Genomic DNA, 56,669 nt, shown 5'->3' with positions numbered 1-56,669 from the left:
ATAGACAGTTCCTCCAGTTCTATCGTTAGATGGCAGTAATCTGGCTGATATCTAAATGTTAAAGGAAGAACCGTTTCAGATCTACTTAATGCAAGCCCTTTATAACTTCTTGTTCAGACATACTTAATGCAATACTGGGGTTGCGTTAACTTTTACAAGTGAAGTTTCTGAAATAGCATCACCGGAAACCGGAGTCTTCCGGTTTTCTTGTGGTAGAATGAGAGACGCTCAAGAGGTAGATTAGGAATGACCATGACTCTGAAATCCATCCTGGACCTGATCGGGGCAGGGAATCGAGAAGCCTATGCTGCAGCCGAAGTGACTGCAGTGCGCTTTTACCGGCATCCGGTTCATGTGGAGCTGGAGCTTTCCAGTCCTTGCCCGCTGCCGTGCGAGGATTACCGGGAGCTGCTGGAACTGCTGGAACAGTATCTGAAATGTCCCTGCTATGTGTCCATCTCGGCAGGAGATGGCAGCTGCAGCAGGGATGAATTGTATAAATATCTGACGCTTTACTACGAAGAAGAAAAAGAAAGTGCGCTGCTGAAAGACGCTGTTTTTCAGTATGACGCAGATGCCCGTTCGATAGACTACCGGTTCGCCGAATCCGTTTCCAGAGACCGGGCAGAGGAGCTGCTAGCTCCGCTGCAGGAATATCTGAAGAAAGTCGGCATTGAAGTATCAGGAATCACTGCTTCCGTCGAAGAACCGGAAGCTCCCCAGGTGGAGACTGTCTTCATGGAAGCTCCGGCTCCTTCTGCACCAGCTCCTATGGAACATGCGCGTCCACAGGCAGATTCTCATCGCAAGTTCTTCCGTCAGAAGAAGGAAGACTGGCCCCTCGTGCATCTGAAGGACGTGCATGATCCGGTAGACAGCATTCAGTTTGAAGGCAAGGTATTTGCGGTCGAAGAAGTCGTCACGAAGGCAGCTCAGAAGACGATTCAGACGCTCTCCGTCTATGACGGGACCGATGCGATTCTTGTCAAGCGGTTTGAGGGCAGAAACTTCACGAAAGAAGACCTCGGGCTTGTGAAGGAAGGCATGCGGGTCAGAATCTACGGATCTGTCGTCTTTGACAACTATGCCCGGGATCTGGTCGTGCAGGCATCAGCCACGGATATTCTTGAAGAAGAGAAGATCACGGATCCGGCGGAAGAGAAGCGGGTCGAGCTGCATATGCATACGAATATGTCGGAAATGGATGCGGTCTGCGAGCCGCAGACCATCGTGAAGTATGCATGGGATCTCGGCCATGAGGGCATCTGCATCACCGATCATGCCGACGTGCAGTCCATGGTCAAGGCATTCAATACCGCCCAGAGCCTGAAGAAAGGCAGCGACCGGAAGTTCAAGGTAGGCCTCGGCTGCGAGATGAATATGGCCGATGACAAGCCGAAGATTGTCCGCAACCGCATCAATGCGGATCTGGAAGACGCGACCTATATCTCCTTTGACCTTGAGACCACTGGTCTTTCCTGCTATTACGATTCGATTATCGAATTCGGTGCAGTCAGGCTGAAACATGGCAGTGTCGTCGATCGCAAGCAGATGTTCCTGAAGCCGCCGTTTCCGATTCCGGCCAACATCTCGCATAAGACGAACATCACCAATGAAATGGTGAAGGATGCGAAGTCCTTTGCGGAAGCGTGCGATGAGATCCTGGACTGGATCGGGGATGATATCCTGGTTGCGCACAATGCGACTTTCGACTACCACTTCCTGAATGAAGAGCTGAGAAGAATCGGCCGGCCGCCGCTGCATAACTGCGTCATCGATACGCTGGATCTCGCCAGAGTGGTGCTGAAAGACCGCCACTTCTACCGGTTAGGCAATATTTCGAACTACTACCGCATTTCCTATGACGAAGAAGTGGCGCATCGTGCGGATTATGATGCCGAAGTGCTTTCTTCCGTGTTCCTGTGTCTGCTGAAAGATGCGAAAAAGCTCGGCGCGGTAACAGTCAATGATCTGCAGGACAAGCTTCCGGACCGGGGCTTCTACAAGAAGGCCCGCCGGTCACATATCATCGTTCTCTGCAGGAATCATGAGGGTCTGAAGCGTCTCTATCAGATGGTCACCGAAAGCTGCACGGATACGTTAGCGGTGCTCGGAAAGGAGGGCGGCGCAGCCGAACCGAGAATTATGCGCTCTTCGGTGCAGAAAGACCGCACGAATATTCTGATCGGCACATCCTGTCAGAACAATGAAGTATGGGAACTGGCATGCAACGGCGATGATCAGCGCCTGGAAAATGCGATGCGTTTCTACGACTATGTCGAGCTGCAGCCGCTGGCGAACTACACGACGTTTGTCGCGCTGGGCAATGTTCCTTCGATGAACCGGGTGAAAGAGGTGCAGAAGCGCATCATTGCCATGGCGGACAAGCTCCATATTCCGGTTGTCGCAGACAGCGATGCGCATTACTGTACCCCGGATCAGAAGATCTTCCGGGATGTGTACATCATGTCCCAGGGTGTAGGCGGTGCGACTCATCCGCTTTATATCCGCGATGAGGCGCTGCGTGTCAGAACCCCGAATCCCGATCAGCATATCCGTCTCACGAATGAGATGCTCGATGCCTTCAGCTGGCTGGAAGATCCTGATCTCGTGCATCGCATCGTCATCGAGAACCCGCATAAGATCTTCGATTCCCTCGAAGAGGTGCGGCCGGTTCCTTCGGGAACTTATCCGCCGACCATCCCCGGTTCGGATGACAAGCTGCGCGAGATCTGCTACGGAACGATGAAAGAAGAATATGAGTTCGAAGGGAAAGTGCCCGACATCGTCAGAGACCGTCTGGATACCGAACTGGAGAACATCATCCGCAACGGCTTCGGCGTGCATTACTACATAGCCCATCTGCTTGTCAAGAAATCCAATGCGGATGGCTATATCGTCGGATCCCGTGGCTCCGTCGGTTCTTCGTTTACCGCAACCATGTCCCGCATCACGGAAGTCAATGCGCTGCCGCCGCATTATCTCTGCCCGAAGTGCCATTATTCCGAATTTCTGGATGATCCGGGCATTGCGTCCGGATTCGATCTGCCGGATAAGCGGTGTCCGCACTGCGGCGCGATCATGCGCGGCAATGGCCACAATATTCCGTTCCAGACCTTCCTCGGATTCAATGCGGACAAGACCCCTGATATCGATCTGAACTTCTCGAATGAATACCAGGCACATGCCCATGCATTCATCAAGGAAGTCTTCAATGACAAGCACGCATTCCGTGCCGGCACGATCGGCACCGTCGCTGAGAAGACTGCTTACGGCTATGTCAGCGGCTATTGCGAGAAGATGGAAATCACCGACATGCGCCGGCCGATGAAAGACTATCTGGCCAAAGGGTGCCAGAACGTCAAGCGCACGACCGGTCAGCATCCGGGCGGCATCATCATCATTCCGGAAGGCTATGATGCAGAAGACTTCACGCCGGTCCAGTATCCGGCCAATGATCCCAACAGCGAATGGAAGACAACCCATTACGACTTCCATGATATCCATGACAATGTTCTGAAATTCGATATCCTCGGTCATGTCGATCCGACAGCGATGCGTCTGCTTCAGAATATCTCGAAGACCAAGCCGACCACCATTCCGATGAATGATCCGGAAGTGTTATCGCTGTTCTACTGCGATGATGCCCTGAAAGCAGATCCGCGAGTATACAAGAAAGAAACCGGCGCCTTAGGCCTGCCGGAGTTCGGTACCCGCACGACCCGGAAAGTTCTCGAAGAAACCAGGCCGAAATGCTTCAGCGATCTGGTCATCATCTCTGGTCTTTCCCATGGAACCGATGTCTGGGCAGGCAATGCCGAGAGTCTGATTCAGGAAGGAACCTGCACGCTTTCCGAAGTCATCGGATGCCGTGACGATATCATGACCTATCTCCTGAACAAAGGTCTGGAACCGCTCATGGCCTTCAAGACCATGGAAGGCGTCCGCAAAGGCAAAGGCCTTACGCCGGAGCAGGAAGCAGCGATGAAAGAGCACAATGTTCCGGACTGGTATATCGGCTCCTGCAAGAAGATCAAGTACATGTTCCCGAAGGCCCATGCCGTGGCTTATGTCATGATGGCAATCCGCATTGCCTGGTACAAGGTTCATGAGCCATGGAACTTCTATATCCAGTTCTTCACGCTGCGTTCGGATGCATATGAGATCGAGACGATGTGCAAGGGCCTCGAAGCGGTCAGAGACCGCATGCAGGACATTCAGAGCCGCATGCAGAACCGCTACTCGACCAATCCGGTCACGAACAAGGAAAAAGCGCTGTTTGATGTGCTGGAAGTCTGCGAAGAGATGTATGCCCGCGGCTATAAGATGTCCATGGTCGACCTGTACAAGTCGAAAGCAACGGAATTCTGCACCGATGGCGACGATGTGCATACGATCATCCCGCCGTTCACTGTCATTGACGGTCTGGGGGCAAACGTTGCCAGAAGCATCGTCGAGGCCAGAGAAAAAGGCGAGTTCCTTTCCGAGGAAGATGTGCTCAAGCGCACGCAGCTCAGCGATACGCTGCTGAAGAAGCTGAAGGCATATGGATGCCTTGGCGATCTGCAGGAAAAGAACCAGATGAGCCTGTTCTGAGATTCAAGCTTCAGAGATGGATTGAGAAATCTGTTTCTGAAGCTTTTTCTGTGATAAACACTAATAATACGTGAAAGCTTTCACATGATGGATGAACTGGATAAATCTTCTCTGATTCCGATCGGCAGGATGGCAGAGATCAATCACATGACGGCAGCAGCCCTTCGTCTTTATGATGAGAAAGGACTGCTGAAACCGCGCTATGTGGATCCGGATACGGGCTGCCGCTATTATGACTGGAATCAGAATGCCCGCCTCGATATGATTGCCAGCATGAAAGAGCTCGGCATAACCCTGCAGGAAATTCATGAGATCTTCGAGAAGAAGGATATGGACCGCGTGGAAGAACTGCTGGCAGAGCGCAATGAACAGCTCTATGAACAGCGCCGGGCCCTTAAGGAACAGCAGAAATCCATTCAGCGGGCAATCCGCAGCATGGAGCGGTTCCGCAAATCCCCGGTCACCGGCATGGTTTCTCTCGAATATATCGAGCAGAGATATTTCTGGGGCATTCCATGTTCCGGAAATTTCTATACGGAAGGCTTGACGTGTTTCGAGCAGAATGCAGCAGATCTGAGGAATGAGCTGGTGGAGCAGGGTTTTCTCAGATTCATACTTACAGCATCGCTACTTCCGTTCAGAAGGATCTGTTTCTGGAACGGAAGTTCTGCCCGGATCTGGTCTTCGTGTTCGTCGACCGGGATCAGTGCAGCGTGAGGAATGATATCAGGATCGCAGACAGCGGGATGTATGCATGCATCTACGCGGATGACTTTTCCGAAGAACAGGACTATGCCTGCAGGCTGCTCTCATGGTGCAGGGAAAACAGCTGTCAGATTGCCGGCAATTATTTCTGCGAGATCATGACAGAATTCAATGTGTTCGATGAGAACCAGAGAGGGATGTTCATGCGTCTGCAGGTACCTCTGCACTTCGAGAAAAACCACTCGTGAATTGATTCATAAAAAGGGGTTGACTCTCTTCCTGGAGGAGGCTTTAGGCTGAAACCTTGACACTCCCACGGCTAAAGCCTGTGGGATTCTTGCTTCAACGAGAACTGCGGCATGGTGCCGTCTTACACTCTCTTCTGCAAGCGTTACTTCCCGTGTGCCCCACGGTACGTATAGGCGTTTCAGACTACAGAAATTGCAGTCTTCGGTTCGTTGAGGATTCTGATCCCTTCTGCAAGGATATTCCGTGCGGCATTCTGATCACGATCATGCACTGCTCCGCACTGCGAACAGATCCACTTCCGCACTTTCAGATCTTTTACACCCGGGTTCTTGTATCCACACTCATGGCAGATCTGTGAACTTGGATAGAACGTATCAACTTTGATCAGAAAGCCGTTACGTTCTTTTACTTTGTATTCCAGCATCTGAAAGAACGCACTCCAGCTCACATCGCTGATTGCCTTTGCCAGCTTGTGGTTTCTGACCATTCCGCGGATATTCAGATGCTCGGCATAGATGATTTGGTTTTCATCAGCTAACGCCGTGCTCTGCTTCTGAAGAAAGTCGGTTCTGGCATTGGCAATGCGTTCGTGAATCTTAGCGACTTTGACCCGCTGTTTCTGATAATTCCGGCACTCACTCAGACGACGGCCTGCCTTCTTGGCTGCTTCATACATACGGGAAAGCCGGCGCTGTTCTTTAGCAAGTTTTCGGCTGAGCTTTGCAAGAATGTGCGGGTTCTCAGCAATGCGGCCTTTCGAGTCGGTATAGAACTCGGCAAGCCCTACATCAATTGCAATCTCTCCGCCAGCGGATTTCTTAGAGGCTGCGATCTCATCCACGCAGAAGGAGACTTCGTATCTGCCGGCTGCTGTCAGTGAGATCACTGCGTTCCTGATCGCTCCATGCGGAAATCTCGAAATACGGGCCCGGACAATGCCAAGCTTCGGAAGTTTTACATGGTGCTTATCAATAATCTGAATGCCGCCATTCTGATTGCGTGTACGATATGAAAACTTATAAGCGCGCTTCTTTGTCTTGAACTTTGGATACTTTGCACGTCCGGTAAAGAAATTCTGAAATGCTTCATCCAGATCTTTCAGCGCAGTCTGCAGTGCCATACTGTCAGCCTGCTTCAGCCACGGATATTCAGGGTCCTGCTTCAGATCCGTCAATAGCGAGCACATCATCGCATACGAAAGATGGATACCTTCTGTCTGATACGCATACTCGTTCAGATCGAGAAACCGATTGTACACAAAACGAGCAGAATCAAGTGTTTCCTGAATCGGCTTCTTCTGTGTTTCATTCGGTTCTAATCTGAACTTGAATCCTTTCATCTCTGTGCTTCCAATTATATGATATGAAGCAGAAAGAGTACATCAGCTGTGTATGGCTCGGCTTTCTCGCCGGTTACTTGTAAAGATTTCTGATAATGCCGACAAAGTTCTGGATAAATGCGATGCAGATATCGCGATCGTCACGCTGTTCAGCTTCATCAAGGACATCGATCCGCATGTCGAGAAGTGCCTGAGCAGAGGCATCAATGTGATCACGACGTGCGAGGAAGCAATCTATCCGTGGACGACGGAAGCAGGAATCGTCAACCGCCTGGATGCGATGGCTAAGGAGCATCACTGCACGATGACTGGTTCCGGCATGCAGGATATCTTCTGGATCAACATGCTTGCTCAGGCTTGTGCTGGCTGCCATTCCATCAAGAAGATCAAGGGTGCCTACAGCTACAACGTCGATGAATACGGGATGGCACTTGCTCAGGCACATGGCTGCGATCTGACTCCCCAGGAGTTCGAGCAGCAGATTGCGCATCCGGAAGTATTCGAACCTTCCTATGCATGGAACTCCGTTGAAGCGATCTGCAGCAAACTCGGCCTCACGATTTCTTCTATCACCCAGAAACATGTTCCGTGCATCTTGGATCATGATCTGTTCAGCAGCACGCTGAATCAGGTGATTCCGGCCGGACGATGCATCGGCATGTCGGCAGTGGTCACGGCTGCGACGCTGCAGGGCATCGAAGTCGAGGAAGAGACGATCGGCAAGGTATACGGACCAAAGGACGGCGACCTCTGCGACTGGAAGATCGAAGGCGAGCCGGATGTCGAATACCATGTGGTGAAGCCGGCAACCGTGGAGCATACGTGTGCGACGATCGTGAACCGGATTCCGACAATTCTGAAAGCACCGGCCGGATATGTCACGGCGGATCAGCTGGAAGAACTCCGCTATCTCACGTATCCGACGGAATTGTATCTCTGAGGATGGAGAACCGCTTGCAGAAACGGGGAAATCTGCTATATTAATCATGTAACAGGGAGTGCGGAAGCACTCCTTAATTATTGATTGGGAGGAGCGATGGAAAATACCGGTCAGCTGAAAGAACTGCTGGAACCGATCCTGAAGGAATGCGGCGTGAGGCTGTATGACCTGAAGTGGACCGGCGGAAGCGAGCATACGCTGGAAGTTTCAATTATGCACGAAGACGGGTCGATGGACCTTGATACGTGCGCGGAAGTCAGTACAAAGCTTTCGGATTTCCTGGATGCGAAGGATATCATCAAGTCCGCCTACACCCTGGAAGTGTGCAGTCCTGGTGCAGAGCGCGAGATCCGCGATCTGAAGGAGCTGGAGACGATGCATGAGCCTTATGTGTTCATGCGCCTGAAACATCCGTTTAAGAAACTCATGGAACTGACCGGAACGGTGAAGAGTTATTCCGATGGTGTAATCATTCTGGAATACCGTGAGAAAGCAGCGGTCAGGAAAGCGGAGATTCCTGCAGCCGATATTGAAAAGATCCGCCTGGCAATCAAATTCTGAAGGAGAGAAAAAGTAGAATCATCATGGAACTGAAGTACAAAGATATGATCAAGGCGCTCAACGCCATTGAGGATGAGCGCAAGATTCCGGAAGACGTTGTCCTCGATGCGCTGAAGGAAGCGATGGCAAAAGCCTACAAGAAAGATGCAGAGCTTTCCGACATCAACGTGGAAGCTGAGATCAATGAGAAGAATCAGACGATCGATATCTATCAGCTTTATAATGTGGTCGAAGATGTCGAGGATGATGAGCTTGAGATCTCGCTGCCGGATGCACGTGAAATCAAGGCAGATACGTATCTCGGCGATGTGATCCGCCGCAAGGTGGAGATCAACGGCATGTCGAGAGCTGCCGCATCCCTGGCCAGAAATGTCATGCGCCAGAAGATCCGTGAAGCTGAGAAGGTAGCGGTCTATGATGCGTATATCGACCAGCTGTATGACATGGTCATCGGAATCGTCGAGTCCGTCAAGGACAAGTTCGCGCTGATCAATCTCGGCAAGACGACGGCGCTGATGCCGAAGTCCGCGCAGATTCCGCAGGAACATCTGATTGAAGGGCAGAAGATCCGGGTTGTCATCACCGAAGTCAACAAGGATACCAAAGGCTCCCAGGTTCTGGTCAGCCGGGCTGATCCGATGCTCGTGAAGCGTTTGTTCGAGAAGGAAGTACCGGAAGTTGCTCAGGGGATCGTCGAGATCAAGGCCATTGCCAGAGAACCTGGCGAACGCACGAAGATGGCAGTCGTCAGCTACAATCCGGAAGTAGATCCGATCGGTGCCTGCATCGGTCAGAGAGGCGCCCGGGTTCAGGAAATCATCGAAGAGCTTCATGGCGAGAAGATCGATATCTTCCCATGGAGCGAGGATGTAACGGTATTAGTCAAGAATGCGCTGGCTCCGGCAGAAGTCGAAGCAGTTCTCCCGGGTGAAGATGAGCGTTCTCTGCTCGTGGTGGTCGCAGAAGATCAGCTGTCTCTAGCGATCGGCAAGAAGGGCAAGAACGCAAGACTTGCCGTGAAACTCACCGGCCGCAAGATCGATATCAAGACCAAGGCAGAGCTCACGGAAATGGGCGTCGACTATGAGAAGCTCATGAAGGAAGCAGAACAGCGCAAGGCTGAACTGGCCAAGGAACATGAAAAGCGCGAAGTGGAACGCATGVAGCGTGAAGCCCGCGAGGCGGAGGCAAAGCGGCTTGCCAAGGTAGAAGAACTTGCCAAGGCAAGCAAGGAAGCTGCGGAAGCTGCGGCTCGTGAAGAAGACGCAATTCCGGAAGAGATGCAGGAAGTCATGAGCGAGAAGATTCGCAATGACATTGCGAATGAAACCGCTGCTCCGCAGGAAGAGACCAAGCCTGAGGAAGCTGCAGAACCGGCAGAAGAAGTGAAGGAAGAAGCTCCGGCACCAGAAAAACCTGCAGAGGAAGCAGCACCTGCCGAAGAGGAAAAAGCAGAAGAACCACTGAAGGAAGCAGAGCCGTTCAAGGCCGAAGAGCCGAAGGCGAAGAAGCATAAGGCTGATCTTGAAGAGATGGCAAGCAAGAATGACTATGTCTCCGTCTTTGAGAAGCTGGCCAGCACTTCCAAGCCGAAGCAGCAGACACCTGCCCGCAGAAAGCGTAAGAACAAGGATGATGACGGCATCAAGGTCCGCAACGATGTCCTGCTCGAGCAGCTTGGCAAGCAGAATGCGGCAGAGCCTGCAAAGCCGGTCTACACCGAAGAAGAGCTTGCTGAAATCGAGGCTCAGCAGCAGGCGGAAGAAGACAGCCAGTATGACATCGATTACGATGAATACGAAGATTACTATAAGGACGAGGAAGGCAAGTAATGCCGAAGAAGATACCGATGAGACGGTGCATCGCTACGGGCGAGCAGCTTCCGAAGAAGGAGCTGCTGCGCATCGTGCGTACACCGGAGGGAACGCTTGCCGTTGATGCGACCGGCAAGGCGAATGGCCGCGGAGCCTACCTGAAGAAGGACCTGGAGGCCGTGGAGAAAGCAAAGAAGAATGGTTCCCTGGCACGTGCGCTGGAAGTGAAGATCCCGGATGAATTCTGGGATACGATCCGAGCAGCGATCCGTTAGCCGGGAATTCAGAAAGAGAGGCGATGCCCGCAAAGCTTGTCTGCAGAAGGAAAAGGAGGAAATGCAATGCAGAAGAAAAACAATTTCAAACCAGGCGCAAACCGGAACAATAACACAAGCCGCAAGCGCAATAATAACAGCAGCCGCGGAAGAAACAATAACAGCCATCCGCAGGGATTTTCCCCGCGCCGTCAGCAGCCGGATATCCATGCCATCACTTACAGTGACGGCATCACTGTCGGCGAACTGGCCAAGAAGTGCGGCCGGAATGCCGGCGATCTGATCAAGATCCTGTTCATGCAGGGCAAGATGGTGACGATCAACAGCTCGCTGGATGACGACATGGTCGAGACGGTCTGCCTGGAATATGATATCGAACCAACCAAAGTCAAGCCGAAGGATGAAGACAGCTTGGAAGACGAAGAACCGGATGATCCGAAGCTTCTGAAAGAACGTCCGCCGATCGTCACGATCATGGGTCATGTTGACCATGGCAAGACCACGCTGCTCGATGCGATCCGCAAGACTAAGGTCGCTGCTGGCGAAGCCGGCGGCATCACCCAGGCCATCGGCGCTTATCAGGTTTCCATCAAGGGACGCAAGATCACGTTCCTCGATACGCCAGGCCATGAAGCATTCACGGCCATGCGTGCAAGAGGTGCCAAGGTCACGGATATCGCTGTCATCGTCGTCGCTGCCGATGACGGTGTCATGCCGCAGACCAAGGAAGCAATCGACCACGCAAAAGCAGCAGATGTGCCGATGATCGTCGCTGTCAACAAGATGGATAAGCCGGGAGCCAATCCGGACCGCGTCAAGAGCGAGATGGCTGATCTCGGCATCATGCCGGAAGAATGGGGCGGCGATACGATTTTCGTTCCGACTTCTGCAAAGAAGGGAGAAGGCATTTCCGATCTTCTGGAGACAATTCTGACCGTTGCGGACATGAAAGAACTCAAGGCGAACCCGAAGCGCTTAGCTTCCGGCACTGTCATTGAAGCAAAGCTTGATAAGGGCAGAGGCCCCGTCGCAACGCTGCTGGTCCAGAATGGAACGCTGCATCATGGTGATCCGATCGTGGTCGGCACTTGCTTCGGCAAGGTCCGCAAGATGACGGATGAAGATGGCAACGAGCTCAGAAGCGCCGGACCGAGTTCCCCGGTTGAGATCATCGGTCTCAATGATGTTCCGGAGGCAGGCGATCTGTTCCGTGCCTATGGCGAAGAGAAAGAAGCACGTGCAGTCGCTGACCGCCGCAACCGCAAGAAGGTTGAAATGCAGCGCCGCAAGACTGCTGCGATGAGCCTCGAAGACTTGTCCAAGGAAATCGAAGCAGGTGAAATTAAGGAAATCCCGGTCATCATCAAAGCCGATGTCCAGGGTTCTGCCGAAGCTGTCAAATCCTCTCTTGAGAAGCTGGATGTCAAGGGTGTCAAAGTCAATGTCATCCATGCGACAGCCGGTGCGATCACTGAATCCGATATCATGCTCGCAGATGCTTCGAAGGCAATGATCATCGGTTTCAATGTGCGTCCGGATGCGACGATCCGCAAGAAGGCAGAAGATGCCGGTGTTGAGATCCGTCTGCATAACATCATTTACAAAGTCACTGAAGAGATGGAGAATGCCATGAAAGGCATGCTGGCGCCGGTCTATACCGAAGTCGTCATCGGCCAGGCAGAAGTCCGTCAGACTTACAAGGTATCCAAGGTCGGAACCATCGGCGGCTGCATGGTCACGGATGGCAAGCTGACCAGAGACTGCGGTGTCCGTCTGATCCGCGAAGGCATCGTCATCTATACCGGAAAGCTCGGTTCTCTGAAACGGTTCAAGGATGATGCGAAAGAAGTGCTTGCCGGTTATGAATGCGGCATCACGATTGAGAACTATAACGACATCAAGGTCGGCGACGTCATCGAAGCATACCAGGAACAGGAAGTTCCTGCTGAGGCCTGAGTATGGCAAAAACCGTCAAGCAGAAACGGCTGGAAGGAATCATCCGCCGCGATGTGACTGAGATCATCGCGTTTCAGGTCAAAGACCCGGATGTCTCGAATGTGACGGTCACGGATGTGCGCGTCTCGAATGATCACAGCTATGCGACGATCTACGTGACGTTCTATGGCAACAAGTCCCACCGCGATGCGATGGCAGCGCTTGAGAAAGCAAAGGGCTATATCCGCTCCGAACTCGCTCAGCGCCTGGACATCCGCAGATGTCCGGAGCTCAGGTTCGAGATTGACCGGACCGAAGAGAACGGCCGGCACATCGATGAGCTGATCGCCAGGATTCACGAACAGGAAAACAGAACGGAATAAGTTGCTGTGAGCGGCTTTCTGAGGAAGGCCGCTTTTCTTATGCTGCGGTTCTTGATTTTTTATGTCTGCTCTTGCGAAAGCGGTTACATCAAACTATAATGGAAACCAGAAAGAGAAATCCGGTTTCCGGAAAGGAGTATTCTATGTCACTGAGGGAAGAAATCCTTGATCAGGCAACACACCTTTATGCTGAAAAGGGATTGAAATTCACCATGCAGGATGTGGCTGAAGCCATGCACATCGCAAAGAAAACCATCTATCATCTCTACCCATCCAAAGAATCATTGCTGCTGGACCTCTGCGACACCGGCTTTGCAAAGATCCATGCCCAGAAGCAGGCGATCATGGAGCAGGATATCCCGCTTGCGGAAAAGCTCAGAAAAGTCATTGTGGCCATGCCGGAAGAATACCAGATGCTGGATTTCCGGAAGCTGGAAGGAATCGGAGAGAAATATCCCTCTGTTGCTAAGAGCATCCGGAAGAATCTGGAAACGAACTGGGAACCGACCCTTCAGCTGATGGAAGAAGGAATCTCTACCGGAGCATTGCGCAGCGATCTTTCGATGCCGGTATTCCGCATGGTCGTGACGGCCAGCATCGAGTCCTTCCTCTCCACAGACGGACTCAAGGAATACGGCATCACTTATCATGACGCTCTGGATTATCTCGCAGATCTTCTGATGAAAGGAGCTGAAGCAAGATGATCTTACTGGACAATGACTGGGAATTCACGCCGGCATGGACGGATGCATTTGCAGAAGGAAGCGGAACCGGAGAACCGGTACGGCTTCCGCATACCGTGAAAGAAGTGCCGCTGCATGAAGCAGATCCTGCTTCGTATCAGATGATCTGCGGATACCGGAGAATGCTGAAGATTCCTGATGACGCAGAAGGAAAGAGACTCTTCCTGCAGTTTGACGGATGTGCGCATATCGCCGAAGTATTCGTGAACGGCAAGAAGTGTGCTGAGCATCGCTGCGGCTATACCGCCTTCCGGACAGAGATCACAGACCTTGTATCTCTGAACGAAGAGAACCGGATTGCGGTGAAACTGGATACGACCGAGAATCCATCCATTCCTCCGTTCGGATTCGTGATGGACTATCTGGCCTATGGCGGCATCTATCGGGATGTGTGGCTGGATGTACGGAACCAGACTTATCTGAACGATGTCTATCTCCGCACTCCTCGTACGGATCAGATCATTGCAAAGACACAGCTGGATGGCGATGCAGACGGAATGGAACTTCAGCTCTGCGTGAAAGATGAAGAGGGAAACGAAGTTCTTTCAGAGACATGGCCTGCCTCTGAGCATTCCCATGCATGCAGGATCATCAATCCGCATCTCTGGTCGATGGAGGATCCATATCTGTATCAGGCCGAGGTGTCTTTGAAGAAAGGAAAAGAAATTCTTGATACCGTTTCCCGGCATCTTGGAATCCGGACGGTTTCGATCGATCAGGATCATATCCTGCTCAATGGAAAGCAGGTATTCCTGCGCGGTCTGAATCGTCATCAGTGCTACCCGTATGTTGGCTATGCGGCATCCCAAAGCCTTCAGAGAGAAGATGCAAGAATTCTGAAAGCAGAGCTGCAGGTCAATGCAGTCAGAACATCCCATTACCCGCAGAGCCAGTATTTTCTCGATGCCTGTGACGAGATTGGGCTGGCAGTGTTCACTGAGATTCCCGGCTGGCAGCATATCTCTTCCGACCCGGGATGGAGAGAGCAGTGTGTTCAGAATGTCAGAGAAATGGTGATGCAGTACCGGAATCATCCGTCGATCTTTCTCTGGGGTGTGAGAATCAACGAAAGTCTCGATGATGATGAACTCTATCAGAAGACAAACGCGGCTGCGCATGAGCTGGATCCGGATCGTCCGACCAGCGGTGTGAGATATCTCGAGAAGAGCCATCTTCTGGAAGATGTCTATGCATTCAATGACTTCTCTCATAACGGAACAAACGGCGGGGTAAGGCCGAAGGACAAAGTGACTCCGGATGGGAACAAGCCGATGCTGATCAGTGAAGCAAACGGACATATGTTTCCGACCAAGCCTTATGACACCTGGCAGCGCCGGCAGGAACATGCGCTCCGCCATGCCAGGGTGCTGAATGATGCGATGGCAGACGGAAAACATGCTGGATGTTTCCAGTGGTGCATGTTTGATTATCCGACCCATCAGGACTTTGGTTCTGGCGATCGCATCTGCTACCATGGCGTGATGGACAGTTTCCGCAACCCGAAACCAGCAGCATCTCTTTATGCTAGCCAGGGCGAATCGGAGCCAATTCTGGAAGTATGCACGCCGATGGATATCGGCGATTACAATGCCGGGCAGATTGGAGAGATCTACGCTTTCACGAATGCCGATGAAGTCCGCCTGTACAAGAACGATCAGTTCGTGAAGAGCTTCCATTCCGAAGGGTGGAGCGGTCTGAAACACGGACCGGTGAAGATCGATGATCTGATCGGTGAACTGATCCGTGAGAACGAGCATTTCCCGGAGGCCGAAGCGAAGCTGATCCATGACTGCCTGCTTGCTGCAAAAGAGAAGGGCATGAGCAATCTTCCGCTTTCCATCAAGCTGAAGCTGCTGTATGCGATGAAGCATTACCACCTGACGATGGAAGACGGCTACCGCCTGTTCGGGACTTATGTCGGCAACTGGGGCGGCAAGGCAACAGTCTGGAGATTCGATGCCGTAAAAGGCGGGAAAGTCGTGAAGTCCGTCGTGAAGACGCCGGATACGAAGCTGCATCTTGAAGTGAAGAACAGCAATCCCTGCATGCATGAAGGAAGCACGTATGACATGAGTGCCATCCGCATCCGCCTGCTGGACAGCAATGACAACCTGGCCAGCTATGCCCAGATTCCTGTCTGCTTCCGCGCGGAAGGACCGATCGAGATCGCCGGTCCGAAAATCGCTGTGCTGGAAGGCGGCATGGGCGGAACCTATATCCGGACCGTCGGAAAGACAGGAAACGCAGTACTTCATATTCAGACAGATCAGACAGAATCTGTTTCTGTTTCATTCATCATTGACTGAAGAGGGGAGAGCATTCTATGGAATTCTCAAAGCGTCAGACCGCCGGCTATGGGCTGGGTGCCGTCGGAAAGGACATGGTCTATGCACTGAGTGCAAGCTATGTCATGTATTACTATCAGGATATTCTCGGAATATCTGCAACATTCGTTGGCGTCGTTCTGATGGCCGCCAGAGTCTTCGATGCGCTGAATGACCCGTTCATGGGCATTATCGTCGAGAAGAGCAATCCGAAGTTCGGAAAGTTCAGCACCTGGATCCTTTCCGGATCGATTCTGAATGCGTTCGTGCTTTATGCATTGTTCAGTGTTCCGTCAGCATTATCCGGCGGCGGTCTGCGCACGTATTTTGCAATCATCTATGTGCTCTGGGGCGTGACCTACACGATGATGGACATCCCGTTCTGGTCCATGATTCCGGCAGTGACCAGGGAAGCAGAAGACCGTGAGAAGCTTTCCGTCGTTGGCAGAACCTGCGCCGGCATCGGCAATGCGCTGATCACTGTGTTTGCAATGAAGATGGTTACGATGCTCGGCAATGGCAGCGAACGCAGCGGATTCAGCCGTCTGGCCCTGATCGTCGCCGTCCTGTTTGCACTGTTTGAGATTCTCTGCGTCCACAGCATCCAGGAGCGCAAACTCAGCAAGCAGCCCGCAAAGTCTGCATCGCACACTGCAACAGTGAAAGAGATGTTCCAGGCTCTGTTCCGCAATGATCAGGCCATGGTTGTGGTCGGCGTGATTGTGCTGATTGACTGCGCGCTGTATATCACCTCCAATCTGCTGATCTATTTCTTCAAGTATGATTTCGGCGGAGCTTCCTGGGTGGACAGCTACACGCTCTTCAATACAGTCGGAGGTGCTTCCCAGATTCTCGGCATGATGGTGCTGTATCCGCTGCTCAGAAAGAAGCTTGCCAATGAACAGATCTTCCGTCTCTGCCTGAGACTTTCGATGACCGGTTATGTGCTGATCCTCATTGCCTGCCTGGCAGGACTTGGCGGATCGCTTGGCGTGCTCTGCATTCCGGGTGTGCTTGTCTTCCTTGCCAACGGCATGCTGACAGTTCTGACGACCGTATTTCTGTCTTCTTCCGTAGACTATGGAGAACTCACGACGGGCAGCCGTCAGGAGTCTGTGATTTTCAGCATGCAGACGTTTGTCGTCAAGGCCAGCTCTGCCATTGCTGTGCTGATCAGCGGTGTCGGCATCGATCTGATCGGTCTTGTTGGCAACAGCCAGACTACCGGGGCCGTTGCTGTTCAGAGTGCTTCCACCTTGCTTGGCCTCCGTCTTCTGATGACTGTGCTGCCATTCCTCGGACTGTTCTTTGCGATGATACTGTTCCGGAAAAAGTTCAAGCTCACGGATCAGAAGAGCGAAGAGATGATTGAAGAACTGAAGGAACGCCATTCTCATGACGCATGAACTGAAGTGGAGCGTGAAGACGGACTCCTTTCATCAGGAAGGTACCTGCAGCGAACTCAATCATGAAATCCATCTCAGATGCAGCGGTCTCCATGGAACTCTTGAATCCGTGACTGCTCTATTGAAGATTCCTGTCACTCCTGATACCAGAATCTTCATGAATGGCTATCAGACCTGGACCTGGTGCAGAGAGCAGAAGCCTGATGGGAAAACCAGAGGCGTCAACCGGATTCCTTCGTTTCTTCTTAAAAAGTATGCCTTTGATCGGTACGGGGATTATCACTTTACCGATTACCCATACCGGAATGGCTTCCATCAAGGGGAATCCTGGTGCTATTTCCVCAATGGGGATCAGTACCTGCTGATTGCCTCGACCAGTGAGGAAGGCGGGTATACGCAGTTCTTCTATGAGAAACAGAACGGAACTCTCCGCATTGAGAGAGACTGTGCAGGAGTCGAAGCAGATGAAGCTTACCCGCTTCTGGACCTTTATCTTGCGGAAGGAAAAGAATCAGAAGTATTTGACGGCTGGATGGAAGCTGCTGGAATCAAGCCGCTTCCTGCTAGGAAACTCTATGGCTATTCCAGCTGGTACAACCGGTATCAGAACATCACGGAACCGGCAATTCAGAATGATCTGAAAGGATGCCGGACGATCTTTGAACCGGGTGACCTGTTTCAGATTGATGATGGCTGGGAACCCTATGTCGGAGACTGGCTGAATCCGGATCCCAGGAAGTTCCCCGGCGGAATGAAAGCCCAGGCAGACGCCATCCATACGGCCGGATTCAAAGCAGGTATATGGCTGGCACCATTTGCGGCAGAAGAGAAGTCCGACCTGTTTCAGGAACATCCCGACTGGATCCTGAAGCATGAAGGAAAGCCGTGGAAGTCCGGCTGCAACTGGTCTTCGTTCTATGGTCTTGATCTTGATCATCCGGAAGTTCAGAACTATCTGAAAGAGGTATTCCATCAGGTATTTGACGAATGGGGATTCGATCTCGTGAAGCTCGATTTCCTGTATGCAGCAGCACCATTCGGGACTCGGAAAGAGTCACGGGCTGCCAGGATGATCCGGGTCATGAAGTTCCTGAGAGAACTCTGCGGCAGCCATCCGATTCTCGGCTGCGGCGTTCCGGTGATGCCTGCATTCGGGCTCACCGAATACTGCCGGACGAGCTGCGATGTGAGCCTGGACTGGGATGATGTGCTGTATATGCGCGGGTTCCACCGGGAACGCAATTCCACGAAACACGCAATTGAAACCAATCTAGCCAGAAGACAGCTCAATGGCAGAGCCTTCGGGAGCGATCCGGATGTATTCTTCCTGCGAACGGAAAACTGCCGCCTCACCGAAGCAGAGAAGAATCTCCTGGCGACCCTGGATGCTCTGACCGGGACGGTATTCCTGACAAGTGATGATCCTGGTTCCTATACAGAAGCCATGAAGCAGAAGTACCGGGAGTACCGCCATATGACGGAAGCGAAGGTAGAATCAGTATCCCTGGATAGCGGCATCACGATCACATATGTCCTTGATGGAGTACGGCATGTGTTTCATTCCTGAGAAGTGCGTAGGCACTTCTTTTGTTTTGTCGTTCCTTCTTGCAGTTCATTAGGAATCTGAACCGGAACCAGGTATAATTTCCTCGTTATGGAAACGGATAAACAAGCAGAAGCTCTGGCAGCAGAAGTGATGCAGGGGGCAAGAGATCAGATCGTGGCCAGGATGCCTTATCTCAACCGGGCATTGTTTGCGATGCCGGTGAGGTTCTATGCTCCGGATCATGAAACAGATGAGATCACGCTCGGCTATGGCTGCGATGGGACTTATCTCTACGTGATGCCGCAGGCCGTTCTGAGAGATGCGGACCGGAATCCGATGCTGGTGGTACGGGCTTATCTTCATATGGTTCTGCACTGTCTCTTCTTCCATGGTTTTCAGTATGTGACGCTGGACCGGGATGCCTGGGATTTTGCGGCTGATGCGGCCGTGGAGGCTGCGGTGCTCAATCTTGGCTGGAAAGAGATCGAAGTACCGGAAGATGCTGAACGCTTTGCGCAGCTGACGGCAGTCAATGATGCCTGCAAAGGCGTCACGGCAGAGAAGATTTATTCCTGGCTCATTCATCATCCCGATGAAAAATGGAAACTCATGAGACATGAACCCCTGTTCCGGAGAGACGTGCATGAATTCTGGCTGACGAGAGATGTCGAAGGCAGAAAATATGCCGGACGGGATAAAGCGTATCCCGCAAAAGCTCAGGTCAGCGATCGCTGGAAGAAACTTGAGCAGGCAACGGAAAATCAGATCCAGTCATTTGAGAAGACGCAGGGCTATCAGCCTGGCACCGTTTCCTCGAAGCTGAAGCTGAATCGCCGCGGTTCTTATGACTACAGCACCTTTCTTAGAAAGTTTGCGGTTTCCGGAGAACAGGTCTCGCTGAGTCCGGATGAATTTGATTATATCTACTATACGTATGGCATGAGCCTGTACGGCAACATGCCGCTGATCGAACCCCTGGAATACCGGGAAGATACGAGAATCCGCGACTTCGTGATCGCGATTGACACGAGCGGATCCGTGCAGGGAGCACTAGTCAAGGCATTTCTGAAGAAGACCTGGGAGATTCTGTCTTCTTCGAAGAATTTCTTCGAGCAGGTGAATGTGCATGTGATCCAGTGCGATGCAAAGATTCAGAAAGAAGTGACGCTGCATAATCAGTCGGAGTTCCAGGAGTATCTGAAGAATATTGAGCTGCAGGGCTTCGGCGGAACAGATTTCCGGCCGGTATTTGCAAGAGTAAGGCAGCTGATGGATGCGCATGCCTTCCGGAATCTCAGAGGTCTTCTATATTTCACAGATGGCAAGGGCATCTTCCCTGAAGAAGTCCCGCCGTATCAGACGGCATTCATATTTGCAGGCAATGGTTTTGCGGCACCATCGGTCCCGCCATGGGCAATCCGGCTGGTGCTGCCGGAAACGGAGTTTGAGGCATGAATATTCAGGACGCAAAAGAAGAAATCAAACGCAGTGTGAGTATTTATCTGATGAAAGACGAATTCGGGAACTACCGCATTCCCCTGGAACGGCAGAGACCGGTTTTCATGATCGGTGCGCCGGGTATCGGCAAGACCGCGATCATGGCGCAGATCGCCAAAGAACTCGGCATCTCGCTGGTTTCCTATTCGATGACGCATCATACCCGCCAGAGTGCATTAGGTCTGCCGTTCATCGACCATCGCACGTATCAAGGAAAGCCGTTTGAAGTCTCGGTCTATACGCTCAGCGAGATCCTGGCCACGGTATATGAGAACATGGAGAAGAGCGGCCAGAAGGAAGGCATTCTGTTCCTGGATGAAATCAACTGTGTTTCAGAAACGCTCGGACCAAGCATGCTTCAGTTTCTGCAGTACAAGACCTTCGGAAATCATCAGCTTCCGGAAGGATGGGTCGTGGTGACTGCCGGCAATCCGCCCGAATACAACCGGGCCGTGCATGAATTTGATATTGCAACCCTGGACCGCCTGAAGGTGCTGCATGTCGAACCGGACTTTGAAGTATGGAAGAGGTATGCAGAACAGAAGCAGCTCCATCAGGCCATTCTGTCCTTCCTGGAAATCCATCCGGATGATTTCTACCGCATTCAGACGACTCCGGAAGGAAGAACGTATGTGACAGCAAGAGGCTGGGAAGATCTGTCAGAAGCACTTCAGCTGTTTGAGGAAAAGGGATACCGTGCAGACGAAGAGATGATTCATGAATATCTGTCTGATCCGGAAGTAGCAGAGAACTTCGCTTCCTACTATGACCTCTACCGTAAATACCGGGATGATTATCAGATTGCTTCGATCCTGGCAGGAAAGAAAGACGCAGAAATCTCGAAGCGGATCTCGGAAGCGTCGTTTGATGAATGCATCAGCGTGACGAGTCTTCTGATGGAAGCAGTCATGCCGGCAATACTCAGGAATATGGAGCAGGAAGACGGGCAGAGAGGTCTGCTGAACCCGCTGCGCAAGCTGAAGCAGGAATGCATGGCTCATCCGGAGCTGGATCTTTCCGAACGTCTGGAAGAAATCCGCACGTCCCTGGAAGAAGAAGCGAAGAAAGTCCAGGACGCCAGAGGACTGACAGACCGTGAGAAGCGGATTGTCGCTTACGAATGTGCACTGCTGAGACAGACCAGAAAAGGCGTGGAACTGGAGCGCCCGAAAGATGCAGCAGAGGGTTTCCGCTATGCAGAAGCCAACTTTCAGCGTGAAGTGCATACGATGAAGCAGAATGCAGAAAGCATCCGGGATCAGCTGGCAAATCTCTTCCAGTTCCTGAAAGAACAGTTCTCTTCCGAAGAAGAGATGCTGCTGGCAGTCACGCAGTTCACCGTCAATACGAACTGTGCAAGATTCCTTGCCCAGCATCCGGTTCCGGAATATACCGAAGCCAGCGAGCGTCTTCTCGTGAAGGACCGCAATGCGGACCTTCTGCGCAGAGTTCATGACTATCAGCGCACGATTGAAAAAGAAGGGGATCTGTCCCTCTGATGGGAACGTTCTCTTTTGAGCCCTGTGAAGACGGAATCCGACTGACGGCATGGAGCGGACCGGAAACGGAACTGGAGATTCCAGAAACCATTGACGGGAAGAAGGTCCGGGTGCTCGGCACGATGATGTTCTTCGAGAAAGGCAGCCACCTGACCAGACTCTGGCTGCCTGATTCCATCCGGATCATTGAAGCAGATGCCCTGGAAGGATGTGCCGACCTCGAAGATCTGATTCTGAATGAAGGATTAATCTCTCTTGGCCGTGAGTTCGCCGGAATGTGCAGTCTGAAGGAAGTCAGGATTCCTGCTTCTGTCTCAATGATTGATGAAGTTTCTTCTCTGGATTTCCGCCTTCAGTTTGAACCAGGCGGAAGCTACTGGACGGATGGGTTCGGAATCTATCACAAAACTGCAGAAGGAATCGTCTTTGCAGGCATTCAGCCAGGAGATGAAAGAATCACTTATGCGATTCAGGAAGGAACGGTAAAGACCGAAAGAAGGGCTCTGGATCGCCGGAATAATCTTCAGAGCCTCAATCTTCCTGCCACGCTGAAAGAGATCGCACCTGGCTCACTATTTGCTACCGGCGATGGATTTGCGAAACGCCGTGGCATCAGAGATTTCTCTATCGCAGCCGGCAATTCGTTTTTTGCGGTGCAGGATTCCATGCTGTACCAGAAGAATGAAGCAGGAAAAACCCTGCTTGCATATACTGGCGAAGAGAAGGAAATCACTCTCGATGATTCCTTTGAGGCAATCGAGAGACTGTCATTCTTCCGGGCTCCCGTTCATCAGGTAATATTTCCGGAGGCCAGGATCCGCATCGCTGAGAATGCATTTCTGGATTGTGAGCTGGAAGAAGCAGTCTTTCCTGGGTTCCATATCCTCTTTCCGAAACATCATGAGATGCTGAGACAGGAACTGCTCGCATGTTTCGGAAGAAACGGAACTCTGTTTGATTGGAACCGCTACGACCGCGCCATGAAGGTTTCCTTCCTCAGTGCTGAGCGCGTTCGTCTGCTGAGTGCAAGACTCCGGTGGCCAGAGGGGCTGTCGGAGACGTTCCGAGCATCATTCTTTCAGCTGCTGTCTGAAAAACTTGAAGAAGCATGTGCACTGGCAGATGAAGCAGATGATTCTGATTCAATTCTGCGTCTTGCTGAATGCGGACTGATCACGAGAGAGAATCTCGATGACTGCCTGCAGCATATGATCTCAGGGAATCCTGGTCCTTCTGCAGCACTGCTTGCATGGAGTGCTTCTCACCTGCCTTCTGATTCTGATGATTTCTCATTATGAGCATCCACCATGGATGCTTTTTTCAAAAACTGCGCTGGCTGCAGCGCAGCATCATTTCATTGCGTATGAAATCTTCGGAAGAAGTGCTAACAGTCAAAAGATCCTAAGGCGTTTTACGCCGTGATTGAAAATGAACCGAGCTGAATTTCATTTTCTCTGAACACTCAGAATCATGGGGCCAGGTGTTGCGCCTCTGATATGATGTCTATCTTCAGCCCTTGTTGTCTGTCCCTGGGCTGCTCTTGATAATAGCCTTCATTGAGAAAGGAATAGTCCCAGAGCATTGTTTTATCTGCCCAAAAAACACCTTTTGTCATGGTATCAAAACCATGGTCATTTTCTCAAATTTTCTAAGAATTCTATTTCCATCCAGCATAAAAGCATGAGTTTTCCCGCATCGTTCATTCCATTTCTGATTATTTTCGGGGGATCTCGGTTCTTTCTGCAATGAAGAAAGCAGACAAGGAGGATGTCGAAATGCGTTCCATTGCAGTAGAACCAGAACAGCTTGAAGCAAGTGCAGCGAGAATTGAAGAACACAATCAGGATTATTCCAGGGCCTATGCCCAGCTATTCGACGCCGTCGATACGATGAAGGCAGGATGGCAGGGAAAGGACAATACTGCCTTCAGCACGCAGATTTCGAAGTTTCAGACGGACTTCAGAGAGATGTCGGTGCTCTGTTCCCAATATGCGGAATTTCTCAGAAACAGTGCGAAATCCTATCGGCAGATGCAGGAAGATCTCGCCTCGCAGGCAGCGAATCTCGCTCAGTGAACAGGAGGAAATGAGAGATGGCAGAACTGAAGATCACGCTGGCACAGGTCAGCGAATGCGCAGGACAGATCCGTTCCTGCAACCAGCAGATGTTTGAAGATCTGAATCAGATGAAAAAAGAGATGAATGATACCGCTGCATCCTGGATCTCGGATGGCGGACAGGAAATCAGATCGCGCTTCAATCAGTTTGCAGGCAGGTTCGATACCCAGAAAGAAACGATTGACAGCTATGCAAGATTCCTGGATCGCACCGTAGAGTCCTACGATTCCCTGGAAACGACGATTACCAGCAATGCGTCCGGCATGCAGGCTTAGGCATGCGTTTCTCCTTCTGATCTGCATCCCTGCAGTACTCCTGCAGGGGTGCAGCCGGAAGGCTGTAAATGGCATCAGCCTCGGAGAATGGATCAGAGAACTGGATGAAAGAGCAGGCATCAGCGAATACCGCGAAACTGCTCCGTATTTCATGAATGTCCCGATTGATTCTCCGTATTATGACTCGGTTCAGGCTGCTGTGGAATGGCAGGTTCTGGAACCTTCTTCCGGTTTTGATCCGGCTGCTCTCTTGACCAGGGAATGGGCGGCCAGCACCTTGATCAATCTCAGCGGAAGAGAGATGAAATCCGACAGCAATCTGAAAATCAAAGATCGCAGTGCTTCCGCATTTCCGAAGCAGATCGAAGCAGCAGTGACCACCGGCTTCATGAGCGTCGATGAAAAGAATCGGTTCCGGCCGAAAGAAGTCATGGACAAAGAGGAAGCACTGATTCTGCTGGATCAGATGGTGGATTACATCAATCACCGCACGTTTGAGGATTCAGCAGAAGAGAACACAATCACGTTCAATGAAGCATTTGAGCAGGTGGAAGCAGAACCGATTCTCTTTGATGAAGAAAACCAGACAGCAGTATTCCCGGCTTCTTCGGGACTGAAAGAGAATTCCATTGCACTATGGGAAGATGAAAATGGTGAGCAGCATGGTCTTACCATTGACTCTGCAGAAGTATCAGAAGATGGCGAAACCCTCGAAGTGAAAGGACATGAAACCGAGTTTACGGAACTGATCAGCGACATGAACGCACATTCTTCGTTTGATGTCGACTTCACGCAGGCTGAGATCATTGATCTGATCGACGGGACCGTAGTTCAGTCAGCTCCCCCGGAAGTGAATGTGCCAGCCGGAGGAGTCCGGGAGATTCATGCGCCTCTTCTGAATATTCCGCATGAATTCCATGGCTACAAGATCAATTTCAGGACGACCAGGGACTCCATCTCCTGCACCGTGGATAAGAAGACCGCAGATGGTATGAAGATCCATGGCAGTGCTGTGCTGAACTCCGTAAAGCCTTCTTACGACGTCGATATCAGCAAGCTGAAGATCCAGGATGCTTATTTCAAAGTGGACTTCACGACGGTCGAACAGCTGAGTGTCAAGCGTGAGAAGAGTGCAGCAGCTGAGAAAAAGATTACGAATTCACTTCCCGCCAATGCTTTTCTTACCGCAGTCAATTCCCTCTACAGCAAACCTGAAAAAGAAATCACGGTTCCGATCGCATCAATCCGGATTCCGATTCCCGGAGTTCCGCTGACGGACATCGATATCCGTCTGAATGTGAAGATCTATGCGAGCGGAAAAGCGGAAGTGACCTTCACGCAGAACCATGCCGTCGGCATGGAAGTGAAGAACGGCGTCATGCGGGTCATCAATGATACCGGTCACTCCGAGAAGACGCTGTTTGAAGGAAATACCGGAATCTGTGCATCCGTAGGCATGGGCATCVGCAGCGGCGCAATCCGGGTTGCGGACTTTGATGTCGAAGGAGGCGCTGAACTGAAAGCAGGTGCTACGATTCATCTCTATGATTCGGATGGCGGCCATCAGAAAGTCGATGGCGGAGAGCTTCCGTATGATCTCCTGGACGATGTATCGGCGAAGTTCCCGGATGTTCTCGTCTGTGCGGATCTCAGTGCGCATCCGATTGTCTCTCTGAATCTCAATTCCTCAAAGACTCTGTTAGGAAAGATGGGATTTTCAAGGAAAACAAGCCTGCTGGAAAAAGGACAGGGAGAACTGCTGCCCAGCGGTCATCGGCATATGGAAAATGGACAGTGGGTCGCGAAATGCACCCGGAAAGACCGTGAAGCAAAGAAGAAGACTAATCTTGTCGAAAGCGACCAAATCCGGATCGCGAAATACAGTCTGATCGTCAGTCCCGGAGAGATGGAAGTGATTCCGCTCACGGCGATTCCGAAAGGCTATACGGTGAGTGATCTCGTCTTTGAATCAGAGAATCCGGAAATTGCCGGCGTCAGCGCAGGCAAGGTATCCGGAAACCGGGAAGGCAGCACGATCATCCGGATCCATACGTCTGATCAGGCTTACTCCATCAGCTGCAACGTCACAGTCCGCATTCCTGAGGCGTCCAAGTCATGATCGCCTGGATTGCGGATCCCGAACATGCTGAAGCGATCCGGATTCCCAAGGGATCTGTTCTGTTTCAGGTATTCGGGCAGGATGCGATGATCCTGAATGACTCCGGACGCATCTATCTGCGGCTTCCCCGCGGCATCCGCGCCAATCGAACTGAAGAGATCCGCCATGAAACGCGGATCTTTCTCACGGAAAGCCGGACGAAAAGAGAGGCATCTCTGTGCTTCAGCGGGGCCGAGGAAGGATATGAAGTATTTCATCGCTACTCCTGGCAAGGCGAGGTTCTTTCAATCGGCAGCAGCCCGGAAGATACGATTCGGATCGCAGACCAGAATCTGGCTTCCTCACAGTTCAGAATTGATCGGAAACAGATGCTTATCCAGGCGGAAGAAGGAATTTCTGCCGTGCTGAACGGATCGCTGATCGACAAAGAACAATCCTTCTGCTGGTGCAGCTGCTTCCGGGTACTGAATCTGCAGATCGTATTTCATCCGGAATTTCTTCTGATCAATTCCTGCGGAAATCTGACCGTATCGCTGCCGCGGTTCGAGAAGAGTCCGGCAGAAAAGCTTCCGGAGGCATGCATGATCCGCATCGTGCGGACCTGGAGAGCTCCGAAGCTGCAGCGGGAACTGTCGCTGGAACTCGAAGAACCGATGCGGCTGGAAGAACATCAGAAGAATCCTCTGATTTTCATGATGGGACCAGCGCTGACGATGTCGAGTGCGAGTCTCTTCAGCGGCTCGCTTGCCATGTACAACGGGTATCTTGCAGGAAGAGGAATCGAGGAGATGCTTCCGATGGTGCTGCTTCCGGGTGTTATGGTCGTCAGCACGCTCGTCTGGAATCCGATGCAGCGGTTCTATGAGAAACACCGGGAGAAGATGCACAGCAGAGAACGTCTCAGGCAGTACGAACGCTATCTGATCGGGCTTCACTCGGATATCCAGGAAGAACAGAAGAAGTTCCGGATGGAATGCATGGAATGCTTTCCGGATCTGGATCATCTTCTCGCACTGCCTCTGAATCCGGCTTCCGTATTCCAGAAGACGCCCGGCCAGAAAGACTGGCTCATGGTAAGAGCAGGCATCGGAACGGTATCTTATTCGCTGAATCTGAAACGATCATTCCGCCTGAAACGGGATGATCCCCTGGCAGCTCTGCTGCATGATCTGAATGAGCAGATCTGCTCGATGCCTGAGATGCCTGCCGTGATTCCGCTTTCCCGGTATTCCCGCATCGTCATCGATGCGGGAGAAGAGAATGAAGAATTCCTCTGGAACATGCTTGCATCAATTGCGGAAGACTTCGGCCCGGATCATCTGAAGATGATGTTCCTTGCCGATGAAAGCTACGAGAAGACGCATCCCTGGCTGCGCATGATTCCGCAGACGGAATGCGAAGTGGCAGGAATCCGGCTGATTGCAGGCACGCAGAATGAAGTCCGGGAAGCGTGCATGGCTCTGCATCAGGAAGGGGACCCGCCGGTCATCGTCGTGGCCCTGAAGCCGAATCTGATCACGCTGCTGGACGCCGTGAATCCGATGGTGATCCGTCTCAGCGAGGATCATAGCATTCCGGCAGGAACGGAGCTGCAGATTCATCTGAATCAGACAGAAGGAATTCTGCAGACGGATTCGGAAGCGAGAGAATTCCGCTGCGATCTGATCGGCAGAAGAAACTGGGAAGCATTCTTTTCTGCGCTTTCCAGATGCACGCTTCAGAAACGCAGCAGCACCATGCAGGCAGGTCCGTCTTTCTTCGATCTCTATCATGTGACTGATGTGAAATCACTGAAGATCCGCGAAGCCTGGGAAACCAATCTCGTCCGGGATCATATCCGCTCCCTGATCGGCATTGATTCCTGCGGAGAACCGGTGGTCCTCGACCTTCATGAAACTGGGAATGGTCCGCACGGACTGGTTGCCGGCATGACCGGTTCCGGAAAGAGTGAGTTTCTGATCACTCTGGTCCTCAGCCTGATCTGTGCCTACAGCCCGAGAGAGCTTCAGATCGTGCTGATTGATTTCAAGGGCGGCGGGGCTGCACAGATCTTCTCGAATGATCATTATGAAGTGCCTCATATTGCCGGGGTGCTTTCCAACCTGGATCTGTCTGAGATGGAGCGTGCCCTAGTGTCATTCCGCAATGAATGCCACCGGAGAGAAGTCCTGTTTCAGAAGCTCTGTCAGATTTCCGGAAGACCGGTGATGAATCTGAAGAGCTACCAGAAGATCTGGAAGGAAAGCTATGGCCTTCCGTATCTCTCCGCGATTCTGATCCTGGTGGATGAATTTGCGGAGCTGAAGAAGGAAGAACCGCAGTTCATGAAAGAACTGATCTCGATTGCCCGGGTAGGAAGATCGCTTGGCATTCATATGATTCTTGCCACGCAGAAGCCGTCCGGCGTCGTCGATGATCAGATCTGGTCGAACTGCCGGTTCAAGGTTTGCCTGAAAGTACAGGACCGCCAGGACAGCATCGAGATGATCCATTCTCCTGAGGCTGCCTGGATCCGCAAGCCGGGAGAACTGTATCTGTTCTGCGATGGTCTGAGTGTCCATGCGGCCAGCGGCTATGCCAATGCACCGAAGGAACAGTCTTCGCCAAGAGTTCAGGTTCTGGATGCGATGAAGCATGTCATTCTGGAAAATCGGGAAGAATGCGGCAGCGAAGAAACCCAGTCGGCTGCCGTGATCCGGGAAGTGCTGGAACTCGGCGCCGGATTTGAGGCACATAAGCTCTGGCTGCCTCCGGCAGAAGCTCCGGCTCTTGAGGAACTGGATAAGAGTGAAGGTGCAGTGCTCGGACGGGCAGATGACTTCTATCATTACCGGCAGCCGCTCCTGATGCTGAAACAGGAAACATATACGATGGCCGTCTTTGCGATTGACCGAAGCGACCGCCTGGCGTTTCTCCACGTGATTCTGTATGGGCTTCTGAAGATTCTGAAGCAGGGCGATGAACTGTTTCTGATGGATGATCTGAGCGGGAGTTTTGAGATGCTGAAAAAAGCTCCTCAGGTATGCAATGTCTTTGAAAGCTCTGATCAGGAACTGGTGCGCAACCTGTTCCGTCACCTGAGTCAGAGAAAGACATCCGATCAGAATGAATGCTATGTGCTGATCGATGACTACAGTGCGTTCCGGGAAAACGGTGAAAGCAATCAGCCGAATCTGCATAGTCTTCTGGAGAAGGCAGAGAAGCTGAAGATTCATTTCATTGTGTTCGTTTCCGGTTCTTCTGCGATCTCCTACCGGGATCTGACGCTGATTCCGTGCCGCATCAGCCTGCGCAACAGCAACCTGCAGGATCTGACCGGCATCTTTGAAACGGCAGTCCATAAGATCGTTGCGCATCCGTATACGGCGATGATCCGGACAGATCATCTGCTGGAAGTCCATTATCCGAAGATCACGGAAGCTGATCTTGCATCAGCTGCAGAACGTTCTTCCAGGAGGTATGGCTCAGAGAAGGCCTATGTGCTGCCGCAGGTGCCGGAGGTCATCTCCACTTCAATGTATCATGGGAAGGATCTTCTGCTTGGAATGGATATTGAGACGTATGAATGGATTGCCATTCCTGAAAGCGGAATAGCTCTGATCCTGTCGACTTATCCGGAAGAACAGGATCATCTGAGAAACGCATGGAAAGATCTGTTTGGGAACCTCATCCTGGATCCTTCAGAAGCAGAAGTGAAACAGATCCTGAAAGCAGGAAGAGGCGCGATGCTGGCAATGCCGTTTTCGAGGTATCAGGAGCTGAATTTACGTCATGATGCATCTTCTGCTCCGGTTATTTATGCCGGAGAAGGATTCCGGGAACAGTATGTATTTACTTCGCATTACCGCAAGCCGCTGAAGAAGAATCAGGCGATGTTCATTTCCAGAGGACGCTGCCGCATCATGCAGATTGCGGAATCGCGCTGAGCAGGAGGAGAATTGATGATGAAGGAACAGGTCCGGGTATTTCTGGAGTTTCCGGTTTCGCAGAAGATGTACGAATGCGTGCTGCCATGTTCGGCTTCCTTCCGGGAATGCATGAAGCTTCTGAGGCCGCTGCTTTCCGGTGAGATCGGTTCCTCGTACCGGATCGATGAGGAAACATGCATTTATGAAAAAGAACATCTGTGCCGATGCGACATGGATGTTCCATTAGGGAGTCTGAAAGCTGAGGATGGAATGACGTTTCTGATGCTGTGATCATCCGAAGCGTTTCCGGAAGCTGCAGGTTCTGCAGAAGGGTTCTGTGATCTGATGATTGCAGAATCCGTTTTTCATATTCAGATATCTCTCAGATTGAAGCAGTTCAGAGAGCGGCGTCTCAAAGACGTTCCCGAGATTGATGACGCCGGCAGCGTCCATGCAGCAGGGGATAAGGGTTCCATCAGAGAGGATGGCAATCTGATGAACCGCACCATGGCAGGTGCCGGTTTCGGAAGGAACTGCAGAGCCATCCGGCCAGGTGAACATGTTGTCATAAGTCAGATAGAGATTCCTGCCGAGTTTCAGATTGTGATTCCGATCCGTGGATTCAAACGGATAGCGTTCTTTCAGAAACTGCATGCAGGCAACGGCAGCCGGAAGATCATTCTGATCGCTCCGCCAGAAACGCAGTTCCATGATCGGATGGCCACTTTCCTGAACCTGCTTCATGAAGTGATCAATGGTATCCAGGTAAGAGGAAAGCAGGGAAAGATCCTGGGCCTGAACGGACTGCAGGGAAACTGAGAGCTTGCGCAGGGAAGGGTGAGAAAAGAGGTCAGGATAGCTGCTGAGCAGAGTGCCGTTGGTGACGAGCTGCACTTTCATCTCCGCTTCATCGCAGAGCGACAGGATCTGTTCAAACTCAGGATGGGTGAGCGGTTCGCCGCGCACATGCAGGTAGAGATACGGAGTCACGGAACGGATCTGCGGCAGCAGCTTCGCAACCTGTTCTCTTGACATCATCCTTCCACTTCTTGCCACAGGCGTGCAGAAGGGACAGTGAAGGTTGCAGAGATTCGTGATTTCAAGGTATACCCGCCGGATCATGAAAACAGTTTAACGCAGAAAAAAGCGGAATCCAATGGACTCCGCGATTGAGTGATCAGAAATGGATGAATGCCGAGAGGAATTCTCTGGTGCGTTCGGATGATGGATTGGTGAAGATCTGTTCCGGACTTCCCTGTTCTTCGATCTTTCCCTGATCCATGAAGACGATTTTGTCAGAGACGCCTCTGGCGAAGTTCATCTCATGCGTCACGATGATCATCGTAAGACCAGTTCCTGCTAGTTCTTTCATGACGGAAAGCACTTCATTGACCATCTCGGGATCGAGGGCTGAAGTCGGTTCATCAAACAGCATCAGCTTGGGATCCATGCAGAGAGCTCTGGCGATCGCAACGCGCTGCTTCTGGCCGCCGGAGATCTGGGAGACGTCTGCCTCTGAAAAGGATTCCATGCCGACCCGCTTCAGGAGTTCCATGGCTTTTGCCTGGGCTTCTTCATTGGAGCGGTGAAGGACTTTCACCTGAGGTACCACGCAGTTCTGCAGCACATTCATGTTGCGGAACAGATTGAACTGCTGGAAGCACATGCCGACCTTTGCCCGGTAGGCATTGACATTTTTCGTATGCAGAATATCTTCTCCGAATACCCGGATCTCTCCGGAATCCGGCTTCTCGAGCAGGTTGATGCAGCGAAGCAGGGTAGACTTGCCGGAACCAGAGCGGCCGATCAGGGTCACGACCTCGCCTTCTCGGACATCAAAGTCAACCCCTTTGAGGACCTGAAGGGAGCCGAAGCTTTTATGGACATTCCGGATTTCTACCATGGATGAAGATTCAGAAATCATCCGAACTCCTTTCCGAGCTTTTCGGGGATCCTGCGAACTTCATGTTGTTCGGATCGGTATCGCTCTGCGGAAGGCTGACCTTGCGCTTGTTCAGGCGGCCTTCAATATAGTTGAGAATCAGAGTGGCAATGGTCGTCAGAATCAGATAGATCATCGCTTCGATGAAATAGGTTTCGGTGAAATGGAACGTGCTGCCGGCAATGGATTTCGACTGGAACATGAGTTCCGTGATCGAGATGATCATCAGGACGGAAGAATCCTTGATATTGACGATCAGCTCATTGCCGATTGCCGGGAAGGCATTGCGGATTGCCTGCGGCAGCACCACGCTCATCATCGTCTGGCTGTTCGACATCCCGAGGGATCGTGCGGCTTCAGTCTGACCGGGATCTACTGCCTGGATTCCGGAACGGATGATCTCAGACATATAAGCACCGGTATTGACGCTGATGACGAAGATGGCCGCGGTCATGTTGTCCCAGTGAATCACATTAAGCAAGGCATAGTAGATGAATACTGCCTGCACCATCATCGGCGTTCCGCGGAAGATGCCGATATAGATATTCGCGATGATATCGAAAAGCTTCTTGAAGAAACGTGCTGGCTTGGAAGCAGTATAGTCGAGTTTCACGGCCCGGAACCCGCCGACCAGAAGGCCGATCAGGAAACCGAATGCAGTGCCGGTCAGCGAGACAATCAGGGTGGTGCGGACACCCAGCATGAGGCTGGATCCGTACCGGTTCAGAATGTCACTGATATTGGTAAAGAACGTGTTATTCATTGATTACTCTTCGGTAGCCGGCTGACGATCCACCGCATCCTGCATCATCTGCTGGCGTTCGTCTTCGCTGATCGTATCAAGGGCACTCTGCAGCTTGTCCTTCAGATCCGTGTTGTCCTTGGAAACACCGATGGAAACAGAAGAATCTGCTTCAAAGCCATGGCCTTCTTCAAACCGTACGATCGCAAGATCCGGATTAGCTGCGACGACACCGTTGGCAACCGGAAGTTCGGAAACCACAGCATCGACACCGCCAGCCTGCAGAGCCTGGATCGAAGCGGGGAAGGTTTCAGCTGCCGGCTGATGATCGACACCCTGGATCTGATCGATGACTTCATCATAGATCGTGTTCATCTGGCCCTGGACCTTGTAGCCGGAAAGCTGCTGGATATCCGTGATGCTGGCAAGATCGCTGTCTGCACGGACGATAACAACTTCTTCCGATACATAATAAGGAGTAGTGAAGTCAATCTCCTTTTCCCGGTCCGGCGTATCCGTCATGCCGGCGATGATCGCATCAATCTGATTGTTCTGCAGCGACAGGATCAGGTTGTCCCAGTCGAGCTTGACGATCTGCACGTCATAGCCCATCTTGTCGGCGAGGGTCTCTGCCATGACAACATCATACCCATCGCAGTAGTCCACATCGGAAATCGGTTGAGTAGTATCGCTCTTGGTTGTCGAGCTCCAGTTGAACGGTGCATAGTTGCATTCCATGCCGACCCTGAGCGTCTGCTTTCCGGAATCTGCCGATGCAGAAGAAGCTGCGGTTGCTGCAGCGGACGCCGATVCAGCGCTCGAAGAGCCGCATCCGGCAAGCAGGAGTGCACCGGAGAGAGTGATCGCGGAAATACGGATAATCTGATTCATAAGTTCATTCCTCCTCATCAAAACAAAACCGTATGCTATCACATACGGCCTTGATGAGTTCAATCCATATCCGATAGCGCCACTTCAGTTACTGAAGGAGTAGTGCAGATCTTTTCTGCACTCCCACGCACAGGTTCCTGCCGGAAGATTGCGTTCGGCGGCGATTGCCTTTCCCATGCTTCAATGCCCGCCGGCTCTGCATGGTACTCTTCTGCGCCGCTACCTCTATGCTGTTTTGTTTTACGGAATTAATATAGCGGAATCAGTAAGAATGTCAACCTGTTTTCTGAAAAAAGATTCATAATTATGAAATCCGTGATTTTACAAGAAGGCCGCAAAACAGGTATAATGCACAAGGTTATGGATAGCATACTTCTGATTCAGAAACCGGCTGGCATCACGAGTTTTGACGCGGTCCGCCGCTGCCGGAACATCTTTCATGAAAAGAAAGCAGGACATACCGGAACCCTGGATCCTCAGGCTTCCGGTCTTATGATCATCCTGCTCGGAAAATACACGAAGCTTGCCCCGTATTGTGCATGCGATCATAAGCATTACCTGGCAGAATTCCGCCTCGGAACGAAATATTCGACCGGGGATGTGTTCGGTGAACCGCTTGATAGAAAAGCCCCTGCCGATCATTCTATCGACGAGCTGAACGAAGCAGCCAGGTCGCTGACAGGGAAGATCATCCAGATTCCGCCGATGTACAGTGCGGTCCATGTGGGCGGCCATAAGCTGTATGAGTATGCCAGAAAAGGGAAGGAAGTCGAACGTCCTGGCCGGCTTGTGACCGTCAATTCGCTTTCCATCGGAAAAAAGGATGAAGAAACCTGGACGATGGATGCCATCGTCTCTTCGGGTACCTACATTCGGACCCTGATCGAGGATCTCGGAAACCTGATCGGCGAATATGCGGCGATGAGTGCCCTGCAGAGAACCGGCATCGAAGGACTTTCTCTGTCTGATGCCAATACGTTTGAACAGCTGGAAACAGATCCGGTTTATGCAGAACCATATCAGGTTCTGAAACCCTCGCTTCCCCTGGTATCCATACAGGATCCGGAATCTGTTCTGCATGGCCGGCCGCTGAAGCTTGACCGAGAGGAAAACGAGGTTATCATCATAGACGGCAGTAAGAAGATCCTTGCGGCATATCAGAAACGTGACGATGGACTCTATCACTGCGAGAGAGGGCTTTTCTGAATATGCGCATGATTCGGATCGATCTGGAACATCCAAGAAAACCAAAAATACCGCTTGCGGCATGCATCGGCTATTTTGATGGCATGCACCGGGGCCATCAGGCACTGATCCATCGGACGGAAGAGCTGGCTCAGGAACTGCATTGCGAATCTGCCCTGATCACGTTTGAACCTGATCCATGGGTGACGATCAAGGGCATGAGTCCCGCCGATGCTGAACACATCACGACGATGCGCCAGAGAATCAATCTGGCGGTTTCCTACGGCATCGAGAATATCTGCATCCTGGAGTTCACGAAAGCCATGGCAGATCTTTCTCCCGAAGAATTCGCAGAACGGGTACTCGGTCAGCTGAATCTCTCCGGTCTCGTCTGCGGCTATGATTTCCATTACGGATACCAGGGAAAAGGAGACTCTGAGACCTTGAAACAGTATGGCAGTTTCCGGGTGGAAGTCGTGGAAGAAGTCGCAGATGGCAGCGATAAAATCAGCAGCACGAGAATCTCGAAGCTGCTGGAACATGGAGAAATCGAAGAAGCAGAACGTCTCCTCGGGCATCCGTTTGAAATGGAAGGCAAAGTCATTCCGGGCCGCCACAAAGGGACTTCGCTCGGATTTCCAACCGCCAATATCCAGATTTCTCCGGAATACCTCACTCCTAAACCAGGGGTCTATTCGGGTTCGGTGCTGATTGACGGCATCCGTCATCCGGCGATGATCAATCTCGGTCATAATCCGACGATGAACTATACGGAGCGTCTGTCTCTCGAAGCACATATTCTGGACTATTCCGGAAATCTCTACGGAAGGATGCTGACATTGCGTTTCTCGCATTATCTGCGTCCTGAGATCCATTTTCAGAGCAAAGACAATCTGATCATGCAGCTGGAACAGGATGTGCGTTCTGTGCGGAAGCTGGAACACGCATGAAACCGGAATTCGAAGCCCGGATGAAGGATCTTCTGAGAGAGGAATATCCGGCATTTGAACAGGCAATGAAGGAATCTCCGCGAAGGGGATACCGCATCAATCCTCTGAAGACATCCGCAGAGGAATTTTTCCGTCTGACCGGATATCCGGAATATCCGACTCCATTTGCGCAATATGCCTATTATCTTCCGGAACAGAGCGGAGCCGGAGCAACCGCGGTCCATGCGGCAGGTCTTCTGTATCTGCAGGAACCAAGTGCCGCAAGTGCCGTGAGCGTGCTCGATCCAAAGCCTGGCATGAAGGTTCTTGATCTCTGTGCTGCCCCTGGTTCCAAGACTACGGAGATTGCCGGTCTGATGCATAATCAAGGCCTGCTGGCTGCCAATGAGATCAACCCTGGCCGGTCAAAGATCCTGGTCGAGAATGTCGAGCGGTGGGGTGCTGAGAACGTGATGGTGCTCAATGCCGATCCGGCTCAGGTCGCTGAATCCTTCCCGGAATACTTCGATGCGGTGCTCTGTGATGCGCCATGTTCCGGCGAAGGCATGTTCCGCAAGAATCCCGATGCCGAAAAAGAATGGAGCCCGGAGAGCGTGCTCAGCTGTGCAAAGCGCCAGCGCACCATTCTCAGCAGTGCACTGAACTGCCTGAAGCCAGGCGGAAGACTGGTCTACAGCACCTGCACCTTCTCCCTGGAAGAAAATGAGGAGAATGTCTCCTGGCTGCTTTCAGAATATCCATTCATGAAGCTGGAACCCATTCAGGCATCATTCGGAAGACCCGGGTTTGAGCTTGGTTCCGGAACTTCCATGTGCCGGAGAATCTTTCCGATGGATGGCGGCGAAGGCCACTTCATCGCTTCCTTCCGCAAGGAAACAGACGCACAGGCTTCATACTGTTCAGCCCTCCTGAAGAGCGAACCGATGCCAAGGGCAGCAGAGGATTTTCTGAAGCAGATTTCCTATCCGTACACGTATGTCCATCATAATAAGGTGTATGGCGGGACATTCCCGTTTGTTTCGCCAGGAACCTGCAGACTGCTCCGCCATCAGGTGCTGCTTGGGGAAGTGAAGAAAGACCGCTTTGAACCGGACCATGCATTATTCCTTTCTTCGGATCATCCGTTTCCTGTTAAAATGGAACTGCAGGATTCCGAAGTCCGTCCGTATCTTTCCGGCATGACGATTCCATGTACCGGGAAGGGATATACCGCAGTATGCTGGCATGGACATGCATTAGGCTTCGGAAAAGCAGATGGGGCAATTCTGAAAAACAGATACCCGAAGGAACTTCGCCTGAAATGAGACTTGAGCTATTTCAATTCATTGATCAGACCATGGAGCTGTATGAGGCAGAGAAACCTCTGCTTTTCTCTGCGGAAAAGATGCTGAGAAAGGCGGCAGAAGAACTGACTTCTGGCAATCCTGCTGTCATCGGCATCCGCACCCGCGTGAAATCCGCAGAATCCCTGCGCGAAAAGCTGCTCCGGAATAAATATTATCTGAACTTCAGCACCCCGGAAGAAGCCCTGGCAAATATCCACGATCTGGTCGGAATCACGATTGACTGCCAGTTCATCCGCAATGAAACCGACCTGTACCAGACGCTGTTCTATGAGTTCTGTGACAGCCAGGAAACGTATTCCCGCTTCCGCGGAAATGAACCGGTGTTTCTCAACCTGCATATGCCCCAGCCGCAGCTGCAGCGCAATGGCTATGCGATCTACCGGATTGACGGCTACTGTCTGGCAGAAGGAAACCGGAAAGTCGCATTCGAACTGCAGATCAAGTCTCTGGTTCACCGCTTCTGGAGCGAGATCGAGCATGAGCTGGTCTACAAGAATCAGGAAATGCTTTCCGAAGACCGGTTCATCAAGAATGTTCTCGGTTCCATCAAAGACAATCTCGATGTTGTCGACCACCAGCTGGATCTCGTATACACGCAGATTCATGCGGAATCGGAACGGACAGTGATCGGCATGGATGCCACCGGATTCAAGCGCATGACTGCAAATTCGATCAATGAGCTGGTCCATTTGAAAATGAGGGAATCAGTCGGCTTCACCTTCGATTTCCGCAAGGATGCGGCAATTCTTGCCCAGTACATCTATATCCGCTACTTCCTGAATGGAAATAACAACGAAGTGAAGATGGTGGAATTTCTGGAGCATCTGAACATGCTGAAGAATTCGCCGATGGACTTCCGGAGCAGTCTTGAGATGGAAGGGAAATTCACGCATCCGGACCCGTTCTGCAATCGGATCGGATTCTATTTTCTCTCCGTGATCAACACCGACTTTGAATGGCATGCCTTCTTCACAGTCCTGTTCGCAATCCAGGATGCACCGAATCTGGAATGTCTGAATGATTTTGCCGAGGTCCTGTCCCGGCTGCTCATCCAGCCCGGCTGGTACGAAAGCAGATTTGCAGATTGGGATCCGGAAGAAGCAGAACAGGCAAGGAGGCTCTGCCGGACCAGCCTTGCCGAAGGAATGGTGGAACAGGGAACGATCGAAATCATTCATGAAGACTCGCTTCTGAAGATTGCATCGATCTTCCGCAGGACGATTGAAAAAGCAGAAGCAGAGTATTCCAGCTACGAAATGCTCGAACAGGCAGTCTCGGATGAACAGCTCGGCCTCAAACATCAGATTGCAATGCTGTTTCAATGAAGTTTCAATCTTGCTATAATTTACTGGCAGAGAGGTGAAAGCTATGGCACAGGATTATGTGGTACTGAAAGACAGCTCGGAATACGGAAGAATCGTGATCAACAAATCGGTATTCCAATCCATTTCTGAGATTTCGGTCCGTGACATCGATAATATTTCCCTGAAAGACACCAAGTTCAACAAGCCGGTGAACGTCTGGGTAGAAAAGAACAAGCTTCATATCAGCGCAGACATCCGGGTCAAGTACGGGGCGAATGTCAATGCGACATGCGGTCTTGTTCAGAACCGGATCTATGAGAACATCGTCTTCATGACCGGCTTCAAGCCGTCCGAAGTATCGGTGAATGTCATCGGATTTGAAATCTGAAAAAATGATTGACAGCCTGAAGCCAGGCTGTTATTGTATACAGGTAACAGAAAACGGAAAGCAGAAGCGCCGCTTCTCACCCGAGGTCCTAGGGGATCTGGGTCGATGCCGATGAATCGTATGGTTTATTATGGCAGGTGCGGCTTCTGTACCTGCTTTCTTTACAGGAGGTAATGCTTGAAGTATATTAAACCGAAACGTAATGTTCCTGAAGAGCTGGTCAATGAGAATATCCATTTTCACGAAGTTCTGGTAATCGGTCCGGAAGGAGAACAGCTCGGGACGATGCTGAGACGGGAAGCTATCCAGAAGGCTTATGACATGGGACTTGATCTTTACTGTGTTGCACCGAACGCCAAGCCTCCGGTCTGCAAGATTCTTGATTTCGGAAAATATCACTTTAACGAGCAGAAGAAAGCCCGGGAGGCGAAGAAGAAGCAGCATGTGACGGAAATCAAGCCGCTTCGTCTATCGCCGGTGATCGACCAGCATGACTTCGATACCAAACTCAAGCAGGCAAGAGCCTGGATCGAGGATGGCCAGAAGGTCAAGGTGGATATGCGTTTCAGAGGACGTATGATCACCCGCAAAGAAGTGGGCGAATCTGTCATGAACAAGTTTATCGAGCAGATCTCCGATCTGGCACAGGTGGATAAAGCACCAGCCATGGAAGGCAATACGATGTCAATCGTGCTGTCGCCAAAGAGAAAGTAGTTCAGGAGGAAACAGCTATGAAGGCAAAGGCTAGAAAACCGAAGAAGATCAAGATGAAGACCAAGAAGACTTATGCAAAGCGCACCAAGGTTACTGGCAGCGGCAAAGTCGAGGTCCGTCACAACTATGTATCCCATTTCGCAGCAAACAAATCGCACAAGCAGAAGAAGCACCTGGCAGCTTATACCGGACTGGACAAGACGGATGCAAAGCGCAACAGCCAGCTGCTGCAGGGTTAATCAGGGAGGCATAGCAAGATGAGAGTCAAAGGATCTACACCGACGAGAAACCGTCGTAAAAAGGTACTGAAGCTTGCGAAGGGCTATTTCGGAAGCAAGCATCTTCTGTACCGGACAGCCAATGAGCAGGTCATGCATTCGCAGAAGTATGCGTTTGCAGGCAGAAAGCAGACCAAGCGTGAGATGCGCAAGCTCTGGATCGCCAGAATCAACGCAGCCGCAAGACTGAATGATCTGAGCTATTCCCAGATGATGCATGGTCTCAAGCTTGCAGGTGTTAACATCAACCGCAAGATGCTCAGCGAAATCGCAATCCACGATGAGAAAGGATTTACTGATCTCGCAGAGACTGCAAAAAACGCACTCAAAGCTGCGTAAATCGTGTATAATAGGAACCGTCTGGTTCCTATGCATGGCGAGTTGGTGAAGCGGCTTAACACATCGCCCTCTCAAGGCGACATTCACGGGTCCGAATCCCGTACTCGTCACCATCAGATATCGCACCGGAGAACCCGGTGCTTTTTTATGGAAAGGAGTTCTATGGCTTTTGAGTTTCATACCGATGCGGATCCTTCAGCTGTCGATGCATTTGTGATTGCGTCTGACCAGAATACCCTCTATCAGACTTCTCCATGGGCGAAAGTCAAGAACAACTGGGAAAGCTATTTCACGAGCGTGAGTGAAGACGGAACGATGATTGCTTCGGCACTGATTCTGTTCCGCCGACTGACGCCATGGCATACGCTTGCTTATATTCCCCGCGGACCAGTCATGAATTATTCCAGAAGGGATCTTGTTTCCTTCTATCTGAAGCAGCTCTGTTCCTTTGCAAAGTCTCATCATGCGATTGCACTGCGCTTTGATCCGGATCTGCTCAGCCGCTGCTATCCATTCACGGAGAAAGATCTTCCGCATGCTTATGAGAATAACGACGTCATCGATTATCTGAAGTCGCTCGGGGCAAAGCATAAGGGCTTCACGAAGATGATCTCTGAAGCTACCCAGCCGCGCTTCAATGCAGCGATGAATGTTGATGCAGACTGGCGAAGCCGTCTGGTAAAGAATACGCGCCAGAGCATCCGGACTGCGGAAAAGCGAGGGGTTGAAGTGCACTTCGGGCATGAGTATCTGCACCTGTTTGCGGAAGCCATGCATTACACCGAGACCAGACAGAAAGTTGCACTGCGCAACGAGGAATATTTCCGCAACATGGTGAATGCGTTCGGCGATCATGCGATTGTCGCCGTCGCTACGCTGAACTTCGCGCACCAGGAAGAGCGCCTGAAACAGGAGATCTCTCAGTGCACGGAAGCGCTGAAAAACGCTTCAGGCAAGAAGGAAACTGCAAGGCTCACGCAGGAACTGCATAATGCAGAGCAGGAACTGACCCGGAATGAAACTGACTGGAAAGAAGAAGGGAAAGACGAAGTCGTGCTTTGCGGCAAGCTGGTCTGCTTCAATGAGAAACGCATGGAATTCTTCTACATGGGCAACAACACGAAGTATATGCGGGTGCGGGCCAATTACTATCTCTATGCGAAGTTCCTTGATTACTGCTGTGAGCACCATATTCCTTACTGCAGCTTCGGAGGCATTGAAGGAACGCTGGATGACGGCCTGACGCAGTTCAAGAGTGCCTGGCCGATTCAGATCGAGGAATATATCGGAGAATTTAATTTCGTTCTGAATGCGCCGATGTATCATCTGTTTGATGAAGTATATCCGAAGCTTCTGAAAACCGCCGCAAGAATCAGAGGCAGCGAAAAATAAAAGATTTGACTCCAGTTCAGGAATCAAATCTTTTTATTTTCTGCGGTAAGCGATCTTCCACCACTTATGGCGGGCTCTTACTTCGAAATCCTTCTGCCTCAGGAAGGATTCATAGCCTTTTGCTTTCACCGGATAATCGAATTCACCGATCTGCTCGATGAACTCCGGGCCGAAGCTCTTCTTGTATGCATACAGGCCGTATTCCGGATCATCTTTCGTCGTGACACCGGAGAAGCCGCACATGTCATATCTGGTGACACCATGGGACTTCATATCTTCCATCGCAAACCGATGGAGATTGTCGACCGGCTGGACGAAACTGAATTCCTTGTGGTTGTACGTATACAGATCCCAGGACATTCTCCCGTACCGGATGAATAAGCCGCAGGCGATCGGCACGGATGCACCGTATTCTGACAGAAGATCGCCAGCATGGGCAAGCTGCTTTTCCTTGGAAGCCTTCGCTTCTGGATCTTTATCATACTTGCCGGACTCCAGCTCAGTCTCGATTCCCTGTACCATCTGGCGGAGATTGATGTCCGTCACATAGAGGACTGCATGATTGCCGAAGGATTCGAGCAGGGCCTGAAAGAACTTCTTCGGATGAGGCTTGAAGCCATCCTGCTCTGCAAGCATGGTTTCGAATTCCATCAGGGCAGGAAGATCTGCTTCGCTTCCGATTCTTGTCGAAACCCCGATGATCCGATGGCGGTTCAGACTGGTTCTTCTGGCTTTTGCATAATGAGATACAATCTCATCCATCGATCCGGAAAGATCTGCGATCAGCGTGAAGCGGTTGGTCCAGCTGCCATTGTAGGCATAGCCATATCCTTTATGACGATAGCCGAGCTGCTTCAGTTCTTCTGTAACTGCTTCATTCGAGAAGCCGTCATCTATGACAGGTCCGTCAATCTGATGATGGCAGCGGACGACATTCGGATCCGTTCTGAGGAATGTCACCTGCTTCTGCTCTGCGTACTGCTTCAGCAGGGTGAACACTTCTTTACGGAGCGATTCATCCGTGTAGTCCATCGCAGGGCCCCATGGAACATAGGCATACGAATGTCCCATGAAGGAACCAAGCAGAACCATTGCAGTCGCTCTGAGTGTGCCGTCCTCCTCATAGAAGCCGAGCATCTCATACGTTTCCTTTGCGGTCTGTCTGCGGAATTCTCCCCACATCGAAGTCTTCATGTAATGCACGGAAGGAGAAGACTTCACGAATTCATCCAGAATGCTGCGATCCCGGATCAGTTCTGACTTCATTTCTGCTCCAGCTGTGCAATCGACTGATCGAGACGTGCCAGCGTACGTTCCTTGCCGAGAATATCTGCGATTTCAATTGCGCCGCCCGGGGTGAACTGCTTGCCAGTAATCGCAAGCCTCAGCGGGAACAGCACCTGGCCGTTCTTGCGGCCCAGCTTAGCCGGCAGTTCCATGAGCTTTGCATGCAGGTTGTCTTCAGTCCATTCTGCTTCCGGAATGGCTTCCAGCACTTCTCTGCTTGCCTTCAGGGACTCCAGCGCAACGGTCTGATCCGTCTTCATCTTCTTGTTGACATACAGATCATCGGAATAAGCAGGGAAAGTATCAAAGAAGTCGAGCATTCCCGGAATCTCATTGAGCGTATTGGCACGCTGCTGGACTACCTTGGCAATCTTCTTCTTGTCAAAGTCTCCCTTGACTGCTTCATCGATATACGGGTGAATCAGATTGTAATAGCTGTCGAGATCCATGTTGCGCAGCCAGATGCCGTTGATGCTCGTGAGCTTTACCGGATCGAAGATTGCACCGGACTGGCCGATATGCTTCACATTGAATGCCTGAACAAGTTCATCCAGCGTGAAGATTTCCTGGTTGCTCTCCGGAGACCAGCCGAGCATCGCAATGTAATTCAGAATCGCTTCCGGCAGATATCCCTTGGCAACCAGATCCTGGAAGCTTGCATCGCCATTGCGCTTGGAGAGCTTCTGGTGCTCATCCTTCATGACTGGCGGGCAGTGGATGTAACGAGGAATATCCCAGCCGAATGCTTCATAGATCAGATTGTACTTCGGCGTGGAAGAAAGATATTCCATGCCGCGGACAACATCCGTGATGCCCATCAGATGGTCATCGACGACATTGGCAAAGTTATAAGTAGGGAAGCCGTCGCTCTTGATCAGGATGGATTCATCCAGCGTGCTGTTCTCCACGGTGATATGTCCGAACACTTCATCATCGAATGAAGTCGTTCCGGTTACCGGAATGCTCTGGCGGATGACGAACTTCTCACCAGCCGCAATGCGTGCTTCTGCTTCTTCTACCGTCAGGTTCTTGCACGGATCATCATATTTGAACGACTCGCCGCGGGCTTCCTGGATTTCCTTCTGCGCCTGGATCATCGATTCATCGCAGAAGCAGTAATGCGCACCGCCCAGGCGGATCAGCTCTTTTGCATACTTCATGTAAAGACCGCTCTTAACGCGTTCGGACTGCACATACGGTCCGACCGGTCCGCCGACGTCCGGTCCTTCATCATGTTTCAGATTGCAGGCCGCAAGGGTCTTGTAGATGATGTCAGTAGCACCTTCGACCAGACGTCCCTGGTCGGTATCCTCAATCCGCAGAATAAAAACACCCTGAGGGTCTTTCTTTGCGATGAGATATGCCCACAGAGCCGTACGCAGGTTGCCGATATGCATGTACCCGGTCGGACTGGGGGCGAATCTTGTACGAATAGCCATCTTATTGAACTCCTTTTCAAACATGGTAATTTTACTCTGAAAGGTCTATGGATTCAATGAAATAGGGAGAATATAAAAAAGCGAACCTGCGGTCAGGTCCGTTTTCTGAAGATATGGCTGGGATAGAGAGATTCGAACTCCCGAAATGACTGGTTCAGAGCCAGTTGCCTTACCGCTTGGCTATATCCCAATGCGCAAGAATTATTATACCGGGTAAAGGCAGGAATGCAAGTACAAATTTGCTGCAGATTCGCAGTAGAATGATAGGCATGACAGGAGGCATTAGGCACGTGAAACAGGTTCTTGCAGTCATTGATATGCAGGTGGATTTCGTGAACGGATCGCTTGGCACAAAGGAAGCAGAAGGCATTGTCCAGAATGTCGTGAAGAAGATTCAGAATTGGGACGGACCGGTTTATGCGACCAGAGATACCCATGAAGAAAACTATCTGGAAACCCAGGAAGGAACACATCTTCCGGTGGTTCACTGCGTCAGGAACACACCGGGGTGGGAGATTGTCCCGGAAGTTGCAGCAGCACTGAAGGAGAAGCATGCAGTCATCATCGATAAGCCGACGTTCGGGTCTCTGACGCTGGCAGAACAGCTGAAGATGCTGAACCAGAAAGAACCGGTTTCCATTGAGCTCATCGGACTCTGCACAGATATCTGCGTTGTCAGCAACGCACTGCTTCTGAAAGCGAATATGCCGGAGGTTCCGATTTCCGTCGATGCGTCCTGCTGTGCTGGCGTGACCCCGGCAAGCCATCAGGCAGCCATCGAAACAATGCGTTCCTGTCAGATCAAGGTTCTGAATGGGAACCCTGATTAATGTTGCCGCAATCGTCCTTGGCGGACTGATCGGGCTGTTTTCCGGGTCCCGTTTTCCTAAGCGCATGTAGGAGACGCTGATCAGTGCGGTCGGCGTCAGCACGATGTTTCTTGGAATCTCGGGGGCTATGGAAGGGCTTCTGAAGATTGAGAACGGATCCATCACCACTCAAGGAACGATGATGCTGATCGGCTCAATGGCCATCGGCTCGATTCTCGGCGAGTGGATCAACCTGGAAGACCGCATGCAGTCATTCGGAGAATGGCTGAAGCAGAAATCAGGGAATGCGGACGATCAGGCTTTCGTCAATGCATTTGTCACGGCCAGCCTCACGGTATGCATCGGGGCGATGGCAGTAGTAGGTTCAATTGAAGATGGCGTGCAGGGCGATTATTCGATCCTTGCTGCCAAGGCGGTGCTCGACTTCATGATCATCCTGATCATGACTGCGGCGATGGGGAAAGGCTGTGTATTCTCCGCTCTTCCGGTCGGCATCTTCGAGGGCGTCATGACGCTGGCTGCACATGCGGCGGCAGCTTCCATCAATGAGACGATGATCGGGGCGCTTTCGACCGTAGGATCCGTGCTGATTTTCTGCGTCGGCGTGAATCTGCTGTTCGGACATAAGATCCGGGTCGCAAATCTGCTTCCGGCCCTGGTCATCGCCATGTTCTGGAGCATTCTTGCATGAACGAGCGGTATGAACGCATGCTGGCGGAACTGCCGGAAGGAATGCAGAATGCGGTCCGTACGGATGCCATGCAGCGGATCGGGGCGGTTGATATGAACTGCGGCATGAACTATACATCCTATCCGAACTTTGTCTCTATCAGTCCATATTCTCGTCTGGAGCATTCGATCGGAACTGCCTGGATTCTCTGGAAGACGACCGGAAATCCAGCCATATCGTATGCGGGCTTATTCCATGACATCGCCACCCCGGTATTCTCGCATGTGATTGATTTTCTGAACGGGGATTATGAAACCCAGGAATCCACTGAAGCACTGACCGGTACCGTGATCCATAACAGCCAGGCGCTCTGCCACATTCTGGAGTCTGAACAGATTCCGCTCTCTGCAGCTGAAGATTATCATCAGTACCCGCTGGCTGATAATGCTTCGCCCAAACTGTGTGCGGACCGGCTGGAATATACCATGGGAAACCTGATCAACTACGGATTTGCCGAAGAGAGTCTCGTGAATCAGTTCTGGAACGATCTATCCATTCAGAAAGATGAACATGGAAATCCGGAATACGGATTTGAGACTGAGGAACTATGCCTGAAGTTCGGACTGCTTGCCCTGAAGTGTTCTGAAGTATACAGTGCTCCGGAAGATCGCTATGGCATGGAGCGTCTGGCCAGGCTTCTGAAGCAGGCGCTTGCAGAAGGAGTTCTGACCCGGGCAGACTTCATGACCACCGAACCGGAAGTCATCGGGAAGCTGAAGCAGAGCAGTCTGAAAAAGGAATGGGATGCATTCACGGCTCTCCATGAACTGGAATTCTCGGATCATGGAACAGAAGCAGCAGGCTGGCTGCAGGTATCCTGCAAGAAGCGGATGATCAATCCGCTGATCCATGGAGTCAGGCTTTCTATGAAAGAGGAATCGTTCCGGAAAGCTCTAGAAGAATACCGCCAGGAATCATTTGAGATCTATATGAGGGAGAAATCAGAGTATGAGTAAGAAAGTAATTGTCGTCGCATCCGGAAATGAGGGAAAGATCCGGGAATTCCGGCAGATGCTGGAACCGGAAGGATATACCGTGAAGTGTCTGAAGGACCTTCAGGGTTATCAGGAACCGGAAGAAACCGGTACTACGTTTGAAGAGAATGCGGTCATCAAGGCACAGGCAGTGACCGATCAGTTCGGAATCGAAGCGATTGCGGATGATTCCGGGATCCAGATCCGTGCGATGAACGATGAACCGGGGGTGCACAGTGCCAGATGGCTTGGCCATGATACACCTTATACGTATAAGAATCAGGTTGTGCTTGAGAACCTGAAAGGTGCTTCTGATCGCAGATGCCGGTATGTATGTGCGATCGCCCTGACCAGACCCGGTCAGGAACCGGTCGTGTTTGCGGATACGGTGGATGGCGAGATTGCCGAAGCACCGAAGGGAGAAAACGGATTCGGATATGATCCGATCTTCTATTATCCGCCTCTGAAGAAGACGATGGCAGAGATGACCAAGGAAGAGAAGAATTCGATTTCACATCGGGGAAAGGCTTTGCGGAAGCTGGAGAACTGGCTCCATGAGGCTCATTAGATTCTTCGCTTCGCTTGCCTGTTTCTGTCTGGTCCTGGGACTGCTGTTCACGGTGATCGATGTCTGCAGCTTTGATCATTCGTTCTACGTGAAGGAATTCCAGGACAACGATACCAGTGCTGCGACTGGCATGAACAGCGAGGATAATCTGGCGGCTTCAGATGTGCTGCTCGATTATCTGCGCGGAAAACGCGATGATATCGTCTATAAGGCAGAAGTGAATGGCACGGTACGGGAAGTCTATGATGAACGTGAAACCATTCATATGAAGGATGTGCGGGCGCTGTATCAGCAGGCAATCGCCCTGCGGAACGGGCTTGTGGCGGCCGGATCAGGAATTCTGGTTCTTGTTTATTTTCTGAACCGGAAACGGATGAGCATCCTGGGATTGCTGAGATCAGGATTTCAGAATGGGGCAGTGTTCGTGCTGATGCTGGTCGGAGCGATCGGCTTGTACGGCGCTGCTGATTTCAATTCGTTCTGGACTTCATTCCATCAGTTTTTCTTTGATAATGACTACTGGCTGCTGGACCCGAATGTCAGCATCATGATCAACCTGTATCCGGAGAATTTCTTCAGCGATCTCGTGTTCCGCGTCATCTTCTGGTTCTTATTGATTCTTGGCACATCGTGGGTTCTGATCTATCGGGTGAAAAGGAGAAGCAGAAATGAGAAATGCAGTGCTGTATGAGCCGGAGATTCCGCAGAATACCGGCAATATCATGCGTACGTGTGCAGCGTTCGGCTGGGTGCTGCATCTGATCGAGCCGCTTGGCTTCTACCTGGATGAAGCGCATCTGAAGCGGGCCGGCATGGATTATATCGGGAAGATGGAGTATCACGTCTGGCCGGACTGGCAGACGTTCTATGAGAGCCATCCGGGAGAATATTACTTCACGACTCGGTATGGCACGAAGACTCCGGATTCGTTCTCCTATTCTGCAGAGAAGGATCTGTATCTGGTGTTCGGAAAAGAGAGCACCGGCATTGACAAAGAAATCCTGAGAAATCATCTTGACCGCTGCATGCGCATTCCCATGGAACCGGATGCCAGATGTCTGAATGTATCCAACACTGCCGCCATCTGCATGTATGAAGTGGAAAGACAGCTTGGCTATCCCGGACTTTCCAGAGAAGAAGTGCAGAAGGGGAGTGACTTTCTGCAGCGTTCCTGCGTGCTATAATGGGCTCATATGATTGAGAATGTGAGCGACTTTCTTTCGGTGGCAGTTCTTGCGGCTCTCGTGATTTTCGGGTTCTATGAGCTTTATGCAGTATCCGTCAAGCACCGGGAAGCGCGGATCCGGCGCCTGGAAGCACGATATTACCAGTACTATGATGACGCGGATGATGACAGCGATGAGGAAGAGGAGGGTCCTTATTATGAGGACTGAAGGAGCTTCTGCTTGAAACAGATTCTGATGGTGCAGTATGATAGCGGAGCTCAGAAGACCAGAGTTCTGTATCATGGCGGCGGCGAAGAATTCAGAGAGGGACCTTCCCGATCGCTGATTGCAGAGTGGTGTCTGGTCCACGGGTCTTCCATTGAGGGACGCAGAGAATCGTTCCGGTACTTTACCGGAGCGGTGCAGAAGATTCCGGTTCTTGTCAGCGAGAAGCCTCTGATCCTGCTGATGCCTGTCCTTTCGCCGGAACGGAATCCGGACTGTCTCTGGATCTCGTATAACGAGATTCTGAAAGTGAAGGCCCTGGATGACTGGCATATGAACATCCTGTTCACGGATGGAACCGCAGTCACTGCGGAAGTCAGTCCGAAGGTTCTGAGACTGCAGATGAAACGCTGCAGACAATTTCTGAAAGGGGTTCTGGCAGCAGAGAAAGCTGCCTGAAATAATACGATATGAGTGATTCCAAGCAGTCATTGAAGGAAAGTTTCGGAAAGAAAGACCTGCTCTATATCGCGATGGTCGTGCTTTCTTCAGCCATCTATTCGTTCGGCATGAATACGTTCGTGAAGTCCGGAAACCTGTTCCCGAGCGGCTATGCCGGCATCGCGCGGCTGATCTCGCAGGTGCTGATCAACTATACCCGGTTTCATATCGCGTTCTCTCCGATCTATTTTCTGCTGAATATCATCACGACGGTATTCATCTGGAACCGCATCGGTCATAAGTTCGTATTATTATCGCTGATCTGGTTCTCGCTGACTTCTCTGTTCACTGGCATCTTCCCGGTCATGGAGATCACGAGCGAACCGATGCTCATTTCGGTGTTCGGCGGCGTCATCAACGGCTTTGCGATCGGCATCGCATTGCGCAACAACGCCAGTTCCGGAGGAACTGACTTTATCGNGATCTTCTTATCGCAGAAGCTCAACCGGCCGACCTGGAATTACATCATGGTTGCCAATGCCGCAGTGCTCGGCATCGCAGGATATCTCTTCGGCTGGAACCGGGCGCTTTATTCGATCATCTTCCAGTTTGTCTCGACGCAGATGGTCAATACGATGCATCAGCGCTACCGTTCGACAGAGCTCAAAGTCGTGACGAATATGCCGGATGAAGTATGCTCAGCAGTATTCCATACCTGCCGTCATGGCATCACGAAGATTCCATGCGAGGGCGGGTTCACGGATAAGCCGCACTGGCTGCTCTTGATCACACTGAATACGTATCAGGTCAAGCAGGTCATCGAGATGATTCATGCGACGGATCCGCATGCGTTCATCACGATGTATTCGGTCGAGAAGATCATCGGCAATTACTACCAGAAGCCGCTGGAGTAGGAAAAGGGGAGAACCCTTTTTTCTCTGTTGACTTGCCGATACCGGGAAAATTAGAATTTAAGAAGGCATTCGAAGGGAGGTGGTTTTCATGAGTACAGATCCTAGTCCGATTCCGTTGCGAACGTTCATGAAACCACAGTCTGGAGGAAATATGCCATGGATGAACTGGAAGAGAAAAAGGAACTGGAACTGTTCCGTTCACTTCTGAGAAACAAGCAGTATGCAGCTCTGCGCGGCCGGGCGCAGGATATGAATGAAGCAGATCTGGCAGCGATGCTGGAACAGATGGAAGACGAAGACATGCTGAAGATGTTCCGCCTGTTCCCGAAAGAGCTTGCTGCAGATGTCTTTTCTCTGCTGGAGCCGGACAGTCAGCAGTACATTATCACCTCGCTTTCCGAAAAGGAAGCAGGCACGATCATCGATAATCTGTATGCCGATGATGCGGCAGATCTCCTGGAAGAGATGCCCGCCAGTGTCGTGAAGAAGCTGCTGGCCAATGCCAAGCCGGAAACCAGAAATGATATCAATCATCTGCTTCAGTATCCGGATGATTCTGCCGGATCGGTGATGACAGTCGAGTTCGTGGACCTGAAGCTGACAATGGATGTTGCGCAGGCCCTGGACCGGATCCGCTCGATCGGAATGGATTCCGAGACGGTCAACACCTGCTATGTGCTCAATGACAAACGTCTGCTGTTAGGGACAGTATCCCTGCGGTCGCTGGTTCTTGCGAAACCGGAACAGCCGATTGAAGACATCATGGAAGAGGATGTCATCTCGGTCAATACGAACACCGACCAGGAGAAAGTAGCCCAGCAGTTCAAGAAATATGACTTGACTTCCATGCCGGTCGTTGACCGGGAGAACCGGATGGTCGGCATCATCACGGTCGATGATGTCATGGACATCATCGAAGAAGAGACGACTGAAGACCTCGAGAAGATGGCCGGCATCGTCCCGAGCGATACCGAGAAGCCGTATCTGAAGACCGGTGTCTTCGAGACATGGAAGAAGCGGGTGCCATGGCTGATGCTGCTGATGATTTCCGCGACCTTCACCGGGAGGATCATCACGAGCTTCGAGACGGCACTGAGTGCGCATATCGTGCTGTCGTCTTATATTCCGATGCTGATGGATACCGGCGGAAATGCCGGTTCGCAGGCTTCGGTGGAAGTGGTCCGGGCATTGTCGCTCGATGAAGTGCATTTCAGCGATTACTGGAAAGTCGTCTTCAAGGAGATGCGGGTTGCCTTGCTGTGCGGAATCACGCTTGCAGCAGCGAACTTTGCCAAATGCATGCTCTTAGACGGGGTGAGCACGGCGGTGGCGTTTGCGGTGTGCATGACGATCATCTGCGCGGTGTTCTTCTCCAAGTGCATCGCAGCAACGCTCGTACTGGTGGTCTCCAAGCTCGGTCTGGATCCGGCCGTGGTTGCATCGCCGATGCTGACGACGATCATCGATGCGATTTCGCTGCTTGTCTACTTCTCGATCTCGACGGCGGTGCTTCATATTCCTGTTTAGACAGATCTGTCAGTTTGCACATCCAAACAGAAGAAAGAAATGCTATACTGACGCATAAAAGGAGGCAATGGAATGATAGTGGTATATACTTCACCGGGATGCTCCAGCTGCAGAAAAGTGAAACAATGGCTCAAAGACCGGAATCTTCCGTTCATTGAGAAAAACATCTTCAAGACCCTTCTGAATGACAATGAGATCAAGCATCTGCTGATGCGCAGTGAGAACGGCAGCGATGATATCGTCTCCAAGCGGTCCAAGGTCATCCAGGAGAATCATATCGACATCGACTCGATGACAACCGATGAGCTGATCGCTTTCATCAAGAAGAATCCGAGTGTTCTGAAGCGCCCGATCATCCTGAATGAGAAGAGCTTCCAGGTCGGATATGATTCCGAAGAGATCGGCGTTTTTATCCCGGAAGAACTGAGAAGAATTGCAGATACTCCATGTTCCAAGGACTGCATCCATTACGATGGATGCGGACATGTCCGGGAAGCTGCCCTGCAGAAGGCACCGTCATCCGGAGCAAAGGCTGAGGCATAAGCCTCAGTTTTGTTTTATACTGATTGCGATATGAAAGTGATGGTTGGATTGTCAGGCGGCGTCGACTCTGCGGTCGCCGCTTATCTTCTGAAGCAGCAGGGATATGAGGTTACCTGTGCTTTCATGCGCAACTGGGATTCTCTGACAAATGATGATATCCAGGGAAACCCGACGCTGAATGATCCGGTATGCACGCAGGAAGCAGATTATGCCGATGCAGCATCCGTGGCAGAGAAACTCGGTCTGCCGCTGCTGCGGGTGGATTTCATCCAGGAATACTGGAATGATGTATTCGAAACATTCCTGTCGGAATACCGCAAAGGCAGAACTCCGAATCCGGACATTCTCTGCAACCGGTATATCAAATTCGACAGCTTCATGAAGTTCGGGAAGGAACATGGTTTTGAGGTCGTCGCAACCGGCCATTATGCAAAGCTCGGTTTCTATCATGGGGCCCATGTGCTTGAAAAGGCTGATGACCGCAACAAGGACCAGTCCTACTTCCTCTGCCAGATTCACCGGGATGTTCTCGATCATGTGCTGTTCCCGCTCGGTTCCATCGACAAGCCGGAAGTGCGGAAGATTGCCGCAGACCTTGATCTCAGCATCGCGAAGAAAAAAGACAGCACCGGCATCTGCTTCATCGGCGAACGGAAGTTCCGGGAATTTCTGAGCAACTATCTGCCGATGAAACCGGGAAAAATCATCGATATCGCTGACGGAAGAACCGTCGGAGTACATAAAGGCGTCCTCTACTACACGATCGGCCAGAGAAAAGGACTCGATATCGGCGGCACCGGCCCGTATTACGTGGTCGGCAAGGATATTTATGCCAATGAGCTTTATGTGACCGATGAAGCGCATCCGGAGTGGCTTTACAGCGATTCCTGCATCGTGAAGGACATGAACTGGCTCATGGATTTCACTGAGCCTGCAGACTGCCATGGCAAGTTCCGCTACCGGCAGCCGGATCAGGACTGCCGCATTGAACGGATCGATGATACGACTTTGAAAGTAACTTACCCGCAGCTCATCCGCTCCATGACACCTGGGCAGGAAGCAGTGTTCTATGATGGCGACCGCGTCATCGGCGGAGGTGTCATCGATCAGGTATTCCGCAATGGCGAAGACCTGATGCAGAAGATCCGGGAGCGTGCGAATGGATGATGGAAAGCTGATCGAGCTGACCGGAAAGATCGTCTATGTCGTCTACCGGAATGATGCCACGATGTATACCGTGATGAAGTTCCGGCTTCAGGATGAAACTGAGAAAGTCATCACCTGCACCGGAATTCTTCCTTCCGTTGAAACAGATATCCTGACCCGGCTTTACGGGACTTATGTCGAACATCCGAAATACGGCATGCAGTTCGCCATCCAGTCAATGGAACGTCCGCTTCCGGATGAAGAAGAGGGGATCATCCGCTATCTTTCCGGGATCCAGTTTCCTGGCATCGGCAAGAAGACTGCCAAGGCAATCGTGAATGCCCTCGGTGAAGACTGCCTGAAGGAAATCCGGGAGAATCCTGAGATACTGCATCAGGTTCCCGGTCTTTCTGATGAAAAAATCCAGGTCATTACGGAAGGCTTGCAGAAGGAATCTGACCGCATGCAGGATCTGGTGCGTTTTCTGAATATCCATGGCCTCGGCCAGCGAAACCTGATCCGGCTGAATCGGGCCTATGGCAAAGATGCCCTCGAGAAGATCCGGGAGAATCCGTACCGTGTGATTGAGGAATGCGACGGTTTCGGATTCAAGACTGCAGATAAGATTGCAGATTCTCTCGGCATTGCCCGGGATGATGAGCGCCGGCTCTATGCCTATCTCATTTCCTTGTGCATGGATCTCTGTGTTTCGTCAGGAGATTCCTATGTGCTCAAAGAGACTCTGCAGGCTAATTTCGATAAAGCCATGAATGGCCTTTCCTATGAGTTTGAAGATCTCCTGTCCCGGGCGGTATTCCGCAATCAGCTCGTCCTGGAAGAGAATCGGGTCTACCCGATCTCGCAGTATCAGTCTGAATCATTCATCAGTTCCTTCCTGGCGTCATTTCCGGAAGAAGAACTGGAGCCTGCTTTGGAAGAATCCGTGAACGGATATCTCGGCGATCTGGAGAACCGGTTTCAGATCACCTATGACAATTCGCAGCGGGAAGCAGTGCATACGTTCTTTCAGAATCCGTTTCTGATCCTGACCGGCGGACCGGGAACCGGCAAAACGACCGTAGTCCGGGCTCTTGTGACGCTGTTCCGGGTGATTTATCCGGGCAGCACCGTCGTCTGCACGGCTCCGACCGGAAGGGCCGCAAAGCATCTTTCCGAAACGACGGAAACGGAAGCAGTCACGATTCATTCGCTGCTGAAATGGGACCTTGAAACCAATACGTTCGGCGTGAATGAAGAAGAACCGCTCTCCGCAGACCTATTGATCATCGATGAGTTCTCCATGGTCGATAACTGGCTGTTCTATAACCTTCTGAAGGCATCCCGCCATGTCCGCAAGATCTGCGTCATCGGCGATGAAGATCAGCTGCCGTCTGTTTCACCAGGCAGCGTGCTGCGCGATCTGATTGAAAGCGGCTGCTTTCCGCTGATCCGCCTGAGCCATATCTACCGGCAGAAAGAAGGCAGCGATGTGATCCGCCTGGCACATGAGATTCATGACGGAACGGCTGATTTCTCTGATCTCAATCACGATGTGAAGTTCCTGGAATGCTCCAGGTATGAGATTAAAGACCGGGTATTAGCCGTCGTGAAAAGTGCCCTGGATAAGGGCTATGACATGAATGACATCCAGGTGCTCAGTCCGATCTACGGCGGACCGGCAGGCATCGACGTGCTGAATAACGCGCTGCAGCAGTGCTTCAATCCGCCCGAAGCTTCCAAGCCTGAACTGAAAGTCGGATATCTGACCTTCCGTCTTCATGACAAGATTCTGCAGCTGAAGAATCAGCCCGATGACGGGATCTCGAATGGCGATATCGGCGAGCTGGTCGAGATCTATGACAGGACAGAGACCGAGAACCATGAACCTGCTCTGGTCGTCCGCTTTGAAGATGACAATTATGTCGAATACAATCCGGAAGGATTCCGGAATATCACGCTTGCATACTGCATCTCGATCCACAAGGCGCAGGGCAGCGAGTACCCGATCGTGATCATGCCGATGACGTATCAGTACTACTACATGCTGCAGAGAAAGCTGATCTATACCGGAGTGACCCGGGCCAGACAGTCGCTGGTTCTCTTAGGTGAGAAGGGGGCCTTCCTTCAGGGTATCAGCACGCTGGAGCGGCATGTGCGCAATACGGGCCTCAAGGAAAAGCTGATCCAGGCACAGCATCAAAGCATCTGAAAAGGGCAGCACTCAGCTGTCCTTTCATATGCTTTTTTACTTGGTTAAGAGAGCCTGATCATCGGCGTATTCTTCGCCGCTGACTTCACTGAACTTCCGCAGCAGATCTTCTACCGAAAGGGAAGCTTTTGCTTCATCGCGGACATCGAAGATGATTCTGCCTTCATGCATCATGATCAGCCGGTTGCCGCGCTGAATCGCATCTTTCATGTTATGCGTGACCATCAGTGCAGTCAGATGATCTCTGGTAACAATCGTATCCGTAAGATCCAGGACCTTGCGGGCAGTCTTAGGATCAAGGGCTGCGGTATGCTCATCGAGCAGCAGCAGCTTCGGCTTCTGAAGGCTTGCCATGAGAAGGGTAAGAGCCTGTCTCTGGCCGCCAGACAGCAATCCTACTTTTGCACTCAGACGATCTTCCAGACCGAGCCCGAGTTCCTCGAGCATCTTCTGGTACTGCTGGCGTTCTTCTGCCGTCACGCCCCATTTCAGCGTGCGCCGATGGCCTCGTCTCGCTGCAAGGGCAAGATTCTCATCGATCTGCATGGTCGCAGCAGTTCCGGTCATCGGATCCTGGAAAACTCTGCCGATCAGACCAGCCCGCTTGTAATCAGGCAGTCCGGTCACATCCTGAGAGGCAATCTCGATCTTTCCTGCATCCACAGGCCAGACGCCGGCAATCGCATTGAGCATTGTGCTCTTTCCGGCTCCATTTGAACCGATGACGGTGACAAAGTCGCCTTCTTCCATCGTGAGGCTGATATCATCCAGAGCATGTTTCTCCGTGATGGTCTTCGGGTTGAAGGTCTTGGAGACATGCTTCAGTTCCAGCATCTTGGTCATATCAGCGCACCTCCTTGGCCTGCTTGCCAGCCTTGGCAAACGAACTCCGGCTTCTTGCCTGCAGGTTCGGAACAGCCAGGAAGATCGCGACGATCACGGCCGTGAACAGACGCAGGAAGTTGGAA

General features: G+C 51.6%; 52 protein-coding genes, 2 tRNA genes and 1 riboswitch (1 of these 55 cut by a window edge). Of the genes, 44 read left to right on the top strand and 10 right to left on the bottom strand.

All coding sequences use genetic code 11. From position 1 onward, the window contains the following. The first annotated feature begins 246 nt into the window (after positions 1–246). The 3 genes from FYJ51_RS01365 (at position 247) to FYJ51_RS13435 (ending at position 5,549) form a co-directional block, all read left to right on the top strand. Positions 247–4,596: a PolC-type DNA polymerase III gene (locus FYJ51_RS01365; RefSeq protein WP_154502327.1), complete on the top strand. Its 4,350-nt coding sequence runs from the start codon at positions 247–249 to the stop codon at positions 4,594–4,596. 84 nt (positions 4,597–4,680) lie between these two features. Beyond that, positions 4,681–5,313, top strand: a complete 633-nt coding sequence (locus FYJ51_RS01360) for a MerR family transcriptional regulator (protein ID WP_205946101.1) — start codon at positions 4,681–4,683, stop codon at positions 5,311–5,313. Continuing rightward, the gene (locus FYJ51_RS13435) at positions 5,310–5,549 is read left to right on the top strand and encodes a hypothetical protein (protein ID WP_205946100.1); all 240 of its coding nucleotides are present in this window, start codon (positions 5,310–5,312) and stop codon (positions 5,547–5,549) included. The genes FYJ51_RS01360 and FYJ51_RS13435 overlap by 4 nt, the downstream gene beginning before the upstream one ends. A gap of 179 nt (positions 5,550–5,728) precedes the next feature. On the opposite strand, the gene tnpB is transcribed toward FYJ51_RS13435, so the two are convergent. Next, positions 5,729–6,889: an IS200/IS605 family element RNA-guided endonuclease TnpB gene (gene tnpB / locus FYJ51_RS01355; RefSeq protein WP_154502324.1), complete on the bottom strand. Its 1,161-nt coding sequence runs from the start codon at positions 6,887–6,889 to the stop codon at positions 5,729–5,731. Positions 6,890–6,941: 52 nt separating this feature from the next. On the opposite strand from tnpB, the gene FYJ51_RS01350 reads away from it, so the two are divergent. From FYJ51_RS01350 to FYJ51_RS01265, 18 genes are all read left to right on the top strand, one after another. After that, entirely contained in the window at positions 6,942–7,829 is an 888-nt protein-coding gene (locus FYJ51_RS01350) for an NAD(P)H-dependent amine dehydrogenase family protein (protein ID WP_205946099.1), read from the top strand. Between the two features lie 96 nt (positions 7,830–7,925). Next, the gene (gene rimP / locus FYJ51_RS01345) at positions 7,926–8,390 is read left to right on the top strand and encodes a ribosome maturation factor RimP (RefSeq protein ID WP_105303809.1); all 465 of its coding nucleotides are present in this window, start codon (positions 7,926–7,928) and stop codon (positions 8,388–8,390) included. A gap of 23 nt (positions 8,391–8,413) precedes the next feature. Continuing rightward, complete coding sequence (gene nusA / locus FYJ51_RS01340) at positions 8,414–10,222, top strand: transcription termination factor NusA (protein ID WP_235897184.1); 1,809 nt, start codon at positions 8,414–8,416, stop codon at positions 10,220–10,222. Next, positions 10,222–10,479 (top strand): RNase P modulator RnpM, encoded by a 258-nt coding sequence (rnpM, locus tag FYJ51_RS01335; RefSeq protein WP_105303808.1) that lies wholly within the window; start codon positions 10,222–10,224, stop codon positions 10,477–10,479. The genes nusA and rnpM overlap by 1 nt, the downstream gene beginning before the upstream one ends. Before the next feature lie 66 nt (positions 10,480–10,545). Then, positions 10,546–12,435, top strand: coding sequence for a translation initiation factor IF-2 (infB, locus tag FYJ51_RS01330; RefSeq protein WP_105303807.1), 1,890 nt, complete (start codon positions 10,546–10,548; stop codon positions 12,433–12,435). Between the two features lie 2 nt (positions 12,436–12,437). Further along, positions 12,438–12,797 carry a 30S ribosome-binding factor RbfA gene (gene rbfA / locus FYJ51_RS01325; RefSeq protein ID WP_105303806.1) on the top strand — a complete coding sequence of 120 codons (360 nt, stop codon included), beginning with the start codon at positions 12,438–12,440 and terminating at the stop codon, positions 12,795–12,797. Positions 12,798–12,940: 143 nt separating this feature from the next. After that, positions 12,941–13,501, top strand: a complete 561-nt coding sequence (locus FYJ51_RS01320; protein WP_205946098.1) for a TetR/AcrR family transcriptional regulator — start codon at positions 12,941–12,943, stop codon at positions 13,499–13,501. Next, complete coding sequence (locus FYJ51_RS01315; RefSeq protein WP_154502318.1) at positions 13,498–15,846, top strand: glycoside hydrolase family 2 protein; 2,349 nt, start codon at positions 13,498–13,500, stop codon at positions 15,844–15,846. The genes FYJ51_RS01320 and FYJ51_RS01315 overlap by 4 nt, the downstream gene beginning before the upstream one ends. A gap of 17 nt (positions 15,847–15,863) precedes the next feature. Further along, entirely contained in the window at positions 15,864–17,270 is a 1,407-nt protein-coding gene (locus tag FYJ51_RS01310) for a glycoside-pentoside-hexuronide (GPH):cation symporter (protein ID WP_154502315.1), read from the top strand. After that, complete coding sequence (locus FYJ51_RS01305; RefSeq protein WP_154502312.1) at positions 17,260–18,837, top strand: glycoside hydrolase family 36 protein; 1,578 nt, start codon at positions 17,260–17,262, stop codon at positions 18,835–18,837. Before FYJ51_RS01310 ends, FYJ51_RS01305 begins: the two co-directional genes overlap by 11 nt. 87 nt (positions 18,838–18,924) lie before the next feature. Next, positions 18,925–20,271: a vWA domain-containing protein gene (locus tag FYJ51_RS01300; protein WP_154502309.1), complete on the top strand. Its 1,347-nt coding sequence runs from the start codon at positions 18,925–18,927 to the stop codon at positions 20,269–20,271. Further along, the gene (locus FYJ51_RS01295; protein ID WP_154502306.1) at positions 20,268–21,812 is read left to right on the top strand and encodes an ATP-binding protein; all 1,545 of its coding nucleotides are present in this window, start codon (positions 20,268–20,270) and stop codon (positions 21,810–21,812) included. Before FYJ51_RS01300 ends, FYJ51_RS01295 begins: the two co-directional genes overlap by 4 nt. Beyond that, positions 21,812–23,110 (top strand): leucine-rich repeat protein, encoded by a 1,299-nt coding sequence (locus tag FYJ51_RS01290; protein ID WP_154502303.1) that lies wholly within the window; start codon positions 21,812–21,814, stop codon positions 23,108–23,110. Before FYJ51_RS01295 ends, FYJ51_RS01290 begins: the two co-directional genes overlap by 1 nt. Before the next feature lie 477 nt (positions 23,111–23,587). Next, positions 23,588–23,887, top strand: a complete 300-nt coding sequence (locus FYJ51_RS01285) for a WXG100 family type VII secretion target (protein ID WP_105304907.1) — start codon at positions 23,588–23,590, stop codon at positions 23,885–23,887. A 17-nt stretch (positions 23,888–23,904) separates the two neighbouring features. After that, positions 23,905–24,204, top strand: coding sequence for a pore-forming ESAT-6 family protein (locus FYJ51_RS01280; protein ID WP_105303798.1), 300 nt, complete (start codon positions 23,905–23,907; stop codon positions 24,202–24,204). Beyond that, the gene (locus tag FYJ51_RS01275; RefSeq protein ID WP_154502300.1) at positions 24,182–26,323 is read left to right on the top strand and encodes an Ig-like domain-containing protein; all 2,142 of its coding nucleotides are present in this window, start codon (positions 24,182–24,184) and stop codon (positions 26,321–26,323) included. The genes FYJ51_RS01280 and FYJ51_RS01275 overlap by 23 nt, the downstream gene beginning before the upstream one ends. Continuing rightward, positions 26,320–30,249 carry an FtsK/SpoIIIE domain-containing protein gene (locus FYJ51_RS01270; RefSeq protein ID WP_154502297.1) on the top strand — a complete coding sequence of 1,310 codons (3,930 nt, stop codon included), beginning with the start codon at positions 26,320–26,322 and terminating at the stop codon, positions 30,247–30,249. The genes FYJ51_RS01275 and FYJ51_RS01270 overlap by 4 nt, the downstream gene beginning before the upstream one ends. A 15-nt stretch (positions 30,250–30,264) precedes the next feature. Then, positions 30,265–30,522: a hypothetical protein gene (locus tag FYJ51_RS01265; protein ID WP_105303795.1), complete on the top strand. Its 258-nt coding sequence runs from the start codon at positions 30,265–30,267 to the stop codon at positions 30,520–30,522. On the opposite strand, the gene FYJ51_RS01260 is transcribed toward FYJ51_RS01265, so the two are convergent. The 4 genes from FYJ51_RS01260 to FYJ51_RS01245 are packed head-to-tail and all read right to left on the bottom strand — an operon-like array spanning position 30,523 to position 33,806. Continuing rightward, a complete protein-coding gene (locus tag FYJ51_RS01260; RefSeq protein WP_154502294.1) occupies positions 30,523–31,353 on the bottom strand; it encodes a radical SAM/SPASM domain-containing protein in 831 nt (276 codons plus the stop codon). Positions 31,354–31,408: 55 nt separating this feature from the next. After that, a complete protein-coding gene (locus tag FYJ51_RS01255; RefSeq protein WP_105303793.1) occupies positions 31,409–32,155 on the bottom strand; it encodes an amino acid ABC transporter ATP-binding protein in 747 nt (248 codons plus the stop codon). Further along, on the bottom strand, positions 32,145–32,936 hold the full coding sequence (locus tag FYJ51_RS01250) for an amino acid ABC transporter permease (RefSeq protein ID WP_235897183.1): 792 nt from the start codon (positions 32,934–32,936) through the stop codon (positions 32,145–32,147). Before FYJ51_RS01250 ends, FYJ51_RS01255 begins: the two co-directional genes overlap by 11 nt. Before the next feature lie 3 nt (positions 32,937–32,939). Further along, positions 32,940–33,806, bottom strand: coding sequence for a transporter substrate-binding domain-containing protein (locus tag FYJ51_RS01245; protein ID WP_205946097.1), 867 nt, complete (start codon positions 33,804–33,806; stop codon positions 32,940–32,942). 66 nt (positions 33,807–33,872) lie between these two features. Beyond that, a riboswitch (Lysine riboswitch) is annotated at positions 33,873–34,042 on the bottom strand. Positions 34,043–34,166: 124 nt separating this feature from the next. Between FYJ51_RS01245 and truB the strand changes: the two genes are divergently transcribed. The 10 genes from truB (at position 34,167) to FYJ51_RS01195 (ending at position 41,702) form a co-directional block, all read left to right on the top strand. Further along, positions 34,167–35,012, top strand: a complete 846-nt coding sequence (gene truB, locus FYJ51_RS01240; protein WP_205946096.1) for a tRNA pseudouridine(55) synthase TruB — start codon at positions 34,167–34,169, stop codon at positions 35,010–35,012. Between the two features lie 2 nt (positions 35,013–35,014). Next, complete coding sequence (gene ribF / locus FYJ51_RS01235; protein WP_154502288.1) at positions 35,015–35,941, top strand: riboflavin biosynthesis protein RibF; 927 nt, start codon at positions 35,015–35,017, stop codon at positions 35,939–35,941. Continuing rightward, positions 35,938–37,245 (top strand): NOL1/NOP2/sun family putative RNA methylase, encoded by a 1,308-nt coding sequence (locus FYJ51_RS01230; protein WP_105303790.1) that lies wholly within the window; start codon positions 35,938–35,940, stop codon positions 37,243–37,245. Before ribF ends, FYJ51_RS01230 begins: the two co-directional genes overlap by 4 nt. After that, complete coding sequence (locus FYJ51_RS01225) at positions 37,242–38,612, top strand: hypothetical protein (RefSeq protein WP_167836522.1); 1,371 nt, start codon at positions 37,242–37,244, stop codon at positions 38,610–38,612. Before FYJ51_RS01230 ends, FYJ51_RS01225 begins: the two co-directional genes overlap by 4 nt. Positions 38,613–38,655: 43 nt before the next feature. Next, complete coding sequence (locus FYJ51_RS01220; protein WP_105303788.1) at positions 38,656–38,979, top strand: Asp23/Gls24 family envelope stress response protein; 324 nt, start codon at positions 38,656–38,658, stop codon at positions 38,977–38,979. 177 nt (positions 38,980–39,156) lie between these two features. Further along, positions 39,157–39,693 carry a translation initiation factor IF-3 gene (infC, locus tag FYJ51_RS01215; RefSeq protein WP_105303787.1) on the top strand — a complete coding sequence of 179 codons (537 nt, stop codon included), beginning with the start codon at positions 39,157–39,159 and terminating at the stop codon, positions 39,691–39,693. 17 nt (positions 39,694–39,710) lie between these two features. Further along, positions 39,711–39,932: a 50S ribosomal protein L35 gene (rpmI, locus tag FYJ51_RS01210; RefSeq protein WP_105303786.1), complete on the top strand. Its 222-nt coding sequence runs from the start codon at positions 39,711–39,713 to the stop codon at positions 39,930–39,932. Between the two features lie 18 nt (positions 39,933–39,950). Then, the gene (gene rplT, locus FYJ51_RS01205; protein WP_105303785.1) at positions 39,951–40,310 is read left to right on the top strand and encodes a 50S ribosomal protein L20; all 360 of its coding nucleotides are present in this window, start codon (positions 39,951–39,953) and stop codon (positions 40,308–40,310) included. A 36-nt stretch (positions 40,311–40,346) separates the two neighbouring features. Further along, a tRNA-Glu gene (locus tag FYJ51_RS01200) sits at positions 40,347–40,423 on the top strand. A gap of 49 nt (positions 40,424–40,472) precedes the next feature. Then, complete coding sequence (locus tag FYJ51_RS01195) at positions 40,473–41,702, top strand: peptidoglycan bridge formation glycyltransferase FemA/FemB family protein (RefSeq protein ID WP_205946095.1); 1,230 nt, start codon at positions 40,473–40,475, stop codon at positions 41,700–41,702. Between the two features lie 33 nt (positions 41,703–41,735). Here the strand turns inward: FYJ51_RS01195 and FYJ51_RS01190 are convergent, their stop codons facing one another. The 3 genes from FYJ51_RS01190 to FYJ51_RS01180 all read right to left on the bottom strand — a co-directional run bounded on the left by FYJ51_RS01190 (position 41,736) and on the right by FYJ51_RS01180 (position 44,618). Then, entirely contained in the window at positions 41,736–42,968 is a 1,233-nt protein-coding gene (locus tag FYJ51_RS01190) for a lipid II:glycine glycyltransferase FemX (RefSeq protein ID WP_154502282.1), read from the bottom strand. Then, positions 42,965–44,428, bottom strand: a complete 1,464-nt coding sequence (gene gltX / locus FYJ51_RS01185) for a glutamate--tRNA ligase (RefSeq protein WP_154502279.1) — start codon at positions 44,426–44,428, stop codon at positions 42,965–42,967. The genes FYJ51_RS01190 and gltX overlap by 4 nt, the downstream gene beginning before the upstream one ends. Before the next feature lie 114 nt (positions 44,429–44,542). Further along, positions 44,543–44,618: transfer RNA gene (locus FYJ51_RS01180), tRNA-Gln, on the bottom strand. Between the two features lie 100 nt (positions 44,619–44,718). On the opposite strand from FYJ51_RS01180, the gene FYJ51_RS01175 reads away from it, so the two are divergent. The 13 genes from FYJ51_RS01175 (at position 44,719) to recD2 (ending at position 55,701) form a co-directional block, all read left to right on the top strand. Beyond that, positions 44,719–45,258: a cysteine hydrolase family protein gene (locus FYJ51_RS01175; protein ID WP_328597258.1), complete on the top strand. Its 540-nt coding sequence runs from the start codon at positions 44,719–44,721 to the stop codon at positions 45,256–45,258. 76 nt (positions 45,259–45,334) lie between these two features. Continuing rightward, positions 45,335–45,949 carry a DUF554 domain-containing protein gene (locus FYJ51_RS01170; protein WP_408022616.1) on the top strand — a complete coding sequence of 205 codons (615 nt, stop codon included), beginning with the start codon at positions 45,335–45,337 and terminating at the stop codon, positions 45,947–45,949. Further along, positions 45,946–46,944 (top strand): HD domain-containing protein, encoded by a 999-nt coding sequence (locus tag FYJ51_RS01165; RefSeq protein WP_105303780.1) that lies wholly within the window; start codon positions 45,946–45,948, stop codon positions 46,942–46,944. The genes FYJ51_RS01170 and FYJ51_RS01165 overlap by 4 nt, the downstream gene beginning before the upstream one ends. After that, complete coding sequence (locus FYJ51_RS01160) at positions 46,937–47,530, top strand: XTP/dITP diphosphatase (RefSeq protein WP_105303779.1); 594 nt, start codon at positions 46,937–46,939, stop codon at positions 47,528–47,530. Before FYJ51_RS01165 ends, FYJ51_RS01160 begins: the two co-directional genes overlap by 8 nt. Next, a complete protein-coding gene (locus FYJ51_RS01155) occupies positions 47,517–48,221 on the top strand; it encodes a TIGR01906 family membrane protein (RefSeq protein ID WP_154502275.1) in 705 nt (234 codons plus the stop codon). The genes FYJ51_RS01160 and FYJ51_RS01155 overlap by 14 nt, the downstream gene beginning before the upstream one ends. Beyond that, entirely contained in the window at positions 48,199–48,714 is a 516-nt protein-coding gene (locus FYJ51_RS01150) for a tRNA (cytidine(34)-2'-O)-methyltransferase (RefSeq protein ID WP_154502273.1), read from the top strand. The genes FYJ51_RS01155 and FYJ51_RS01150 overlap by 23 nt, the downstream gene beginning before the upstream one ends. Before the next feature lie 9 nt (positions 48,715–48,723). Beyond that, positions 48,724–48,924, top strand: a complete 201-nt coding sequence (locus FYJ51_RS01145) for a hypothetical protein (RefSeq protein WP_105303776.1) — start codon at positions 48,724–48,726, stop codon at positions 48,922–48,924. Positions 48,925–48,936: 12 nt separating this feature from the next. Beyond that, positions 48,937–49,380, top strand: a complete 444-nt coding sequence (locus FYJ51_RS01140) for a competence protein ComK (RefSeq protein WP_105303775.1) — start codon at positions 48,937–48,939, stop codon at positions 49,378–49,380. Between the two features lie 11 nt (positions 49,381–49,391). After that, on the top strand, positions 49,392–50,276 hold the full coding sequence (locus tag FYJ51_RS01135; RefSeq protein ID WP_154502271.1) for a YitT family protein: 885 nt from the start codon (positions 49,392–49,394) through the stop codon (positions 50,274–50,276). Between the two features lie 156 nt (positions 50,277–50,432). Then, positions 50,433–51,803, top strand: a complete 1,371-nt coding sequence (mgtE, locus tag FYJ51_RS01130; protein ID WP_105303773.1) for a magnesium transporter — start codon at positions 50,433–50,435, stop codon at positions 51,801–51,803. Positions 51,804–51,875: 72 nt separating this feature from the next. Continuing rightward, positions 51,876–52,346 (top strand): Spx/MgsR family RNA polymerase-binding regulatory protein, encoded by a 471-nt coding sequence (locus FYJ51_RS01125; protein ID WP_154502269.1) that lies wholly within the window; start codon positions 51,876–51,878, stop codon positions 52,344–52,346. A 30-nt stretch (positions 52,347–52,376) separates the two neighbouring features. Beyond that, positions 52,377–53,513 carry a tRNA 2-thiouridine(34) synthase MnmA gene (gene mnmA / locus FYJ51_RS01120; protein ID WP_154502268.1) on the top strand — a complete coding sequence of 379 codons (1,137 nt, stop codon included), beginning with the start codon at positions 52,377–52,379 and terminating at the stop codon, positions 53,511–53,513. Further along, complete coding sequence (gene recD2 / locus FYJ51_RS01115) at positions 53,506–55,701, top strand: SF1B family DNA helicase RecD2 (RefSeq protein ID WP_154502267.1); 2,196 nt, start codon at positions 53,506–53,508, stop codon at positions 55,699–55,701. The genes mnmA and recD2 overlap by 8 nt, the downstream gene beginning before the upstream one ends. 36 nt (positions 55,702–55,737) lie before the next feature. Here the strand turns inward: recD2 and FYJ51_RS01110 are convergent, their stop codons facing one another. Then, positions 55,738–56,535, bottom strand: a complete 798-nt coding sequence (locus FYJ51_RS01110; RefSeq protein WP_105304903.1) for an ABC transporter ATP-binding protein — start codon at positions 56,533–56,535, stop codon at positions 55,738–55,740. A gap of 10 nt (positions 56,536–56,545) precedes the next feature. After that, positions 56,546–56,669 carry the final stretch of an ABC transporter permease gene (locus FYJ51_RS01105; protein ID WP_154502266.1) on the bottom strand. It continues 833 nt past the right edge of the window, so only the last 124 of its 957 coding nucleotides appear in the window; the start codon falls outside the window, past its right edge; its stop codon occupies positions 56,546–56,548.

Origin of the sequence: Stecheria intestinalis (assembly GCF_009696165.1) — a bacterium.
Taxonomy (GTDB): Bacteria; Bacillota_I; Bacilli_A; order Erysipelotrichales; family Erysipelotrichaceae; genus Bulleidia; species Bulleidia intestinalis.
The sequence above is the reverse complement of the archived record's forward strand: the minus strand, read 5'-3'. Positions and strand labels throughout refer to the sequence as shown.

Excerpts from the sequence above, each read along its gene's own strand:
- FYJ51_RS01350 (WP_205946099.1), top strand. The coding sequence starts at position 6,942 with ATGGCTCGGCTTTCTCGCCGGTTACTTGTAAAGATTTCTGATAATGCC.
- infB (WP_105303807.1), top strand. The coding sequence starts at position 10,546 with ATGCAGAAGAAAAACAATTTCAAACCAGGCGCAAACCGGAACAATAAC.
- FYJ51_RS01155 (WP_154502275.1), top strand. The coding sequence starts at position 47,517 with ATGAGGCTCATTAGATTCTTCGCTTCGCTTGCCTGTTTCTGTCTGGTC.
- FYJ51_RS01195 (WP_205946095.1), top strand. The coding sequence starts at position 40,473 with ATGGCTTTTGAGTTTCATACCGATGCGGATCCTTCAGCTGTCGATGCA.
- FYJ51_RS01310 (WP_154502315.1), top strand. The coding sequence starts at position 15,864 with ATGGAATTCTCAAAGCGTCAGACCGCCGGCTATGGGCTGGGTGCCGTC.
- FYJ51_RS01225 (WP_167836522.1), top strand. The coding sequence starts at position 37,242 with ATGAGACTTGAGCTATTTCAATTCATTGATCAGACCATGGAGCTGTAT.
- gltX (WP_154502279.1), bottom strand. The coding sequence starts at position 44,428 with ATGGCTATTCGTACAAGATTCGCCCCCAGTCCGACCGGGTACATGCAT.
- FYJ51_RS01125 (WP_154502269.1), top strand. The coding sequence starts at position 51,876 with ATGATAGTGGTATATACTTCACCGGGATGCTCCAGCTGCAGAAAAGTG.
- FYJ51_RS01230 (WP_105303790.1), top strand. The coding sequence starts at position 35,938 with ATGAAACCGGAATTCGAAGCCCGGATGAAGGATCTTCTGAGAGAGGAA.
- FYJ51_RS01365 (WP_154502327.1), top strand. The coding sequence starts at position 247 with ATGACCATGACTCTGAAATCCATCCTGGACCTGATCGGGGCAGGGAAT.
- FYJ51_RS01270 (WP_154502297.1), top strand. The coding sequence starts at position 26,320 with ATGATCGCCTGGATTGCGGATCCCGAACATGCTGAAGCGATCCGGATT.
- FYJ51_RS01110 (WP_105304903.1), bottom strand. The coding sequence starts at position 56,535 with ATGCTGGAACTGAAGCATGTCTCCAAGACCTTCAACCCGAAGACCATC.
- rbfA (WP_105303806.1), top strand. The coding sequence starts at position 12,438 with ATGGCAAAAACCGTCAAGCAGAAACGGCTGGAAGGAATCATCCGCCGC.
- FYJ51_RS01165 (WP_105303780.1), top strand. The coding sequence starts at position 45,946 with ATGAACGAGCGGTATGAACGCATGCTGGCGGAACTGCCGGAAGGAATG.
- FYJ51_RS01290 (WP_154502303.1), top strand. The coding sequence starts at position 21,812 with ATGGGAACGTTCTCTTTTGAGCCCTGTGAAGACGGAATCCGACTGACG.
- FYJ51_RS01320 (WP_205946098.1), top strand. The coding sequence starts at position 12,941 with ATGTCACTGAGGGAAGAAATCCTTGATCAGGCAACACACCTTTATGCT.
- recD2 (WP_154502267.1), top strand. The coding sequence starts at position 53,506 with ATGGATGATGGAAAGCTGATCGAGCTGACCGGAAAGATCGTCTATGTC.
- FYJ51_RS01300 (WP_154502309.1), top strand. The coding sequence starts at position 18,925 with ATGGAAACGGATAAACAAGCAGAAGCTCTGGCAGCAGAAGTGATGCAG.
- rnpM (WP_105303808.1), top strand. The coding sequence starts at position 10,222 with ATGCCGAAGAAGATACCGATGAGACGGTGCATCGCTACGGGCGAGCAG.
- FYJ51_RS01265 (WP_105303795.1), top strand. The coding sequence starts at position 30,265 with ATGATGAAGGAACAGGTCCGGGTATTTCTGGAGTTTCCGGTTTCGCAG.
- FYJ51_RS01255 (WP_105303793.1), bottom strand. The coding sequence starts at position 32,155 with ATGATTTCTGAATCTTCATCCATGGTAGAAATCCGGAATGTCCATAAA.
- FYJ51_RS01160 (WP_105303779.1), top strand. The coding sequence starts at position 46,937 with ATGAGTAAGAAAGTAATTGTCGTCGCATCCGGAAATGAGGGAAAGATC.
- FYJ51_RS01285 (WP_105304907.1), top strand. The coding sequence starts at position 23,588 with ATGCGTTCCATTGCAGTAGAACCAGAACAGCTTGAAGCAAGTGCAGCG.
- mnmA (WP_154502268.1), top strand. The coding sequence starts at position 52,377 with ATGAAAGTGATGGTTGGATTGTCAGGCGGCGTCGACTCTGCGGTCGCC.
- FYJ51_RS01145 (WP_105303776.1), top strand. The coding sequence starts at position 48,724 with ATGATTGAGAATGTGAGCGACTTTCTTTCGGTGGCAGTTCTTGCGGCT.
- rimP (WP_105303809.1), top strand. The coding sequence starts at position 7,926 with ATGGAAAATACCGGTCAGCTGAAAGAACTGCTGGAACCGATCCTGAAG.
- FYJ51_RS01220 (WP_105303788.1), top strand. The coding sequence starts at position 38,656 with ATGGCACAGGATTATGTGGTACTGAAAGACAGCTCGGAATACGGAAGA.
- FYJ51_RS01150 (WP_154502273.1), top strand. The coding sequence starts at position 48,199 with ATGAGAAATGCAGTGCTGTATGAGCCGGAGATTCCGCAGAATACCGGC.
- ribF (WP_154502288.1), top strand. The coding sequence starts at position 35,015 with ATGCGCATGATTCGGATCGATCTGGAACATCCAAGAAAACCAAAAATA.
- FYJ51_RS01295 (WP_154502306.1), top strand. The coding sequence starts at position 20,268 with ATGAATATTCAGGACGCAAAAGAAGAAATCAAACGCAGTGTGAGTATT.
- FYJ51_RS01280 (WP_105303798.1), top strand. The coding sequence starts at position 23,905 with ATGGCAGAACTGAAGATCACGCTGGCACAGGTCAGCGAATGCGCAGGA.
- rplT (WP_105303785.1), top strand. The coding sequence starts at position 39,951 with ATGAGAGTCAAAGGATCTACACCGACGAGAAACCGTCGTAAAAAGGTA.
- mgtE (WP_105303773.1), top strand. The coding sequence starts at position 50,433 with ATGGATGAACTGGAAGAGAAAAAGGAACTGGAACTGTTCCGTTCACTT.
- FYJ51_RS01250 (WP_235897183.1), bottom strand. The coding sequence starts at position 32,936 with ATGAATAACACGTTCTTTACCAATATCAGTGACATTCTGAACCGGTAC.
- FYJ51_RS01260 (WP_154502294.1), bottom strand. The coding sequence starts at position 31,353 with ATGATCCGGCGGGTATACCTTGAAATCACGAATCTCTGCAACCTTCAC.
- truB (WP_205946096.1), top strand. The coding sequence starts at position 34,167 with ATGGATAGCATACTTCTGATTCAGAAACCGGCTGGCATCACGAGTTTT.
- FYJ51_RS01315 (WP_154502318.1), top strand. The coding sequence starts at position 13,498 with ATGATCTTACTGGACAATGACTGGGAATTCACGCCGGCATGGACGGAT.
- rpmI (WP_105303786.1), top strand. The coding sequence starts at position 39,711 with ATGAAGGCAAAGGCTAGAAAACCGAAGAAGATCAAGATGAAGACCAAG.
- tnpB (WP_154502324.1), bottom strand. The coding sequence starts at position 6,889 with ATGAAAGGATTCAAGTTCAGATTAGAACCGAATGAAACACAGAAGAAG.
- FYJ51_RS01360 (WP_205946101.1), top strand. The coding sequence starts at position 4,681 with ATGATGGATGAACTGGATAAATCTTCTCTGATTCCGATCGGCAGGATG.
- FYJ51_RS01190 (WP_154502282.1), bottom strand. The coding sequence starts at position 42,968 with ATGAAGTCAGAACTGATCCGGGATCGCAGCATTCTGGATGAATTCGTG.